The following is a 55,233-nucleotide window of genomic DNA, read 5'->3' as shown; positions in this document are numbered from 1 at the left end:
GCGTCTGGCTGCTCGTGTGAAGGCTCTTTCGGTCACCACGACCGCGTAATCTTCCGTTAAGGACTTCTTCTTTATGATTAGCCCGGTAATTTTACCGGGCTTTTTCGATTCCGCCGATCAGCCCCTGCATGGTTAATCTCACGACTGTTTCGTGTCAGCACCATGACAGGAAAAGGCGTTTAAAAACAATGACTTGCGCAAGGATGCTTTTGCACTGCGCGACTCTGCCCCAAGCTTCCGGGACCACAGGCGAGTCAAGAGGATTTTATTTTTTTTCTTTCAATGCGTGTCAAAATAGCCCGAACGGGGGAATCTCTTTGATTCAACTGCGATTCTTTTTTGACGCTGGTGTGACGCCCGAAAACGGCAGGCGGAGTCAATGGCCGCTTGTTAATTTTGCGTAAAATTCATCGTTGATATTGCCGTTTGATCCTGCCTAAATGGCTTTCAACAAAGGGCGCGGACATCACCTGCAGAGGCTCAGTTTTAACTGCCACGTCGGCAGGGCGATGAGTTTGTGCCTTTTGTTACGGAGCCCTGCGCTTCCGTTTTTTCAAGCACTCGACGGATTTGAGCCGTAACGTGGCTGTTACGGAGCGGGGATGTTTTGTGCCTTCAGTGGCCGCACGTTTAAGGCGAGGCCGCCGGAGAAGGTAAAGTAATATTGCGTTCGGGCTGGTCGGCCGAAAACGAGGTTCGACCGCCAGCCTGACATGGAAAGCCGATGAAGGTTGCCGCATGAATGCGGCCCCTGCAACGGAGTTCTGCGTCGGTCCCATTGAGGGGCCAGTGTTTTGAGTGAACCGGCAGGCGAGCGGCTCATGAGGATCCGTCAGCCCGCCAAAGCGGGGAATGATCGGGCGGCCGTTTTAGCGGATGCCGCCCGGTGGAATTGAAAGGCGGCATTATGCAGATGAATACGATGACGACGGGCGGGCTCGACAATGGGGATGCTGCACCGCAGACGTTCGGCTCCATTCGCCTCGAAGTGGGCGAAGCAAAGGCGGAAATGAAGCAGAACGTATTGTTTGAGCGCGTCAGCGCGCGCTTGAAGGCCCAGGTCGGCCCTGACGTCTATGCCAGCTGGTTTGCCAGGCTGAAGCTGCATTCGGTCTCGAAGAGCGTGGTTCGCCTTTCGGTTCCCACGACCTTCCTGAAGTCATGGATCAACAATCGTTATCTCGATCTCATCACCGGTCTGTTCCAGGCCGAGGATCCGGAAATTCTGAAAATCGAAGTCCTGGTACGCACGGCAACGCGCCACGGCACGAAGGCGCTCGATGAGGCGGTCGCGCCGGAACCAGCCGCCCCCACGCAGATGCGCCGCCCGACAAGCGCGCAGCCGGCCGGTCAGGCCGTCCAGCAGGCGGTTTCGGCTGTTGCCGCCGCAAGGCCAGCAAGCTTTGGCTCGCCGCTCTTCGGTTCGCCGCTCGATAGCCGCTTCACCTTCGACACCTTCGTGGAAGGCAGCTCGAACCGGGTCGCACTTGCGGCTGCAAAGACCATCGCAGAAGCTGGTCAAGGCGCCGTGCGCTTCAACCCGCTCTTCATCCATTCGACCGTCGGCCTCGGCAAGACCCATTTGCTGCAGGCGGTCGCCAATGCCGCGGTGCAGAACCCGCGGGCTCTGCGTGTCGTCTATCTGACGGCCGAATATTTCATGTGGCGCTTTGCCACCGCGATCCGCGACAATGATGCGCTGACGCTGAAGGATTCGCTGCGCAACATCGATCTCCTGATCATCGACGACATGCAGTTCCTGCAGGGCAAGATGATCCAGCATGAATTCTGCCATCTCCTGAACATGCTGCTCGACAGCGCCAAGCAGGTCGTCGTTGCTGCCGACCGTGCGCCCTGGGAGCTGGAGTCGCTCGACCCCCGCGTTCGCTCGCGCCTGCAGGGCGGTGTCGCGATCGAATTCGACGCGCCGGATTACGAGATGCGTCTCGAAATCCTCAAGCGTCGCCTTGCTGTCGCCCGGCTCGAAGATCCGTCGCTCGAAATTCCGGCCGAACTGCTCCAGCATGTCGCCCGCAACGTCACGGCCAGCGGCCGCGAACTCGAAGGCGCCTTCAACCAGTTGGTCTTCCGCCGCTCCTTCGAGCCGAACCTGTCGATCGAACGCGTCGACGAACTGCTCGCCCATCTGGTCGGCTCCGGCGAGCCGCGCCGTGTGCGCATCGAGGATATCCAGCGCATCGTCGCAAGGCACTACAATGTCTCGCGCCAGGAACTGGTGTCGAACCGCCGCACCCGCGTCATCGTCAAGCCGCGCCAGATCGCCATGTATCTGTCGAAGACGCTGACGCCGCGCTCCTTCCCGGAGATCGGCCGCCGGTTCGGCGGGCGCGATCACACGACCGTGCTGCATGCGGTGCGCAAGATTGAGGAGCTGATTTCGGGAGACACCAAGCTTTCGCACGAAGTCGAGCTTCTGAAGCGCCTGATCAACGAATAATCGACTAGTTTTTCCGAAAAATCGACGGCCGGAAGCGATTCCGGCCGTTTTCCTTTATAAGTTTTTTATTCTATACCTCCCGCGCATCCAGTGCATGTCAAAGACTGAAGCGCCAAAACGGCGCGTGGGAGGAATGAATGAGTTTCGAAAAGATCGCCGTTCTCGGCCTGGGCAAGGTCGGACGGCTGGCGGCGACGCTGTTGCATGAAGGCGGCTTCGATGTCATCGGCGTCGACGCGCAATTGCCGCTGAGCGACGTCCCCTTCAAGTGCCGCACCGGCGATATCTCCGACCCCCAGGTGATCGGCGAACTGCTCGCGAATGTCGAGGCGGTGCTCTCCTGCCTGCCCTATCATTTGAACATCGAGCTGGCGCGTGCCGCCCATCTTGCCGGTATCCATTATTTCGATCTGACCGAAGACGTTCCCACAACCAATTTCATCATCGAACTGTCGAAGACCGCCCGCGGGCTGATGGCGCCGCAATGCGGCTTGGCGCCGGGTTTCGTCGGCATCGTCGGCGCAAGCCTGGCCGACGGCTTCGATCGCTGCCGGTCGATCCGCATGCGCGTCGGCGCCCTGCCGCAGCATCCGACCGGGCTGCTCGGCTACGCCTTCAACTGGTCGCCCGAGGGCGTCGTCAACGAATATCTGAACGACTGCGAGGTCATCGAGGGCGGTGTGCGCAAGCTCGTCTCGCCGATGGAATGGCACGAGACCGTCTATGTCGGCGGCGTCAAGCTCGAAGCCTTCACGACGTCGGGCGGCCTTGGCACCATGTGCGATACGATGCTCGGCAAGATCGACAATCTCGACTACAAGACCATGCGTTATCCCGGCCATATGGAGCTGATGAACTTCTTCTTCCACGAGCTGTTGATGCGCGACAAGCGCAAGCTCGCCGGCGAGATCCTGACCAATGCCAAGCCGCCGGTTGAAGACGATGTCGTCTATGTCCATGTCGCCGCCGAGGGCACCGAGAATGGCAGCCTGCGCCGCAAGGAGTTCGTGCGCGCCTATTACCCGATCGAGATTGCCGGGGCGCGCCGCACGGCGATCGCCTGGACGACGTCTGCCTCCGTCGTCGCCGTCATCGAGATGGTCCGCGACGGTCTGCTGCCGGCGACCGGCTTCCTGCACCAGGAGCATATTCCGCTGGAGATGTTTTTGAAGACACCGACCGGCAGCCTCTTCAAGGCCGGTGCCACCAGCCACGGCTGAGAAATGCCCTCAGGTGCGGCGGCAATATCGATGCCGCCGTGCCGCAAATCCAGCCCGACGCGTCAGCAGGCGAGATCGGCGACGACGGAATCGAGGATCAGCATGCCTGATGGCGTGCAGCGCAGGCGTGAATTGCCGATCCGCTCGATGAATTTGTGTTCGAGCAGGAATTCCTCGCGTTTCGGGTCGAGGTCGCGGCCCGAAAGCTGCTGCCAGCGGGCAAGATCGACGCCTTCCCTCAGCCGCAGCCCCATCAGCAGCAGCTCGTCGGACTGCTCCTCGAAGCCGAGCCGCTCCTCGTCGAGAATGCCGTGCCCATCACGCTCGACCATGTCGAGCCAGGTTTCCGGCTTGCGCTCGGTCGCCGTCGCGAGCTTCTCCGGGCCACGCGTCAGCCGGCCATGGGCGCCCGGGCCGATGCCGGCATAGTCGCCATAGCGCCAGTAGGTCAGGTTATGCCGGCTTTCGGCCCCCGGCCGGGCATGATTGGAAACCTCATAGGCCGGCATTCCCTCACGCGCGGTGATCTCCTGCGTCGCCTCGTAGAGCAATGCCGATTGCTCGCCATCCGGCACGATCAGCTTGCCGGCCTTGTGCAGGCCGTAGAAGGGCGTGCCTTCCTCGATGGTCAGCTGATAGAGCGAAAGATGATCGACCGCGTAGGAGATCGCCTCCTTCAGTTCCGTTTCCCATTCCTCGACCGTCTGATTGGGTCGGGCATAGATCAGGTCGAAGGACATGCGCGGAAAGATGTCGCGCGCCAGCCTTATCGCCTTCAGCGCGTCGGCGACATCATGCAGCCGACCGAGGAATTTCAGATCCCGGTCGTTCAGCGCCTGCACCCCAAGCGAGACGCGATTGACGCCGGCCGCCCGATAACCGCGGAACCGTTCGGCCTCGACGCTCGAAGGGTTGGCCTCCATGGTGATCTCGATGCCATCTGGCACATGCCAGTGCCGTGCAATGCCATCGAGAATGGCCGAGACCGTTTCCGGCTTCATCAGCGAGGGTGTGCCGCCGCCGAGGAAGATGCTCGTCACCGTCTTCGGCCCGCTGATCGCCCGGATCGTCGCCATCTCCGTCAGGAAGGCACCCGTAAAACGCTCCTGATCCACCGGCTGGTGGCGCACATGGCTGTTGAAGTCGCAATAGGGACACTTCGCCGCGCAGAAGGGCCAATGTACATAGACGCCGAAGCCCGGCTCGCCGGTATCAGGCAGCAGAGCCGCGTCGCGCGAGATGCTTGGCGTGTCGAAATTGACCACGGACCGACTCTATGCCTCCAGGCAGGTTTCAACAAAGAGTTTGAAGGCGCGGGCCCGGTGCGACAGCGCTTGCGGCTTGCCGACGTTCCAGCCGTGTTTTTCCTCGCCGCTCATTTCGCCGAAGGTGATGTCGTAGCCCTCGGGCTGGAAGATCGGATCGTAGCCGAAGCCCTGCGTGCCGCGCGGCGGCCAGACGACGCTGCCTTCCACCTCGCCGCGAAACAGCTCCGTATGCCCATCCGGCCAGGCAAGGCAGAGCACGCTGATGAAACGCGCCCTGCGCTGTTCCGGCTTTGTCGCGCCCGCGTCCTGCAGCGCCTTTTCCACCTTGGCCATCGCCATGTCGAAATCGCGCGTGCCGTCTGCCCTCTCCGCCCAATTGGCGGTGTAGACACCGGGATCGCCGCCAAGTGCATCGACCACCAGCCCGGAATCGTCCGACAGCGCCGGCATGCCGGCGGCATTGGCCGAGGCGACCGCCTTGATCGTCGCATTCTCCTCGAAGCTCGTGCCCGTCTCATCCGGTTCGACGAAATTCAGCTCGGCGGCCGATTTGGCGGTGAAGCCGAGCGGCCCGATCAATTCCTGGATCTCGCGGATCTTGCCGGCATTGTGGCTGGCGACGACGATGGTCTTCGTTTCAAGCTTGCGCATTCAGATATCCTGTTCGATGCCCCAGATTTTAGCCTCCGCGCATTCCAGGCTGTTGCCATCAGGATCGCGGAAATAGATCGAACGGCCGCCGTTCGGCCAGTGCACTTCGGATTCGATCGCAACGCCCGCCGCGGTCAGCCGCTCGGCCATGGCATCGATATTGCGGCCGGACACCCGAAAACAGGCATGGCCCTGGCCGCTCGTGCCGTGCGGCGGCACCTGCAGTGCTTCAGGCGCCGGCGGCTTCACCGTTTCCTCGGGATTGAAGATCAGGAGAACGCCCGGCCCGCAGCGGAAGAAGACATGCCGGTTGGCGGCGCGGGCGATCTTTTCAAGCCCGAGAACGTCTTCGTAGAACGTCTCGGCCTTATCGAGATCCCGCGCATAGAGCGCCGTTTCCAACATGCCTTCCAGCATGGGGTTCATCCTTCGACGGCTTGCTTCTGCAGCGCCACGAGTTCGCCGATGCCGTTTCTGGCAAGCAGCATCAGCGAGGTGAATTCGCCCTCGCTGAACGGCGTGCCTTCGGCCGTGCCCTGGATCTCGACGATCCCGCCGGTGCCCGTCATGACGAAATTCGCATCGGTCTCGGCCGAGGAATCCTCGAGGTAATCGAGATCGATCACCGGCTGGCTGGCGAAGATACCGCAGGAGATGGCGGCGACGTGATCCTTCAGGACCCGGTCGACCTTGATCATGTTGCGGCTTTCCATCCATTTCAGGCAGTCGTAAAGCGCGATCCAGCCACCGGTGATCGAGGCGGTCCGCGTGCCGCCATCGGCCTGGATGACGTCGCAATCGAGCGTGATCTGCCGCTCGCCGAGCGCCTGCAGGTCGACGACGGCGCGCAGCGACCGACCGATCAGCCGCTGGATTTCCTGGGTGCGGCCGCCCTGCTTGCCGGCGGCGGCTTCGCGCTTCATGCGTTCGCCGGTCGCCCGCGGCAGCATGCCGTATTCGGCCGTGACCCAGCCCTTGCCGGTATTGCGCAGCCATGGCGGCGTCTTTTCTTCGAGGCTCGCCGTGCAGAGCACATGCGTGTCGCCGAACTTCACCAGGCAGGAGCCTTCCGCATGCTTGGAAAAATTGCGCTCGAACGAGACCTTGCGCATCTGGTCGATTTTTCTGCCTGAAGGCCGCATTCTTATCTCCTGGGGTTTATTTGACCGCTTCTACGATTGGCGGCGCTCATTTGCAAATTCCCTTTTGCCACGGGTGTGAGTTTGACTTACTTTTCGGGAAGTATCATCAGCACGGGTTCGAAAGCTTCATGGGCATCAGGTCGACGTCGGTTTCGGATGCCGTAGCTGCGCTGGACGAGCGCTCCAGGGAAATTTTTCGTCGCATCGTCGAAGGTTATCTGGAAAGCGGCGAGCCGCTCGGTTCACGCAACCTGTCCCGTATCCTGCCGATGTCGCTGTCGCCGGCCTCGGTGCGCAATGTCATGAGCGATCTCGAAGAGCTCGGCCTGATCTATTCGCCGCATGTCAGCGCCGGCCGGTTGCCGACCCAGATCGGCCTGCGCTTCTTCGTCGACGCCTTCATGCAGGTCGGCGATCTCTCGGCCGAGGAGCGCGCCAACATCGACCGCCAGGTGCGGGTCGAAAGTGGCGGCAATCCCGTCGAATCGATGATGAACGAGGCAAGCCGCATGTTATCCGGCATTTCGCGCGGCGCCGGCCTCGTCATCACCTCGAAAAGCGATCCGGTGCTGAAACATGTCGAGTTCATCCGGCTCGAACCGACAAAGGCGCTGGCCGTGCTCGTCGGCGACCATGATCAGGTGGAAAATCGCATCATCGAGCTGCCGGCGGGCGTCACCTCCTCGCAGCTGACGGAAGCTGCGAATTTTCTCAATGCCCATATGTCCGGCCAGACCCTGCCGGAGCTTCGCAAACAGTTAAGCCGGTTGAAGGACGACGTCCGTCACGAGCTCGATGCCCTGTCACGCGATCTGGTCGAGCGCGGCATTGCTGTCTGGGCCGGCAGCCCGGACGAGGGAAAGCCCACGCAGCTGATCATCCGCGGCCGCGCCAACCTGCTCGAAGGCCTCGCCGGCGCCGAGGATCTCGACCGGCTGCGCCTTCTGTTCGACGATCTCGAGAAGAAGGACAGCCTGATCGAGATCCTCAATCTCGCCGAAAGCGGTTCGGGCGTGCGCATCTTCATCGGTTCGGAAAACAAGCTCTTCTCGCTGTCCGGCTCGTCGCTCATCGTCGCGCCCTATCGTGACGACGACGATCGCATCGTCGGTGCCGTCGGCGTCATCGGCCCGACGCGGCTCAATTATTCGCGCATCGTGCCGATGGTGGACTACACAGCCCAGCTCGTCTCCCGCCTTTCGCGCAATCAGCTTTGACGCGCAGCTATCAGTCACGCGGAATTTTCGCTTCTTTGTCACGCAGACTTGATTTTTTTCGGTCAAACCTCGATATCGGGCGCATCTGAAGACACCAACCGGAGACCGTCATGACCGATGACACGACGAAAAACGGACCTGACGCAACTGCGGCCGATGCCGCAGCCGACGCTGCCGCCTACGTCGAGAACGAAACTGCGCAGCAAGAGCCCGCCCAGCCGGACCCAATCGAGCTTCTGAAAGCCGAAAACGGCGAACTGCGTGACCGCTATCTGCGCCTTGCTGCCGAGATGGACAATCTGCGCCGCCGCACCGAGCGCGAAGTGAAGGATGCCAAGTCCTATTCCGTCGCCGGCTTTGCGCGCGACATGCTCGCCGTGTCCGACAATCTGCGTCGCGCGCTCGATGCCATCCCTCCGGAGACCAGGGCTGCGGCCGATGCCGGCCTGAGCACGCTGATCGAGGGTGTCGAGATGACCGAGCGCGCCATGCTGTCGGCTCTCGAGCGCCATGGCGTTCGCAAGCTGGAGCCGGTCGGCCAGAAGTTCGATCCGAATTTCCATCAGGCGATGTTCGAGGTGCCGAACCCGGACGTGCCGAATAACACGGTCGTCCAGGTCGTGCAGGCCGGCTTCACCATTGGCGAGCGCGTGCTGCGCCCGGCCATGGTCGGTGTCGCCAAGGGCGGTCCGAAGCCGGCCGAAGCCGAAACCAACTCTGTCTTCGACGAAAAAGACGCCTGAGATCGTTTCCTTTCCTCCTCGCGAGGAAGGGAAATCGAAGTTTTAGATGCGGGCGAAGCGTTCGATCAGCAGATCGAAGAAGCCGTCCGCATCGACATGGCGCATGACCCTGGCATTGCGCTTGCGCTCGGTCACGTGCCACCAGTCGACGACCGTCATGCCGACGGTAAGTTCGGACTGGACCTCGATCTCGACATTGCAGTCCCGGCCCTGGAAAAGCTCCTGCTTCAGCAGGTAGGCGACAACGGTCGGGTCGTGCAGCGGTCCGCCGTCGGAACCGTATTTCTCGATGTCGAACCGCTCGAAGAATTCCAGCATCTCGACCATGGCCTTTGCCGGCGCCGTGCCGATTTCGGCCATGCGCTTCACCCGGTCCTTGCGGGTCAGCAATTGATGCGTCACGTCAAGCGGCATCATCACGATCGGAACGCCTGAGCGGAAGACAATATCGGCGGCCTCGGGATCGACATAGATGTTGAATTCGGCTGCCGGCGTGATGTTGCCGCCCTCGAAGAAGCCGCCGCCCATCATCACCAGCTCGCGGATGCGGGGGACGATGTCGGGCGCCTTCTGGAAGGCCATGCCGATATTGGTGAGCGGCCCGAGCGTACACAGCGTCACCGTGCCTTCCGGCTCGCGGCGCAGCGTCTCGATAATGAAGTCGACGGCATGGCCGGGCTGCAGCGCCATCGTCGGTTCGCTGAGATCAGGACCGTCGAGGCCGGTCTTGCCGTGCACATGTTCGGCCGTCACCAGCTTGCGGGCGATCGGTGCGTCGGCGCCGGCGAAAACCTTGGTCTCCGTCCGGCCGCAGAGCTCGCAGACGATCCGCGCATTGCGGCTGGTGAGCGAAAGCGGCACGTTGCCGGCGACCGTGGTGATCCCCAGAACCTCCAGCTCATCGGGACTGCCGAAGGCAAGCATGATGGCGGCCGCGTCGTCCTGGCCGGGATCCGTGTCGATGATGATCTTTCTTGCGCTTGCCATTCCGATCGTTCCATCCTCGCACTGCGTGTTATCGGGCATGCACCGATTTCTTCACGTCCCGTCACAAATCAGCACATTCCGCGCGGGCATGTTTTGATGCGAGGCAGCAGACGCTTTGTCAAGGAAAGAGCCTGACGCCACCGCCTTAAATTGAGAGGCCGACGCCGGCACGTCGCGCCCCATGCCTTGCAGCGCCGGGCTCCTCTCCCCATATTAGCGGCATCCGGATGCTGCCCTTAAGGTCCGGGATGGTCGCTTGCATCAAGGACTTGAAAAGAGATGAGCCGCATTACCCCTTTCGCCAGCCCGCTGCTTCTGGGTTTCGATGCCATGGAAAAGACGCTGGAGCGCATTTCCAAGGCGAGTGACGGATATCCGCCCTATAATATCGAACGCATCGCCGCCGACACCGGCGCGCCGGAACGTCTGCGCATTACCCTTGCCGTGGCCGGCTTCAGCGAGGAGGAACTCGATGTCTCCATTGAGGAGAACCAGCTTGTGATCCGCGGCCGCCAGGTCGAACACGGCGAGCGGGACTATCTTTATCGCGGCATCGCCGCCCGTCAGTTCCAGCGCACCTTCGTTCTTGCCGACGGCATGCAGGTGCTGGGTGCGGCCCTGAAGAACGGTCTGCTCTCCGTCGATCTAATTCGTCCGGAACCCGCGCGCATGGTCAAGAAAATTAACATTTCGGTCTCACAGTAGCACAACGGTTTGTCGAACCGTTGGTCCCTTCTCCCGGAGGAACAGGAATGTTGATGAAAGAAGCCACGTCTCACTTGACCAAATCCGAGCTTGCCCACATCGGCAACGGCGAGGTCGCCTATATCAGAAAAATGCGCACCGATGAGGTCGCCAAGTGCTTTCCCGAGGCGCCGGATATCGATCCGAACGTCGATCTCTGGGCACTCTTCGGCGCCGACGGCACGCCGATCCTTTTGACGGACAATCGCTCCAGCACCTTTTTCAAGGCTGCAGAGGACGAATTAAAGACGGTCAGCCTGCACTGACCGTCAAGGCCATTTGAGCCTTGATTGAGATCTCCTGTGCGTGACAGGGTTTCCTTAAGCGAACCGGACCGCCGTTCTCGCGCGCGCCTTTGCCGCTACCTCTTCGCGATCACGAGGAGGTTGAGACGTTTCCAGCGAATCGAGCAGCTCGCGGGCACATGCCGCGATCGAACTGACCGCGTGCTCGAATGCGACCTCGTTGCGCTTCGACGGCTTGGTCGTTCCGCTCACCTTGCGGACGAACTGGAGCGCGGCATCGTGGATCTCGTCGTCCGTCGCTGGCGGATCGAAATTGAACAGGGGTTTTATATTTCGGCACATGACTTGCTCCCGGTCATTTTCTCTCTTCCATTGAGAGGAGGCTGGCCAGCACAGAAAATAGTCGCGTGAGCGCTATTGGCAACCGGTCCAACGGCGGAACTCTACGCGTCGCAAGAGAGGGCGCAGCGCCTTCAGTTCGGTTTGTTGTCGTTGTCGACCTTGGAGCCGGATCATTTCGGATCGAATCGACCTGAAATCTGAATTCGTCTCTTCATCAGAAAGCTGCCGTGGGCGACGTCTTCTTGCGCCGCCAATAGCGGCCATCTGTTCGAGACGGGTGCCTTTCATGCTACGACGAGTGCATGTATTCCGCGTTGGCTTGTTCTTGGTCGGCGACGAAAGGAGCTTGCATTGAACCAATCGCAGCCAAATCGATTTCCATTTCACACGCAATGCCCGAGAGACGATGGATGCGGGGTCTTTGTTCTGCAGATGCTCACCGGCATGAGCTACGACGATGTGGCCGCCATGATCGATTGGGGCGACAGATCGGCGCATTATACAACCTGGAACGATCTTTGCGGCGTGTTGGCGGAGATCGGATTGTCTAACGAAGCCCCGATCAAAACCAGTCGATGGAGCGATATCCAGGGGGTTGCCATCGTCCACGTTCAGGGGGATCACTTCATGCTTTACGACGCGGAAAACGGTCTGTTTTATGACCCAGCAGAGATGGAAGGCCCAGGGGTTGCCAGCGATCGCGTTCCAACCAGCTATCTGACTGTATACGGCCCCAACCACCGCTAAACTTAGATCCTTCAGCACGGAAATCCGTCAGGCCAGCGTTCCACGCGATTGTTCGCGCCGAATAACATCACGTGCGCGTTCGCCGACTTGCCGGCAGCCTCAGACCTTCCTGAAGGTCAGATAGGCCGAAGACCGGCCCTCGCGCCGCGCCTTGGCCTCGTAACGTGTGCTCGGCCAGCCCTCATAGGGCGTCAGCCAATCGGCAGCATTGTCGGCGATCCAGTCGAAACCGCCATGGCCGCGGCATTTGATCAGCGTCCAGTTCACATAGGTGTCGATGTCGGAGGCGAAGCAGAACAGGCCGCCGGGCTTCAGCGCGCGATGAAAGCGGTCGAGATTGGTTTTCGAGACGAAACGCCGCTTCCAGTGCTTCCGTTTCGGCCAGGGATCGGGATAGAGCAGATCGATCTGATCGAGTGAGCTGTCCGGCAGCCAGTCGAGCAACTGCGTCGCGTCGTCATTATAGACGCGGATATTGGAGGCGCCCGTCTCGCCGATGCGCGACAGCAGCTTCTGCATGGAATTGACGAAGGGTTCGACACCGATGAAGCCGGTCGAAGGTGTCTCCAGCGCGCGGTGGATCAGGTGCTCGCCGCCGCCGAAACCGATTTCCAGCCGCAATCTTTCGACCGGAACCGGGAAGAGGGAAGTCAGCGGCTCCGGGGGAGCCGCTGCAATATCGATCAGGAATGCCGGCAACAGACTGTTCAGCGTCTCGGCCTGCTGTTCGCGCAGGGCCTTGCCCTTGCGGCGACCGAAGAAGGCTTCGGTCGCCCGGCCGCGGCGTTCCATATCCGTCATGCTTTATCTCAGGCCTTCACGCTTTCCTTGAGCGCCTTCACGAGGTCGGTACGCTCCCAGGAGAACGAGCCGTCGCGGCCGGCCTTGCGGCCGAAATGGCCATAAGCGGAGGTCTTGGCATAGATCGGCTTGTTGAGGTCGAGATGGCGGCGGATACCGGTCGGCGAAAGGTCCATGTTCTTACGGATAGCCGCTTCGATCTGATCCTCGGTAACCTTGCCGGTGCCGTGCAGGTCGACATAGATCGACAGCGGCTGGGCGACGCCGATCGCGTAGGAGATCTGGATCGTGCAGCGGTCGGCAAGACCGGCGGCGACGACGTTCTTGGCAAGATAGCGGGCGGCATAGGCGGCCGAACGGTCGACCTTCGTCGTGTCCTTGCCGGAGAATGCGCCGCCGCCATGCGGAGCGGCACCGCCGTAGGTATCGACGATGATCTTGCGGCCGGTCAGGCCCGCATCGCCGTCCGGTCCGCCGATGACGAACTTACCGGTCGGGTTGATGTACCACTTGCAATCGTCGGCGATCTTCAGCTCGCCGAGCGCTTCGCGGATATAGGGCTCGACGACGGCGCGGACCTTCTTCGAATCCCAGCTCTCGTCGAGATGCTGGGTCGAAAGCACGATCGAGGTTGCTTCCGACGGCTTGCCGTCGACGTAACGCACGGTCACCTGGCTCTTGGCGTCGGGGCCGAGCTTGGCGACTTCGCCGTCGCCCTTCTTGCGGGCAACTGCGAGCAGTTGCAGGATCTTATGGGAATAATAGATCGGGGCCGGCATCAGGTCCGGCGTTTCGCGGCAGGCATAACCGAACATGATGCCCTGGTCGCCGGCGCCCTCGTCGCCCTGCTGGTCGGCGGCGCTGTCGACGCCCTGCGCGATGTCGGCCGACTGCGAGTGCAAGAGCACGTCGATCTTTGCCTTCTTCCAGTGAAAGCCGTCCTGCTCATAGCCGATATCCTTGATGGCGCGGCGGGCGGCGGCCTTGAACTTCGAAGGATTGATGACGTCCTTGCCATCCTTGTCCTTCTTCATCAGGCTCGGCGGCAGGCGGACCTCGCCGGCGATGACGACGCGGTTGGTCGTCGCCAGCGTTTCGCAGGCAATGCGCACGCCCCACGGATTGACGCCGGTCTTGGCCGCTTCGCGGTAGACCAGATCGACGATCTCGTCGGAGATGCGGTCACAGACCTTGTCCGGATGACCTTCGGCAACAGACTCGCTGGTAAAGAGATAATTCGCGCGCATTTCGGGATTCCCCTCAAAGAATAAAAGCCACCTAGTAGGTACTCAGTTCGAGGGCCGATGACAAGCGCAGAAGGACATAAATATATCTTTATATCTGCGGCAAAGTGACAAATTTTGCCCCAAAAACGCAAAAAAGGCGGCCTTTCGACCGCCTTTCGAATTCTGCGCTGGTCGTGATTCAGTCGGCGTCGGCTTCAGCGGCCAGGGCTTTCACCAGCTCCACGACCTTGCGGCGAACCTTGGGATCGGAAATCTTGACGAAGGCGCGATTGAGCTGCAGTCCTTCCGAGGACGACAGGAAATCGACGACGTAATTCGAGCTGGAGGCTTCCATGCCGCCGCCGGCACTGGAATGTTCGCCGGGCGCGTCCTCGAAGAAAAACGACACCGGAACATTGAGGATGTTCGAGATATTCTGCAGACGGCTTGCGCCGACGCGGTTGGTGCCCTTTTCGTATTTCTGGATCTGCTGGAAGGTGATGCCAAGGCTTTCGCCAAGCTTTTCCTGGCTCATGCCCAGCATTGTACGGCGGAGGCGAATACGGCTGCCAACATGGATGTCGATCGGGTTAGGCTTCTTCTTGTTTTCAATCATGGTCGTGCCCTAGCTAAGAATTTCAACCTGTTTCTAACCGGCATGCCCCTGATCCATCCCAAAACGCCACGTTGCAAGCGGTGAGGAACCCACCTTCAAACATACGTTAAGAACGCCGATTGACATCACTATGCAATTTTAGGGGTTTTTGGTCAATTCAACCCGGAAATAAAACCTCTGCGAGAAATTAGCGCAATCAAAATCAGCAGCGCCTCGGTCAACCAGAAGTATGTTTGCCGGGGGAATGTCGTTCCGACTCCATCGCTGATGCTATCGAGCGTTGCATCGACGAAGCCTGTTTCTCCAAGATCGAGGCCCGCAATAATTTCCCCATGCGCATTCACCAGCGCTGAAATGCCGCTATTGGCGTCGCGAATCAACGGCAGGCCGGTTTCGACAGCCCGTACCCGCGCCTGCTGGAAATGCTGGTAGGGGCCGGGCGTTGTGCCGAACCAGGCATCATTGGTGATATTGAGGATCGCGTTGGCGTCTTTAATGTCACCGGTCATTTCGCCGGGAAAAATGATCTCGTAACAGATCAGCGGATAGAGATTGAGCCCGCCGGGCAGCGCCAGCAGGTGCCGGCTTGCCGCAGCCGAAAAGCCGCCCGGAATCTCGACGACGTTCTGGATGCCGAATTCGGTGAGCACGTCCTCGAAGGGCAGATATTCGCCGAAGGGCACCAGATGCACCTTGTCGGATGCGGCGATGATCTGGCCGCGGCCATCGATCACGTAGATGGAATTATAGTAGCGCGGCGGCGTGCCTGGTCCCATCTCCTCGGCGCGAACGGCGCCGGCGATCAGGATCTGATTGTCGTCGAGCGTATCGGCAATCCGCGTCAGCGCATCCTGATTGTCGGTCAGGATGAAGGGGATCGCAGTTTCCGGCCAGACGATGATATCGGGCTTGCGCCCGCCATTCTTCGGCGCTTCAGCCGACAGCTTCAGGTGCGTCTCGAAGATCGCGGCGCGGTCGACGTCGTTATCCATTTTCTCTGTCTGGTCGATCGCCGGCTGCACCAGCCGCACCACCTGCCGCTTGTCCTCAGGCAATGCGTCCGGCCGCGGCGCGAGATGGAGAGCATAGGCGCCATAACCGAGATGGGCAGCAAATAGCAGGACGGCGAGCGCGATGCCCATCCGTGCCCCTTGCCGCGTCCCGGCAAGGGCAGGCGCAGAAAAGACGAAGACGGCAAGGGCCGTCACGCCCATCGCCCCGATCACATGCGCCGACTGCATCATCAGCGGAACCGGCATGATGCCGTAGCCGATGGCGTTCCAGGGAAAGCCGGTGAGGATCACGCTTCGAAGCCATTCCATCAGCCCGAAGCCTGCCGCAAGCGCGGCGATCCGCCCCATGCCATCAGACCAGACGATGCGGGCAAGAGCGGCCGCCAGGCCGTAGAAGATCGCAAGACAGGCCGGCAGCCCGAGGATTGCCAGCGGCAGCGCCCAGGCAAATTCTTCCTGATCGACCAGCAGCGCATGGCCGAGCCACCAGAGGCCGGCGACGAAATAGCCGAAGCCGAACAGCCAGCCGGTGGCAAACGCCGGCCACAGCCTGCCGATCAGGCCGCTTTCAGGCGAAGCCGCCGCCCCGTCGATCAGCCAGATGAGCAGGGTGAAGGAAACGAACATCGCCGCGAAAAAGCCGATGGGCGGCAGCGCCAGAACCGCGAATGCCCCGGCGGCGATGGCCAGCAGCGACCGTTTGAAACCCCAGACGAGGATAACCCTGTCCGCAAGCCGCTCCATGCGCACTCCCATCAAACCGCGAATCAACCCATCCGCAGTCTTTCAAAAAAGCGGCTCTTTGTCCCGTCAGTTGGGTCCTGTCAGTTGGCGGTCGATTTCGCCGGCCGATCGTCGCCGGTCTCGGAGCCGCCATCCGCCTTGGCGCGGCGGCGGATCGCGTGGCGCTTGCGGGTGATGCGCAGCCGCTTGATGCGGCGCGGATCGGCGTCGAGGATGTGGAATTCGAAGCCCGGCAGCGCCTGGACGACCTCGCCGCGCACCGGGATGCGGCCGAGTGCGGAGAAGATCAAGCCGCCCAGCGTATCGACCTCGTCGACCTGCTCGCTGATGTCGAAATCCGGCCCGATCGCTTGGGCGATCTCTTCCAACTCGACGCGGGCGTCGGCGATGAACATGTCCTCGGCGACGCGCTTGAACATCACCTCTTCGTCGTCATGTTCGTCGTCGATGTCGCCGACCACCATTTCGACGATGTCTTCATGCGAGGCAAGCCCGTCGGTGCCGCCATATTCGTCGATGACGAGCGCCATCTGCGTGCGGTTCACCTGCATCCGGCGCAGCAGGTCGGACGCCAGCATTGACGGCGGCACGAACAGGATCTTGCGGATGATACCGGCCTCGGCCAGCGTCTTTTGCAGGTCGACGCGGGCGAGATCGAAATTCTGCTTGGCCGAACGCGTGGTCTTCTGGATGTTTTCGGGCGCAACCTCGATCGCCGGCACGACAGCGGCCGGTTTCGTCGGGCCGCGGCGCTTGTTGCGCGCCTGCTTGGCGACATAGGAGAGCAGGTCGCGGATATGGACCATGCCGCGCGGATCGTCGAGCGTATCGGCATAGACAGGCATGCGCGAGCGGCCGGATTCCTCGAAGAGGATCATCAGTTCGCCGATGGTGATGTTCTGATCGACCGCCTCGATATCGGCGCGCGGCACCATCACGTCGGCGACGCGAACCTCGCGAAAGCGCAGGATGTTGTTGAGCATCGCCCGTTCGTCGGGCGAAAAGGCGTCGTCGCCGGCCGCATCGGTCATCAGCGCGTCGGCGAGATCCTCGCGCAGTCGCGAGCCCTGCTGCGGGCGAAGGATGCGCGCGGCGCGCGACCAGAAGGATTGCGATCGGCCGGATGGCCGACTACTACTGCCTGCCTCGTCCGAAGAGGAGGATGGCTCGGAGTCCTTGGCGTCTGCCGCCGGCTTCGTCGTAAAGTCGCTCATGGTTCCATTTTAAGGTCTTGACCCTCGTAGGGATCAGATAGGCCGAGCTGGGCCAAAATGCGAGTCTCCAGCCCCTCCATAATTTCGGCTTCGGCACTATTCATATGGTCGTAGCCGAGAAGATGCAAGAAACCGTGCACCAGAAGATGGGTCAGGTGGTCGTCGAAACTCTTTTCGAGCTCGGCCGCTTCCCGCTCCAGCGTCTCCCGGGCGATGATGATGTCGCCGAGCATCGGGCCGGGCATCTTGCCGGGCCGAACCGGAAAGGCCGGAAAGGAGAGCACGTTGGTCGCCTTGTCCTTGCCGCGCCATTCCGCATTGATGTCCTGGATCGAGGCATCGTCGGTGAAAACAAGCGAAACCTCGGGCGGCATCGTCGGGAAGGGCTGCTTCTCGCTGTCGCGGAGATAGACCACTGCTGCGCCGAGCACGCGTTCGCAAAACGACAGCAGCGTCTCTTCACCGGGCCAGCCGATGTCCTCGACGCTGATCTGGATGTCGAGTTCGGCCATTAGCCCTGCCGGCTGACGTCTTCGGCGACGGCATAGGTGGAATCATAGGCCCTGACGATGCGCCCGACCAGCGGGTGGCGGACGACGTCGGTATCCGTGAAGCGCACGATCGAGATGCCTTCGACGCCGTTCAGAAGCTGCAAGGCCTCGACGAGGCCGGATTTGACGCCGCGCGGCAGATCGATCTGGCTCGGGTCGCCGGTGACGATCATCCGCGCATTTTCGCCGAGACGCGTCAGGAACATCTTCATCTGCATCGACGTCGTGTTCTGCGCTTCGTCGAGGATGATGGCGGCATTGGCGAGCGTGCGGCCGCGCATGAAGGCGAGCGGCGCGATTTCGATGACGCCGGCAGTGATCGCCCGGTCGACCTTGTCGGCAGGGATCATGTCGTAGAGCGCATCATAAAGCGGGCGAAGATAGGGATCGACCTTTTCCTTCATGTCCCCGGGCAGGAAGCCGAGGCGCTCGCCGGCCTCGACGGCCGGGCGCGACAGGATGATCTTTTCGACCGCGCCGCGCTCCAAGAGCTGGGCGGCATGGGCGACGGCGAGATAGGTCTTGCCGGTGCCGGCCGGGCCGACGCCGAAGACAAGCTCGGCGCGTTCCAGCGCCCTGATATAGGCGTCCTGGGTTGGCGTGCGTGCGATGATCGTCTTCTTGCGGGTGGAAACCTGCGCCATCGTCAGCTTGGCCTTGCGCTCCATGGTCGGCAGGCTGAGCTGATCGTCGGCGGCGACCGCCATGCGGATTGCACCCTCGACGTCGGATCGTTCCACGCTGCCGCCTTTCTGAAGTTTTTCATAGAGATAGTCGAGCGTGCGCCGCGCCTGATTGGTGGTCACGATATCGCCGGTGATGACGACCGAATTGCCGCGTGCCCGCGCATCGATATTCAGCCGTTGCTCGAGCAGCTTGAGGTTTTGGTCGAATTGACCAAAGAGCTCGCTGGCGAACCGGTTGTTCTCGAACGTCAGGACGAAGTGATTGGTATCGCTCGGCGTGCGGGGGTGGCGCGGTGAAGAAGAAACCAATTCTTGTCCGTTCAAGCGGTCGGGCTCCTTGGGTTAGACCGCAGCCTCTGCGCGTTCGGCAAACAGGCTGTTTGTTCCGGTCCCTGTGATTCGCACTTTAATAATGTCACCGATTTGCGATGCTTTTGCATCAACATTCACTGATTGAAGCCAGGGAGAACGTCCGATTAGTTGTTCCGGCATGCGACCGGGCTTTTCGAGCAACAGGTCGATCTCTTTGCCGATGCAGGATTCGGCAAATTCCTGCTGCTGCTTCAGAAGAAGCATTTGCAGGCGTTCCAGCCGTTCTGCCTTGATCTCTTCCGGCACCTGGTCCTTCAGCTCCGCGCCGGGCGTGCCCGGCCGTGTCGAGTATTTGAACGAGAAGGCCTGTGCATAACGGACCTCCTCCACAAGTCTCAATGTATCCTTAAAATCCTCATCTGTCTCCCCCGGAAAGCCGGTGATGAAATCGCCCGACAGCGCAATGTCGGGCCGCACCGTGCGGATGCGCTCGATCAGCGCCAGATATTCGGCCGCCGTGTGGCGCCGGTTCATCGCTTTCAGGATGCGGTCCGAGCCCGATTGTACCGGCAGGTGCAGATAGGGCATCAGTGCGCTGAGGTCGCGATGGGCATTGATCAGCCGGTCGTCCATGTCGCGCGGATGGCTTGTGGTATAGCGCAGCCGCGCAAGGCCGGGGATCTCGGCCAGCCGGTAGAGCAGGTCGCCGAGGCTCCATGCCTCGCCATGGCTCCCGGCGCCGTGCCAGGCGTTGACGTTCTGCCCGAGCAGGGTGATCTCGCGCACCCCGCTGTCGGCGAGCTTTTCGGCTTCCTCGACGATCTGGGAAACCGGCCGCGACACTTCCGAACCGCGTGTATAGGGCACGACGCAGAAGGTGCAGAATTTGTCGCAGCCTTCCTGCACCGTCAGGAAGGCGGTGACGCCGCGGGCGCGGATCCTCCGGCTCTCGGCGATCGGCAGATGCTCGAACTTGTCCTCGATCGCATATTCGGTGTCGACGACGCGCTGGCCTTGTTTGGCCAGGCGTAGCGCCTCCGGCAGGCGATGATAGGTCTGCGGGCCGATGACGACGTCGACGGCGGGCGCGCGGCGCAGGATCTCCTCGCCTTCGGCCTGGGCGACGCAGCCGGCAACGCCGATCATCATCTCCCGTCCGTCCGCCGCCTTCTTCTTTTTCATATCGCGCAGCCGCCCGAGCGCCGAATAGACCTTCTCGGCCGCCTTCTCGCGGATATGGCAGGTGTTGAGGAGAACGAGGTCCGCCTCTTCCATATCTTCCGTCGGCTCATAGCCGTCGCGGGCGAGCGCATCGCTCATACGCATGGAATCGTAGACGTTCATCTGACAGCCGTAGGTCTTGATGAAGACCTTGCGGCTGTTGCTGCCGTCGCGGAGGCTCTCGCTGGGAATTGCCGCCGGGGCCTGGAGAAGGGCGCTGTCCTGTGTCATGGCGCGCTATTTAGTGGTTTTTGCCGCCGGAGAAAATCGAAATCTTGTTTCAGGAGATTTCTCGCCCGCGCAAGCGGCTGTTCAGGAGGTTGCGGATGCGCAAGGCGATTGTCGCGCTCACCTCCTTGCGGCTGGTCTTGGCGCGATAATCGACCGCCTCGCCGAAGGAAACCTCGGCGTCGATGGCGCCGCAGCGCACGATGTCGAGGAGGTGCGGCAGCAGCTCGATATCACCCGGCCAGGCGGCGAGCGGCCGGTGATAGCGCCCCATGGCGATGCCGTGCACCCTGGTATAGGCAACCGCCACCGGCTGCACCACGACGGTTCCCGTCGGCGAATAAGGCACCGCCATCGCCGCGGCGCCGAACAGCGAGGACTTGACCTCGAGCAACCGGTTGCCGTCCGAGGTCGTCCCTTCCGGGAAGAGCACGACGATCTCGCCGTCTGCCATGCGCCCGGCGATCTCGTTTGCCTGGTGACCGGTCTTGCGCCGCTCCTCGCGCACGACGAAGACGCTCTTCTGCAGCTTGGCAAGCGTGCCGAAGATCGGCCAGTCGCTGACCTCGATCTTGGCGATGAAGGCGACGTCGGCAACGGCCGACAGCACCATGATGTCAAGCCAGGAGGAATGGTTGGAGCAGAGCATCAGCGGCCGGCGGTCTTCGAGCTTGCCCATGACGCGGACGCGGATGCCGAGACAATAGCAGACGATCCGGTGCCAGACGCGCGGAAGCCGGCGCCGCAGCCGCCAGTCGAAACGCAACGCCAGCACCTGCAGCGGCATGAATACGATGCTGACGGCAAGGATGACGACCGCGGCGAAGGCGATGCGCAACCAGGCGATCAAATGCTGGTCTCCCGGGCTGCCATTGCGTCAGAGATCTTCTTTCTTCAGCGGAACGCCATAGAGCTCCAGCCGGTGGTCGACCAGTCGGAAGCCGTGCTCGCGGGCGATGCGCTCCTGCAGCGCCTCGATCTCCGGCGAGCGGAATTCGATGACCGTGCCGGTCTTCAGGTCGATGAGATGGTCGTGATGTTCTTCCGGCACCGTTTCGTAGCGCGAGCGCCCGTCGCGGAAGTCGTGGCGGGCGATAATGCCGGCATCCTCGAACAGTTTCACGGTGCGATAGACGGTCGAGATCGAGATCTTCGCATCGACTTTCACCGAGCGGCGGTAGAGTTCTTCGACGTCGGGATGATCTTCCGAGTCTTCCAGGATGCGCGCGATCACGCGGCGCTGCTCGGTCATGCGCATGCCGCGTTCGGTGCAAAGCTCCTCAAGGGTCTTGGCTACATCAGTCATCGCCGGCCTATAGAGATATTCGTGTTTCGACAACGCCGCACGGCATTTGCGCCGGCCTGCATGTTATCTCGCTGCCAGGGAACTACCGAAGAACGCGCTTCATGACAAGCGCCGTGGAGAGGGCGCCGTTTTCTTGTTTGTAGTAACCCTGACGTTCGCCGACCTTTTCGAAGCCGAGCTTGCGGTAGAGGCCAAGCGCTGCCGTATTGCCGTTGTCGACCTCGAGAAACATGCTCTCGCCGCCGCGCGACCGCGCTTCCCGCATCGCCGCCTGCATCAGCCGCCAGCCAAGCCCGGCACGGGCGACCTTCGCCTGCACGGCAATGGTCAGGATCTCCGCCTCGCCGGCGACATGGCGGGCGAGGATGAACCCCGGAAGCGGCTTTTTCAGGATGGCATTGGTCTGGCGCGCGACGAAGCCGAAGACGGTATCCTGCATCAGCAGGCCGTGAAATTCACCGTCGCCCCAGGGCCGGGCGAACCGCTCGCCGTGCAGGACGGCGACATCGCGGCAATCCTCGCGCTCCATGGCGATGATCTCGAATTCCGGTTTCAGCGTCAGATAGGCTTCCAGCATCGTCATACTCGTCGCGCAATCGCGTACCCGGCCTGCGGCTTGGCATCGGGTCCGCGCAGATAAAGGGGCTTCGGCTTTCCGGCATCGGGGGAGGCGGCAGCGCCCAGGCGCGCCACGACGGAGATCGGGAATCTGTTGGTGTGATCGTCGCCGGCGTCGGCCTTGAGGAGGGGCGTCGCCGAACCGATAATCTCGCCGTCGAAGCCGGCAGCATATGCCTGCGCTTCCGCAACGCCGACTGCCCGTGGCGCGTCGAGGGGCGAACCGTCGGCCGCGAAGGATTGGAGGTAGATTTCGTCCCGCTTGGCATCCATCGCCGCCAGCACGGCGCGATGAGGCGTCTTGTCGCGCTGGGCTGATGCCATGACTTCGAGCGTGGTGACGCCGACGGCCGGCACATTGAGGGAAAGCGCGAAACCGCGGGCTGCGGCAACGCCGACGCGGATACCGGTAAAGGAGCCGGGACCGATGGTGACGGCAAGGCGGTCGATATCCGAAAGGGCCACTCCCGCCTGATCGAGCGCGCGATCGACGATACCAATCAGATGTTCAGCATGCCCCTTGCCGATCATGTCCGATGCCTCCCCCAGCACCGTATCCCTGCCGCTGTCATAGACAGCGGCAGCGCAGTCCACACCCGCCGTGTCGAGCGCCAGAATGATCATGCCATCAATTTCCGAATAAACCAGTGTCGCCTATCGATAAATCCGTTCGGCCGAACCTGAGATGAACGGCGGGACGAATTCAGGATTTTTAAGCGGCAATCACTTCCTGCACTTCCGGAACGAAATGGCGCAGCAGGTTCTGGACGCCGTGCTTCAGCGTTGCCGTCGAAGACGGGCAGCCGGCGCAGGAACCCTTCATGTTCAGATAGACCTTGCCATCCTTGAAGCCGCGGAAGGTGATGTCGCCGCCGTCCTGGGCAACAGCCGGGCGCACGCGGGTCTCCAGAAGCTCCTTGATGGTCAGCACGATCGATTCATCGCCTTCGTCGAAGAATTCGTCGCCGGCATCGGCGTCTTCGGAAAGGATGGAGGCATCGCCCATGACCGGCTTGCCGGACATGAAATGCTCCATGATCGAGCCTAATATAGCCGGCTTAAGATGCTGCCAGTCGGCATTATCCTTGGAGACGGAAATGAAATCATAGCCGAAATAGACGCCGGTAACGCCTGATATTTCGAACAGGCGGGCAGCGAGCGGCGAGGCTTGAGCCTCCTCAGTGCTGCGGAACTCGGCCGTGCCGTTCTCCATCACCACCTTGCCCGGCAGGAACTTCTGCGTGGCGGGGTTCGGCGTGGCTTCGGTCTGAATGAACATCTGGTTCTCCATGCGGCCGGCCCATGGTCTCGGCCGTCTTTAGAATTCTTCAAAAGAAGATAAGCCGATTGACGGCTCTAATCAAGAGACTTGTACTCAAGAAATGCTACAGTTAGAGCATGATGTCGTCCGAAAACCGCTCACAGTTTTCGGCATCATGCTCTAGCAGAGAGCATCGATTTCCTCGTTGGTCAACGTATCCGGCAGCACGGTGACCGGTATCGGAAACGCCGCCGCGCGACCGGCGACCGAGGAGACCAGCGGCCCTGGACCTTCCTTTGCCGAACCGGCGGCCAGAACCAGGATCGCCACATCGCGGTCTTCCTCGATCACGGCGTTGATCTGTTCGGCAGCACCGCCCTCGCGGATGACGACCTCAGGCTCGATGCCGATGGTCTCGCGCACGATCTGGGCGATCTTGGCAACCACCGCCTCGGCCTCCTCACGCGCTTCGGCCCGCATGATTTCTTCGACGCCGAGCCATTGCTGGAAATCCCCATCCGGGATCACGTAGAGCAGAACCAGCCCGCCATTGGAATTCTTCGCGCGCCGGCCGGCATAATGAACGGCGCGTTGGCATTCGGGTGTACCGTCGATTACCGCCATGAATTTGCGGCGGTGACCTTCGAGCCGTGAGAGTCGCTTCGATACCATGGCGCGGACTCTGACACCCGAAGCGGAAAATTTGCAAGCCCAGTTTTTGCCCTGATGCCCGAGAAGAAATCCCCTTCTCCCCAGGGGAAGTCCCCTTCTCCCCTGGCGGGAAAAAGGGGAGATCTATCTCAATAGAGGAAGCCGATGACGTCGCGCACTTGTTGCATCGTCACCTCGGCGCGGGCCCTTGCGCGTTCGCCGCCCTTGCGCAGGATAGCGTCGATATGGCTGGTATCGTCCATCAGCCGGCGCATTTCGCCGGTGATCGGCGCCAGCACGTTGATTGCCAGGTCGACCAGCGCCGGCTTGAAGACGGAGAATTGCTGGCCGCCGAATTCGGCAAGCACGTCCGCCTTCGATTTGTCGGCGAGTGCGGCATAGATCGCCACCAGATTGTCGGCTTCCGGACGGCCCTGCAACCCGTCGACCTCGCTCGGCAAGCCGTCCGGATCGGTCTTGGCCTTGCGGATCTTCTTCGAGATCGCGTCCTCATCGTCCATCAGGTTGATGCGCGAGAGATCGGAGGGGTCCGACTTCGACATTTTCTTGGTGCCGTCGCGCAGCGACATGACGCGCGGCGCCGGCCCGCCGATCAGCGGCTCGACCATCGGGAAATAGGCATGCACCGGCTCGTTGCCGACGGTGATGTCGACGCCGTAACCGGTCCTGCTGATATGCTCGGCATAGTCGAGGTTGAACTTCATCGCGATGTCGCGGGCAAGCTCCAGATGCTGCTTCTGGTCCTCACCAACAGGCACATGGGTCGCGCGATAGACGAGAATGTCGGCGGCCATCAGGCTCGGATAGGCATAGAGCCCGAGCGAGGCCTGCTCGCGGTCCTTGCCGGCCTTGTCCTTGAACTGGGTCATCCGGTTCATCCAGCCGATGCGGGCGACGCAGTTGAAGATCCAGGCGAGTTCGGCATGCTGCGGCACGGCCGACTGATTGAAGACGATATGCTTTTCCGGATCGATGCCGGCGGCGATGAAGGCGGCGGCGATCGAGCGCGTCTGGCTCGGCATGTCCTCATGCACGAGTTGGGCGGTGAGCGCGTGCATGTCGACGACGCAGTAGATGCAGTCATTGCCTTCCTGCAGCGCCACAAACCGGCGGATCGCGCCGAGATAATTGCCGAGATGCAGATTGCCGGTCGGCTGCACACCGGAGAATACGAGTTTCTTGAATTCGCTCATGTCGTCCTCAATAGGCTGGTGGAGGGCCCACGCTGTCACAGTTTAAATTGCTGCAGAATGCAGCAGGGCTTTTCGCCCATGTTGTTAACGCCGCGGCTTATGCACGGGCAACCGGTCGCAATCAAGGGGTTCAGGCGGCCGTGTGCTGGATCAGATCGAAAGTGTTGCCGTAGGGATCCGCAAACACCGCCACCGTGCCGTAAACCTCGTGACGCGGCTCTTCCAGAAAACGCACGCCGGCTGCCAGCATCGCGCCATGGTCGCGGGCGAAATCGTCGGTCTTCAGAAAGAAGCCGACACGCCCGCCGGTCTGATTGCCGATGGCCGCGCGCTGCGTCTCGTCTGCCGCCTGCGCCAGCAAAAAGGCGGCTCCATCCCCACCCCTCGGCTTCACCACCACCCAGCGCTTGCCCTCCGGCTGCAGCTCGTCCTGAAGGCAATCGAAACCGAGACTATCGCAATAAAAAGCCTTGGCGCGGTCGTAGTCGTCGACCACGAGGGTGACGAGGAAAAGAGACTGGATCACCATGTGTTGCCTCGCGTTTGAGATGTTTATTCCAGTTTGGGGCGGCAATTCCCGGATTTTAAGCCGAATTGATCAATCGACTTACTCATAATTGAGTATAAAATTTCACAAAAAAGCTTTTTTTGAACCGAAAATCCTGCGCATGGTGCCGGCGCCGTTGGGGTCGCTGGGATAGCCGATCGGAGCGACCATGCAGAACGCAATTTTGCTCGCCATGGCAGGCCTTTTCGCCTTTCAATCAGCAACGGGTGCCGTCGGTCAAGACATGAAAAGGCATGCCGTTCATCTTGCAAAACATCAGGCACGTCTCGCCTACACGGTCCAGACCGTCAGCGTTCGTGCCAGCTGCTTTCCGGGGCGCCTGCGAGCGATCCTGTCGCATATTGCTGCGAAGACCGGCCGACGCCCTGTGATAACCTCGGGCCACAGGCCGCATCCCCGCCGCCATGGGTCCCTGCATGGGAAATGTCTGGCGGCCGATATCAGGATGCCCGGCCTGTCGGAGCGCACGATCATTGCTGCCGCAAGAAGCGCGCCGGGCATCGGCGGCATCGGCAGCTATTGCAACGGCATCATCCATGTCGACGTCGGACCGCAGCGACGATGGGTGGATTGCTGAGGAATCATCCGGTCCGCCTTTTCCCATTCCGGTTTAAGGATCGCCGATTCAGTGGCGGCGAAAAGACCTACCGCGACCACCTCTATTGGCCGCTCCGCGGCGTCACCGCCACCCGCAGGAGACGCATGAATAGTTTTGTATCGTCATCGAGGCTGGAACCATTCCATTGCGCGTGTTTGATCCCATCCATTGCAGCCATCATGATACTGGCCAGTTGAACAGGCGAGGCCTGCAGCGGTTCGAGATCTATTTCCCTGGTTGCCGCGGCGGCATTCAGCGTCTGTGTCAGCATCGTCGATAGCCGTGTCCGCGCGTCGAGCGTGATATCCGCAGCCAAGGCCATATTGGCGGCAAACAGTTCTTCTGCATCGGAACTGCCGCCAAAAGGGGCGATTAACTCCCGCTGAAACACCGCTATGGCCTTTTCCATGCGGTCAAAGGTGTTCCCCTGTCCTGCCAGGGCCGCTCCCACCTCATCCAGCGCGCGAATATGCGCTCGCATGGAACCGGCTCGGAAAAGCTCTTCCTTGCTGTTGAAGCTCAGATAGAGCGATGCTCGCGAAATTCCTGCGGCGCGCGCAATGTCGGCCATGGAAGTTTTTCGAAAGCCGAAACGCACGAACACCGGCAGGGCAGCATCCAGGATTTGGGTGATTTTCCGATCATTCTGCATCATTTGGACAGACTGGCATTTCATGACCATTCTGTCAAAAGACGAGTAGACAAATAATGTATAGATGTCTAAGTCGATGAAGGCGCATCGATGCGCAGTCAGGAGATACCCATGAGTATCACGTCAGATAATTCTAATGGCGCCATCGTATTGGTGACCGGCATTGGCGGATTTCTCGCAGGCCACATTGCCTTGCAGTTGCTCAAGCAGGGGTATCGGGTCAGAGGAAGCCTGCGCAGCATCGGTACAAGCGCTGCGACGGTCGGTCTGCTTGGAGCGCACACTGACGGGCAACTGCAAAACCTCAGTCTGGTGCAGGCCGATCTTGATAGCGATGGCGGTTGGGCTGCGGCTGTCGAAGGATGCGACTATGTCATTCACACCGCATCGCCTTTCCCTCCGGGATATCCTGAAAATGAGAATGCACTGATCCAGACAGCCCGCGATGGTGCGTTGCGCGTGCTTCGCGAGGCGCATCGGGCACGGGTCAAACGTGTGGTTCTGACATCCTCTATAGCTGCCACCAACCATGGCGACGGGCAGGCGCCCTTTACCGAAGAGAATTGGACCGACCCGGAAAGCCCGCGGGCGACGCCCTATTACAAATCCAAGACGCTGACTGAGCGGGCCGCCTGGGCCTTTGCTCATGAAGTCGGGCTCGATCTGGCCGTGATCAATCCAAGCACGATCCTCGGGCCGTTGCTCGGGCCGAATTTCGGGACGTCTGTTGGATTGATCCACCATTTGATGACGGGACGATTCAACGGTATCCCGCGCTTTGGCTTCTCCGTCGTGGATGTGCGCGATACCGCCGATGCCCACATTCGAGCGATGACCAATCCTGCTGCCGGCGGCCAACGGTTCATCATCGGTGGACGGTTTTTCTGGCTCAAGGACCTTGTGGCCATTCTTGCCCATTCCTTTCCCGACCATGCCTCCCCCCTGCCGTCCGGGGAAGTCCCTGATGAGATCGTTAGGGTCATGGCGCAATCCGACCCCAATGCGCGAACCATTGTTCATGAGCTCAATCGCGATCTCAGCGTCAGTGCGGCAAAAGCCCACTGCGTCCTCGGATGGAGCTCACGCCCAGAAGAGGAATGCATCCGTGCCAGCGCCCAAAGCCTCATCGACTTGGGATTGGTGCCGGCTTAGCACGATGCGTAGATTCAAATAGCTTTTGCTTTCAATTGGAGAACGGACATGACAATCCCGACCGTCGACGCATCCTCGCCGGCCAGTAAGGCCAACCTTCTTCGCGAAACGGAGCGCGCGAGGCTGCGTGCCCTGGTCAACGCCGATATTGTTCGGGCACAACAGCTTCACGCTCCGGACTTCCAGCTGATAACGCCAATCGGTGCTACGCTTTCAAAGGAAGAATATCTCGGTGCGATCGCCTCCGGGCAGATCAAATACCTGATCTGGCGGCCCGCTGACATTGCCGTGCGCCTTTATGACGGGGTCGCCGTTCTTCGGTATCGTGCTCAGCTGGAGGTTGTCTTCGGTGGCCACAAAGTCGCTCTCAACGATTACTGGCACACTGACACGTATGAGCGGCATGACGAACGATGGATGGTTGTCTGGTCGCAAGCCACAGCCATAAAGTAGCCGGCGTCACGGTGGTTACGACCGGCCTCACCCGTCCTTAGCCGGCGCCTGCTTGCGGTTCAGATTGCGTCGGATCATGCCGAGATTTGCCCCGCCGACCAGGAAGGCGGTGGCGAAATAGATCAGCATGGCGATTGCAATCAGCAACCCGAGGGTGCCGATCTTGGTGAGAAGCGGCGCACCGGAAGCAAGCCAGGGCGCCCAATATTGCTTGAGGAAGACGATGGCCGCACCCATGACGGCCGCAGCGACGATCAGCAGGGCGGTGCGCTTTGCCAGCGCCCATTCCCATGTCAGGTGGCCACGGCGCAAAAGCGTGGCAAACAGCAGCACGGTGCTGATCCAGCCGGCGGTGGCTTCGGCAACCGCGATGCCGGGCGCGCCCATATAGGGGAAGAGCGTCAGCGCCGTGGCGCAGTTGGTCGCAACCGCAATGGCCGAAAAACGCATCGGCGTCTTGGTGTCCTCGCGGGCATAGAAACCGGGCTGCAGCGCCTTGATCAGCACAAAGGCCGGCAGGCCGATGCCGTAAATCGCCAGGATCGAGCCGACGACGGCGGTGTTTTCCTGATGGAAGGCGCCGCGCTCGTAGAGCACGCGGATGATCTCGTCAGAGAGGATCCAGAGCGCGAAGGCGGCGGGGATCGTCAGGAACAGCACGAATTCGATCGAGCGGTTCTGCAGGTTTCCGGCCTCGCGCAGGTTGCCGCCCTTCAGCGCCCGGGCAAGTTCCGGCAGAAGCACCACGCCGACGGCGACGCCGACGACGCCGAGCGGCAGCTGATAGATGCGGTCGGCATATTGCAGTGCTGCGATCGCGCCGTCGCGCGACGACGCAATCGCCTGGCCGATCAGCTGGTTGATCTGGGTGATGCCGCCGGTCACCGCAGCCGGCACCGCCAGGATCAGCAGCCGCTTGACATTCGGCGTCATCTTCGGGAAACGGAAGCCGATGCTCATGCCGGCCGCAAGCACGCCGACATAGACGACGGCGAGTTGCAGGACGCCGGCGGCAAGAACGCCCCAGGAGAGATACCAGGCCGTCGCCAGCGGATCGGCGCCGGTATAGAGCGCATAAAACAGCGCCCCGATCATCACCACGTTGAGGAAGACGGGCGCGATGGCGGCGGCGAAGAAATGATGCAGCGAATTCAGCATGCCGCTCATCATCGCCGTCAGCGACATGCACATCAGATAGGGAAACATCACGGCCGCCATGCGGATCGTGATTGAGAACTTTTCGGGATCGTCGGCAAAGCCCGGCGCGATGACGAAGCGCACCAAGAGCGGCATGGCAAGCTCCATCACGATGGTGATGAGCAGCAGCACCGAAAACAACACGCCGAAGACTTCTTCCGAAAAGCGCTTGGCGCCGTCCGTACCGTTCGCCTCGATCTCCTTGGCAAAGAGCGGCACGAAGGCGGCGTTGAAGGCCCCCTCGGCGAATAGCCGGCGGAAGAGATTCGGAAAGCGGAAGGCGGCGTAGAAGACGTCGGCCATCGGTCCGGTGCCGAGGGCCGCAGCCATCAGCGTTTCGCGGGCGAAGCCGAAGATGCGGCTGCCGAGGGTGGCGCCGCCGACGGTCGCGAATTTCTTGACCAAGCTCATGCGTTGGGGCTCATGCGTTCAGGCTCATATGGGGGAACCGGCCTTCTTTTCGCTGGCGGGCGGGGTCCGGGCGGTGGCGGCGGGTGCGATGATGCCGGAGGGCATGCGCTCGCGCAGCTCGTCTTCTTCCTCGGCCATGACGGCCTTCATCCGGGCGGTGATGTTGGCGCGCTTGCTGTCGCCTGATATTTTCTGGCCGACCAGATCGGTAACGTAGAAGGTGTCGATCACCTTCTCGCCGAAAGTGGTGATCCGGGCCGACTGGATGTCGAGCGACAGATCGGAAAGGACGGCGGTGATCTCCGACAGCAGCCCCGGCCGGTCGAGGCATTCGACTTCGATGACCGTGAACTTGTTCGACAGGCTGTTGGTGATGTTGACCGACGGCGGAATGACGAAGGCCTTGCTCTTCTTGCGGTTGCGCGCGCGCGTGGCGATGACCTCGGGCAGCCGCTTGCGGCCGGACAGCACGTCCTCGATCATCCGGCCGATCGTCGCGGCCCGGCGCAGTTCGTCGGCATCGTCGGTGAATTCGCGGCTGACATGGATGGTGTCGAGTGCCCGCCCGTCCGATGTCGTGAAGATCTGCGCGTCGACGATGTTGGCCCCGGCCGCGGCACAGGCACCGGCAATGACGGCGAGCAGCCGCGGATGGTCGGGCGACAACACGGTGATCTCGGTGATTGCGTGGAAACTGTCGGTGCGCACCGTGGTGGCGAGCGCCTGGCCCGCCTTATCCGCCTGGCGGATGAAATCAGCGTGGCGGATCTGGTCTTCCAGCGGCACGGAGAGCAGGTAGGGCTGGTAGTGCAGCTTGGTATAGGTATTGCGGTCCTTCTGGCTCCAGTCGGCGAGTGCTGAATGCAGCGCCTCGGCGGCGGCATTGGCCCGCTCCTTGCGGGAGACCTCCGAAAAGCCGCCGGCAAGCAGCAGCTCGGTTTCGTAATAGAGCGTGCGCAGCAGCTGGCCCTTCCAGCCGTTCCACACACCCGGACCGACGGCGCGGATATCGCAGATCGTCAGGATCAACAGCATCTTCAGCCGGTCCAGCGACTGCACGCGGTCGGCGAAATCGGTGATGGTCTTGCGGTCGGTGAGGTCGCGGGTCTGCGCCACCATCGACATGGTCAGATGTTCTTCGATCAGCCAGACGACGATTTCCGTCTGCTTCTGCGACAGGCCGAAGCGGGAGCAGAGCTTACGGGCGACGCGGGCGCCGGCGATCGAATGATCCTCCTGGCGGCCCTTGGCGATGTCGTGGAGGAGCACGGCGACATAAAGCGCCTCGCGGTCCTCGATGCCGGGCATCAGCTTGTTGGCGAGCGGATGCAGATCCTCGGCGCGGCCCTTGTCGATCTCGGAGAGAATGTCGACGGTGCGGATCAAATGTTCGTCGACCGTATAGTGGTGATACATGTTGAACTGCATCATCGCGACGATCTTGCCGAATTCGGGGATGAAGCGGCCGAGCACGCCGGCTTCGTTCATCCGGCGCAGGATGAGCGCCGGATCCCGCTTCGACGTCAGGATCGACATGAACAGACGGTTCGCCTCGTCGTTTTCCCGCAAGGCATTGTCGATTAGGGCGAGGGAACGGGTAACGCGTTTCAGCGCGTCCGGATGGAATTCCAGCCCGTTGATGTCGGCGACGTGGAAGAGCCGGATGATGTTGACCGGATCGCGCTTGAAGACCTCGGGGTCGGCCAGCGCAATGCGGCCGCGGTCTTCGACGAATTCGACGCTGCCGGCGATCTTGCGGTTGCGATGGGTGAAGCGGCTGATGACGCCGGTGAGGCCGGGGATCGACTTCGCCTGCTGGTCTTCAAGCGCGGCGCAGAGGATGCGCGTGAGATCGCCGACATCCTTGGCGACGAGGAAATAGTGCTTCATGAAGCGCTCGACGGCCGAAAGGCCCGGGCGGGTGTGATAGCCGAAGGCTTCGGCGATCTCGCGCTGGATATCGAAGGACAGACGCTCCTCGGCCTTGCCGGTCAGGAAGTGCATATGGCAGCGCACTGCCCAGAGAAAATCGTCGGCTTTCTCGAGCAGGCGGTATTCGTGCTTGGAGAGCACGCCGAGTTTGACCAGCTCCGCCTGGTCGCGCACGTGATAATAATATTTCGAGATCCAGAACAGCGTGTGCAGGTCGCGAAGCCCGCCCTTGCCTTCCTTGACGTTCGGTTCGACGAGATAACGCGTGTCGCCCGCCTTGCGGTGGCGCTCGTCGCGCTCGGCAAGCTTGGCGGCGATGAATTCGGGCCCGGTGCCAGTGACGATCTCCTTGTCGAAGCGGGTCTCGAGCTCGGTTTCCAGCCGCTGCAGGCCGCAGATATAGCGCATCTCCAGGATGGCGGTGCGGATCGTCATGTCGGACTTGGACAGCGCGATGCATTCCTCCACCGTGCGGGTGGCGTGACCGACCTTGAAGCCCATGTCCCAGAGCACGTAGAGCATGAATTCGACCGCTTTGTGCGTCTCTTCCGCCGGCCTCGGCAGGAAGAGGAACAGCAGGTCGATATCCGAGCCCGGCGCCAGCGTGTCGCGGCCGTAGCCGCCGACGGCGGTGACCGCGAACTTGTCCTTCTGTTGCGGAAAGATATGGGCGGTGGCGAAATTGTAGAGGACGGTGGTGATCTGGTCCTGCAGCCAGGAAATCCGGTAGGCGCAATTGAGCCCGCCGCCGTCGGCCATCAGTGCCTCGCGCGCCTTCTGCCGGCCTTCGGTGCTCGCCTTCTTGAGCACCGCCAGAAGATCGGCGCGCAGGACGTCCGGCCGGTTCCGGTTGGCCTCGGCAACGGCGTCACACTGCTTCTGCAAGAGCTCGACGTCGAGGATATTGGAGAAATCGAGGTCGCGCATCGCTGTCGCCGGGGCGGTTTCCTGTTCATGCCGGACTGCCGGTTCACGGCCTGCCGCTTGTTTCGTCTGCATGCGCTATAGCCCCTTTGCCCGGCGATTGACACGGGCTTTCATACTGCAAGAACGTTTAAATTTGGCGAAATGGTGTTGGTTCGCCGCAAGAGGCGAGAGCGCTTTGACGCAAGGCGCCGGCTTTCCCGGATTCCTCAGCCGGCGGCCCGCGCATTCAGCAAATGCAGCACCTGCCGTGTCTCGCGCATGATCTCCTCGAGCGCCTGCCTGTCGCATTCGCGATAGCCGGCCTTGGCAATCGAGGTTCCGAGCTCTGAGATCACGGCGCAGCAGCGGGTGATTTTCAGCATGCCGATCGGCGACGTCCAGCCGCGGGCATTGCGGTCCTTGTCGGCGCGCCGCATCGTATCGAGCATGGAGCAGATGAGCGAGAGGCGCTCGGTTTCGCGAACCAGTTTCTCCATGAACATGGCGCGCTACTCCTATTTCAGCTTTTTCTTGAGGTCGTAAAGCGCATCCATTGCCTCGCGCGGCGTCATGTCGTCAAGGCTCATCGCCTTTAGCGCCTCCTCGACCTTGGAGGCCCCGCGGGCGGTTTCCTCGCGGCGCACCGCCACCTGGAAAAGCGGCAGGTCGTCGATCAGCTGGCTCGCCGGGTTCTTGCGGTCGGCATCTTCCAGACGGGTAAGCACGTCGCGGGCGCGTGCCACGACCGAGGCCGGAAGTCCGGCAAGGCGCGCGACCTGGATGCCATAAGAGCGGTCCGCCGCGCCCGGCCCGACCTCATGCAGGAAGATGACGTCGCCGTCCCATTCCTTGACGCGCATCGTGGCGTTCGATAGCCGGCCAAGCTTTTCCGAAAGAACCGTCAGCTCGTGGAAATGCGTTGCAAACAGCCCGCGGCAGCGATTGGCTTCATGCAGGTGCTCGACGGCGGCCCAGGCGATCGACAGGCCGTCGAACGTAGCGGTGCCGCGGCCGATCTCATCGAGGATGACGAGCGAACGGTCGCTCGCCTGGTTGAGGATCGCCGCCGTTTCCACCATCTCGACCATGAAGGTGGAGCGCCCGCGCGCCAGATCGTCGGACGCGCCAACGCGCGAGAAAAGCCGGTCGACGATGCCGATATGGGCCGATGTCGCCGGCACGAAGGAGCCCATCTGCGCCAGGATTGATATCAGCGCGTTCTGGCGCAGGAAGGTCGACTTGCCGCCCATGTTCGGGCCGGTCAGCAGCCAGATCGCGCCGTCCCGGTCGCCGGTCCTCGGCGAGAGATCGCAATGATTGGCGACGAAGGGGCCGCCCGCCTGCCGCCGCAGCGCCTGCTCGACGACCGGATGGCGCCCGCCCTCGATGGCAAACATCTTCGAGCCGTCGACCTGCGGGCGGCAATAGGCCTGCTCCTCGGCGAGAAGTGCCAGGCCGGCGGCGACGTCGATGACCGCAAGCGCCCGGGCGCCGGATTTGATCGCCTCGGCTTGCGCAACGACGGCCGCCGTCATCCTGTCGAAGGCTTCGAGTTCGATCGTCAGCGCCTGGTCGGCGGCATTGGCGATGCGGCTTTCGAGGTCGGCAAGTTCGGTCGTGGTGAAGCGCATCGCGTTCGCCATCGTCTGGCGGTGGATGAAGCGGGCCTTCGCGTCCGCCGTCTCCGTCATCGGCGAGGCATTGCCGGCGGTGACTTCGATAAAATAACCGAGGACATTGTTGTGCTTGATCTTCAGCGACCGGATGCCGGTCTCCTCGGCATATTGCAATTGCAGGCCAGCGATGACGCGACGCGACTGGTCGCGCAGTGCCCGGACCTCGTCGAGCTCGGCGTTGGCGCCGTCGCGCAGGAAGCCGCCATCGCGTTTCAACAGCGGCAATTCTTCGGCAAGCATCTCGGCAAGCAGCTTCTCCAGGGCCGCGGGAAGGGCCTGCAGCCCGGATAGCGCCTGGCCGAGCTCTTCGGGCAGCATCGCCTTGCCGAGCATGGCCGCAACTCCGCCGGCCGCTTCAAGGCCCTGGCGGATCGCCCAGAGATCGCGCGGGCCGCCGCGGTCGAGCGCCAGGCGCGACAGGGCGCGCGGCATGTCGGGCACATGTTTCAGCGTGTCGCGCAGATTGCCGCAGAGCAAGGGTTCGTCGATCAGGAAGCCGATCGAATCGAGCCGCGCATTGATGCGGGCGGGGTCGGTCAGCGGCGACATCAGCCGTTCGGCGAGAAGCCTGGCGCCGCCGCCGGTGACGGTGCGGTCGATCGCCTTTAACAGCGAGCCGTTGCGATCGCCCGAAAGCGTGCGGGCAAGTTCGAGATTGGCGCGGGTGGCGGGATCGATGAACAGCGTCGAAGCGGCACTTTCCCGTTCCGGCTTTCCAAGCGGCGGCCGCTCGGCAATCTGCGTTTTCTCGACATAGGCGACGGCGGCCGCCGCCGCCGCCAGCTCGGCGCGTGAGAAGGTGCCGAAGCCATCGAGCGTCGCGACGCCGAAATACCGCGCGATCCGGCCTTCGGCGCTGGCGCTGTCGAAGAGCACGGAAGGCTGCGGCACGGCTGTGCGGCCGAGTACGTCGAAGACCGGCTTGAGTTCGGGATCGTGGAAGATCGTATCGGGCAGGATAAGCTCGCGCGGATCGATGCGCAGGATATCGGCAAGCAGCCGCGAGGCTTCGGTCTCGGCAAGCCGGAAGACGCCTGTGGAAATATCGATCCAGGCAAGCGCCAGCAAGGCCTCGCCGCTGGCGCGAATGCGGGTCAGCGCCATCAGATAGTTGGATTCCGAGGGCGAAAGCAGCTTTTCCTCGGTGATCGTGCCGGGAGTGACGAGGCGGACGACGTCACGCTTGACGACGGATTTCGCCCCGCGTTTTTTTGCTTCGGCCGGATCTTCGATCTGCTCGCAGACGGCGACGCGGAAGCCGAGCGAAATCAGCTTCTGCAGATAATCGTCGGCCGCATGCACCGGAACGCCGCACATCGGGATATCCTGGCCCATGTGCTGGCCGCGCTTGGTCAGCGTGATACCGAGCGCGCGTGAAGCTTCCAGCGCATCCTCGAAGAACAGCTCGTAGAAATCGCCCATGCGATAGAACAGAAGCGAACCCGGATTGTTCGCCTTGATCTCGATAAATTGCTCCATCATCGGCGTCGCCGAGGCACGGCTTTCCGCCGTGGCGAGCTCTGCCGCCGAAAAGGCTTCATTCCCTGTGTCTATTCGTGCGTTCACGGAGGTGGAGTTTTTCCCAAAAAAACAGGTGCCAACCCTATCCGCGCGCCGCTATAGATGACAACAGCATTTGAGGAAGAGCAAAGCGTCGCCCACAGGACGTTGGAGGATTTATGCCCGATATCGATAAGAAGGACCGGCCGGTGACCTCGGTTACCGACCAGGAGGCGCTCGATTTTCACGCAATGGGCCGGCCCGGCAAGCTGGAGATCAACCCGACCAAGCCGATGGCGACGCAGCGTGACCTCTCGCTTGCCTATTCACCGGGCGTTGCCGTGCCCGTGAAGGCAATCGCCGCCGATCCGCAGACCGCCTATGATTACACGGCGCGCGGCAATATGGTCGCCGTCATTTCCAACGGCACGGCAATCCTCGGCCTCGGCAATCTCGGCGCGCTGGCATCCAAGCCCGTCATGGAAGGCAAGGCGGTGCTGTTCAAACGCTTCGCCGATGTCGATTCCATCGACCTCGAGATCGATACGGAAAATGTCGACGAGTTCATCAACTGCGTACGCTTCCTTGGTCCTTCCTTCGGCGGCATCAACCTCGAGGATATCAAGGCGCCGGATTGTTTCGTCATCGAAAGCCGGCTGCGCGAGCTGATGGACATTCCGGTGTTCCATGACGACCAGCATGGAACGGCGATCATCGCCGCCGCCGGCCTGATCAATGCGCTGGAGCTGACCGGCCGCGACCTGAAAACGACGAAGCTCGTCTGCAACGGTGCGGGTGCTGCGGCGATCGCCTGCGTCGAACTCATCAAGGCGATGGGTTTTGCGCCTGAGAACGTCATCCTCTGCGACACCAAGGGCGTCATCTACCAGGGCCGCACCGAGGGCATGAACCAGTGGAAATCGGCGCATGCGGCAAAGACCGACACGCGCACGCTGGAAGAGGCGATGAAGGGCGCGGACGTCGTTTTCGGCCTGTCGCAGAAGGGCGCGTTTTCGGCCAAGATGATCCGCTCGATGGCGGAGCGGCCGATCATCTTCGCCATGGCCAATCCCGATCCCGAAATCACGCCGGAAGAAGTGGCCCGCATCCGCGACGACGCCATCATGGCGACCGGCCGTTCGGACTATCCGAACCAGGTCAACAACGTCCTCGGCTTTCCCTATATCTTCCGCGGCGCTCTCGATGTCCGTGCCTCCACAATCAACGACGCGATGAAAATCGCCGCCGTCAACGCGCTGGCAAACCTGGCCCGCGAGGACGTGCCGGATGACGTGGTCGCCGCCTATCAGGGCAACCGGCCGCGTTTCGGATCGCAATACATCATCCCCGTTCCCTTCGATCCCAGGCTGATCTCGGCGATCCCCGTCGCGGTCGCGCAGGCCGCGATCGAAAGCGGCGTCGCCCGCAAGGTCATCACCGACATGCCCGGCTATGCCCGCGAGCTTTCGGCGCGCCGCGATCCGATCGCCTCGACGCTCGCCAGGCTCTACGAGCGTGTCCGTCGGCATCCGAAGCGGATCGTCTTTGCCGAGGCCGAGGAAGAACAGGTCCTGCGCGCCGCACTGTCCTACGCCAACCAGCAGCTCGGCACCGCCATCCTGCTCGGCCGCGAGGACCTGATCAGGGCGACGGCCGAACGCGCCGGCATCGATCTCAACCGGCCCGGCCTCGAAATCGTCAATGCCCGTATTTCGACGCGGGTCGAGGCCTATATCGACTATCTCTATGCCCGGCTGCAGCGGCACGGTTATCTCCACCGCGACGCCCAGCGGCTGATCCACAACGACCGCAACCACTTCGCTGCCACCATGGTGGCGCTCGGCGACGCCGACGGCATGGTGACGGGCATCACCCGAAACTATTCGACGGCGCTCGACGATGTGCGCCGCTGCATCGACGAGAAGCCGGGCCACCGCGTCATCGGCGTGTCCCTGGCGCTCTGCCGCGGCCGCACCGTCTTCGTTGCCGATACGGCGGTTCACGACATGCCGACGGCCGAGCAGCTTGCCGACATCGCCGAGGAGGCCGCCGGTCTCGCAAGGCGCATGGGTTATCCGCCGCGTGTCGCCATGCTTGCCTATTCCACCTTCGGCCATCCCTCGGGCGAACGCTCCGAGCGGGTGCGCGAGGCGGTAAAGATCCTCGACAAGCGCCGCGTCGATTTCGAATATGACGGCGAGATGGCGGCCGATGTCGCTCTGAACCGCAAGGTGATGGAGCAATATCCCTTCTGCCGCCTCTCCGGCCCGGCCAACGTCCTCGTCATGCCGGCTTTCCACTCGGCCTCGATCTCGACCAAGATGCTGCAGGAGCTCGGCGGCTCCACGGTGATCGGCCCGATCCTCGTCGGCCTCGACAAGCCGGTGCAGATCACTTCGATGGGCGCCAAGGATTCCGACATCGTCAACATGGCGGCGATCGCCGCCTATAGCGGCTCGTAAACCGCGTCCCGCCCACATAGGGACATTCGGTGCCCCGGCCGACAGCGCGTCGGCCGGGCTCGATTATATGGATGGTTCTTACCCGGCTTCAAACAAGCGAAAATTGGCGCTTGAGCGTTTCGGGTTTTAACGGACACATATCCTGCATTCCGGAAATGACCGCAGTCGGATGAGTCGAGGGTCACGGCAGGGGCCATCGCTAGGCAGAGTAGTCGGTGATGTCCACCACTCCAGCGTCGGCGAAAGCCTGCTTTCGTTCTGTGCATTGGGCGCAAACACCACAGTGCTTGCTGCTTTGGATGGCGGCCGAGCAACTCCAGGTTCGATCGAATGGAACACCGAGTTTCGCCCCGAGCTTAATCACATCTTTCTTGGGCATGTTCACTAGGGGGGACAGAATTGTGGGTGGTGGGGCAAGCGGATTAAGCTTGCCAATGAATTGTTCGAAAAGATCTAGGGCGTTTCTCAAATCTGGACGCCGCGCGGCTTGTTCCGAAATCAAGCCAAGGGCGAAAGCTTCATTTCCCGTGATTTGTGTGAAGTACGCTGCAACACTTATCAGGGTGTGGAACCCGGAAATCGCGTTCTCATTGTTGAGCTCCTCCGCCTTCATGTCCGCTTCGTCTGACGCGATCTGGATGGGGTCCACATAGCCGACCTGCATCGAGGTAATTCCGGACAGATCAACGATTTCTAGCGGCAAGTGAAAGATTTGGCTCGCCCATTTCGCAAAAGCCAACTCGTGTTGTGAACTTGGCTTGTTGTAGTAACCATGAAATAGGGTGACTTGCTTACCAGCGTCAACCGCCGAGTAGAGCAACACCGACGAGTCGATGCCGCCGGATAAAATAACTACGAGCTTATCCTGATTTCCAAGATTTATCATTCTCCCCTCCATGTCGAATAGCACATGAATTAACTACTGTAATTCTCATTTAGCAGGCATTAAAATTGATAATTATAAGCCTCTTTTCAAGAGAAATACTCAATAAATAAAGTAATTGTAGTCTAGGTGCCGGATAAATCATAATTGAATGCCACTTCTTGCACTCCGTTTCTCTCGGTGGCCGTCGCGGTGAACGCGCACATCGCCTCTGCCACTATCTGCCAGTTCGGGGAAAGCGTGACATCGGCCGATTTTATGACGGAATGAAGCGTTATGGAGTTGTCATTCGGCAAAGAATTGCAGGAGGCCCCTGCGTAAATCTCGATAGCCAAACCTATCTGTACAAAGGGTTCGGGTACGTCAACTCCGAGATAGGTGCCGTCTATACCCTGCAGGTTGCTTGAATAAAAGTATGTTCGAACGCCGCCAACATCTCTGGCGTCCTCAAGCTTGATGACGGCGTTCAACTGATCACCTACGTTCACGTCCCGCCGTGATGAATAAGCCCCCACGTCCAAGCCGGTTTCAGCTGTCCCTCGAACATAATAGGTTTGTACCGTCCACGAATTGGAACCGCCCGTCGCCGACGGCCCCCATTGCAGCACAGGCTGCAAGACCGCGATGTGCTTTGACGTTCGCGATGGTTGCACGCCGGGGAAAAGAAAAATCGTCTGACCCTCGCTCTTGAGGGGCGCTGGGGGCACGGCGAAGGTCGTTTGGAAGAAATCAAAAGGAGGAGTTCCTGTCCCATCCTCGGGCAGTTCACAGGTGGCCCTGCCAATGTATCCGTGGAGAAGTGGCGGCTGTTGGTCGAGTGGTTTCCTCTCGGCTTGAGCTCGCTTAAGCGAACGAAATCTGGTCTCAATCAACGACATTGGCCGTCCCCGTTCTTTCAATCTCGTGACCGTGTTGCGATTTCAACAAGAAGAATTAGTTGCTAATAAGTATAAAATACAACTTTAGATAAAATGGCAACCTCAATCTTTGGGCGGTCATAGTTGATGCTCCGGGCTGGCGATTCCGAATTAACGAAGGACACCATGGCGGTCTTCGGCTTGGGCTATTGATCTTTGATGTGCTCCGGAAACTCCATAGCGTGTGCATAAAATGAATCGGGGAAACGAAGGAAGCCGCCTCAACAACCCGTGCCAAGAAGCAAAGATTTCTGCGTTAATAGAACGCCGGCGAAATTCTATCGCGACTTCGAAGCTGACTGCGGATTGCAACTGATTCGTCCGCTCTTTCGATCCTTGCCGAATCCGTCATCATAAACTAAGTTGATTGAACTAAGTTTATGGATGCCGAAGCGAGATGCGAATCATCAACATCCATGAGGCAAAGACTCATCTGTCGCGGCTCGTCGAAAACGCCGCGAACGGTGAGGTCTTCGTGATCGCCAAGGCCGGCAAGCCGCTGGTCAAGGTGGTGCCGCTCGATGCCGGCGGTGCGCAGCAGATCCGCCGTGTCGGTTTCCTGAAGGGGCGGATCTCCGTGCCGGATGATTTCGACAGCATGGATCTGCAGGACGTCGCAAGGTTTTCAGAGCCGCGATGAAGCTCATTCTCGACACGCTGCTGCTGATCTGGCTTGCGGAGGATTCGCCGAAACTGCCGACTGCTGCGAAGGAACTGGTCGCCGATCCGCTCAACCAGCTGTTCTTCAGCCCCGCAAGCTTTGGCGAACTCAGCGCCAAGCACGCCGTCGGCCGCGACGATTTCAATCTCGATCCGCTGCTCTTCTACCGTGCCCTCATCGACAACGACTATTGCGAATTGCCGATCACCGTCATGCATACGCTGGCGGTGCATCGGTTGCCGGCAATCCACGCCGACCCCTTCGACAGGATCCTGGTCGCACAGTCGATCGTCGAAGGCATTCAGCTGCTGACGACGGATGAGACCGTTGCGCTCTATCCCGGTCCGATCCGCCTTTTCCGCTAAGCATGTCGCGCAAAACTGCGCAGCGATTTTGCGATCACGGCATGCGAAAAACCAAAGACCTAAAGCGTGGCAAGCGAATCTGAAAGATCGCGACGCGCTTTAGGGGGATGATAGGTCGGCAGCTTCGAGGACATGGTTGAAGGGGCGCTGTTCATCCGATAAGTCATACTTTTGATTCAATAAGCTTATACGCGCGGCATAGATTTAATATTTCATCTGCCGTTTGGTTTCCCATGCCAGAAAATGCATCCCCCAATTTCACCGCCCGATTTCAGGGAGCAACTTTCGACGATATGGTCGCGGCTCTGACCAAGGGGTTTGGTTCGTTCGACGCATGGCGCGATGGTCGAGAGAAGCCACTCGACTGGAAGGTCGGGTTTTGGGGTGATGAAAGGCTGTCGCTGGTCAGCAACCAGGATTCCGGCGGCTGGAGTGCAAGAACGGCACATGGAACGCCGGAAACTCTGGCAATCATCGTTCCACGCAGGGGTGCTCTCGATGTAGCGCTTGGTCGGACTGTGATCGAGGGGACACCTGGGCGGCTGTTGTTCACGAACAATCTTGAGCCGGAACGGATTTTCGTACGGGCAGCGCCGCACCGGTCGGACACACTGAGTCTCAGCTGGACAATCATAGCTCAGACCGTCGCCGCCGTATTGGAGACCCCCCTGATCGGGGCAATGGACTTGGCACCGGTCATTGATCTCTCCACGGCGGCGGGCCAGTTGATCGGCAGCCTCGCCCAAACGATCATCATCGGCATGCGCAACAATGGGCCCCTATTGCACTCGCCAATCGCCATGTTGAACCTCACCCAAGCGTTTGCCGATCTGCTGGTGCGCTCGGTTCCTCATAGGCTCTCGCATCTTCTTGACAAGAAAATCCATCTGATCGCACCGTGGCACGTCCGTCGGGCAATTGAATTTATGCATGCGAACATCGCACAGCCGTTGACGATGCAGAGTGTCGCGGAGGCGGCAGGCATTTCCATTCGTGCTCTTGAAGTCGGTTTTCGGGCCTTCAAGGGAACCACACCAGCTGCCTACCTCAGGACGATCCGGTTGCAAGCGGTCCGGGAGGATCTGCGCGATCCTTCAAACCGGCAGCCGTTGCGGGACATCTGCTTGAAGTGGGGGTTCTTTCACTTTGGCCGTTTTGCGGCAACCTATCGGACGGCGTATGGAGAGAACCCGTCGGACACCAGAAGGCGATCCTATCAGTAAGGGCACGCCATCGGAGAGGCTAGAATTGGCTTTTCACAGGCAGATGATCGTCTGCGCAGACTAAATTAGCTCGCGAAGCGGCCGGCGTCGGCGCCGTAATAATTCAGATAGCGGTCCGAAATGCTGGAGATCGGCAGCACGATCAGCACGTCGGTCGTGTTGAAGGCATGATCGACGACCGCATGGGAGCCGACCATCGCACCGAGGCGCAGATAGCCCTTGATCAGCGGCGGCAGGGCCATCAGCGCCCGCTTCGGGTTGATGGCCTCGACCGGCATCAGGTCCATGTTGCGGGCCAGATGCGGCAGGGCGCCGACGGCCCATTCGTTCTTCGCCAGCACATTGTGGTAGAGGAAGGACAGCGCCAGCGCGTGGCTTTCGAGATAGACGCCGGGGAAAGAGGCGCAGCCGAACATGGCGCTAACGCCATGCTTCAGCGCGTAGGCCCAGTTGCCCTGCCACAGCAGCTCGACGGTGCGCTTGGTGCGGTATTCCGGCAGCACGCAGGAGCGGCCGAGCTCCATGAAGCGCTTGTCCGGATGTTTGGCGATAAGGCCCTCGATTTCGAATTCGGAAGCCGAGTAAAAACCGCCATTGGCGATAGCGACATCCTGACGCAGCAGACGATAGGTGCCGACGATCTGGTCTTCCGGGTCGCCCTCGATCGAGCGGTCGAGAACGAGAAGATGATCGCAGACGGCGTCATAGGCGTCGACATCGCGCTGGCGGCGCATGGCGTCCAGCGGCAGCTGCGCCTTCATTTCGTCGACGAAGACGCGGTAGCGCACGGCCTGGGCGGCATCGATCTCGCGTGCCGTGCGGGCAAGGCGGGTCTCCAGATTGCCGATGCGGCCGAGGATATCGCCGTCCTTCTGCACGGCAGCCGTCGAGGGCCGTGCAGCCTCCGCCGTGGTGTCACGATTCAGGATGTCGATGGCGGACATGACGATTCTCCCGTTGCCGGCTTATCGACGCCATAAAACACTTCTCTACGACAGGAAAGTGACATTTTGAATTTCCAGGCGCAAGAAGCGTGCCGGTTTCTGAGGCGCTCACCGTGCCTCTGCCCGCCGGGCCGAAAGGGCGGCGACCGCCTGAACTTCGGTCAGCAGCCGCACCGGATCGACCGGCTTTATCATGACGCGGTTGGCGCCGTTGAGCAAGACTTGGCGGCGCGATTCGTCGCTCTTGTCGGCAGTCAGCACGATCACCGGCACCGAGGCGAGATCGAGCCGCCGCTCGTGGCCGCGCAGGCGTCCCAGCATGTCGATGCCGTTGCCGCCGGGCATCGAGAGGTCGCTGATGATGATATCGGGCCGATCATTCGCCTCGCAGAGCGCGTAGTCGAGCAGGGTCTCGAAATCCTCGACATGGCGCACCTTATGTCCGCCCTTTTCCAGAACGACACGCACCAGCATAGCATTGATCGGATCGTCTTCGCCGAGCAGGATGCTGAGCCCGCTGGCGGCAACCAGCGTCTCCGCCACCGAAAGGCCGAAGCCCGGCTGGTTGTCGTTCAGCGCGTCGCGTTTCTCCATGCCGCGCATGCGCCCGCGCAGCACGTCGATCAGCGACTGTTCACGCAGCGGCCGGATCAGCCAGGCATCGAAGAGGTCGAGCGGATGGGCGCTGCGCTCTTCCGGATTGACGAGCAGCACCTTGCGCAGGCCAAGTGCGGCGATTTCGGTGCGATCGGCAAGATGGGCAGAAAATTCCGCCGACATGCGATGGTCGATGATGATGTCGGTCGGCCGCCGTCCGCCCTTTGCCAGCTCGAGCAGTGTTGCCCGCGCCGTCTCGCCGTCGCCGACGAGATGGCAGAGGCCGCCGAGCGCAGTGATCGTTTCGGCGATGGCAGTGCGCGCCGCACCTGCCGGCGCCAGCAGCACGACGCTGTTACCGGCAAGCAGCGTGTTTCGCCGGTCGGGGCGCTCGCTGGTGATATCGACAGGGAAGCGGATGGTGAATTCGCTGCCTCTGCCCTTTTCGCTGGCAACCGTCAGCGCGCCGTTGAATTCGCGCATGATGCGGGCGGAGATGGCAAGGCCGAGCCCGGTCCCGCTGCTCTTGTCGGCAACGCTCCCGCCCTGCTCGAACTCGCCGAAGACGCGCGCCTGCTCCTCCGCCGTCATGCCGGGACCGCTGTCGGTCACGGTGATCGAGAGGTCGTCGCCGTCAAGCGACACGCGGATGAAGACGCCGCCGACCTGGGTGAACTTTACGGCGTTGCCAATAACGTTGAACAGAACCTGGCGCAGCCGCGCCGGGTCGAAGCTCATATTTTCGGGCACGTCGGATGATACGGTGGCGCCGATCTCGATACCCTTTTCATGCGCCCGGTGGGCAAGCATCTCGACGACGCTTTCCAGAAGCTTGCGCAGCGATTCCGAGCGCGGATGCAGCGCGAAGCGGCCGACCTCGATGGTGGAGAAATCGAGGAGATCCTCGACGAGCTGCGTCAATGCATGACCGGACTGGCGGATGCTCGCGAGATAGTTCTGCTGTTCCTGCGTCAGCCGCGTCTCGGCGATCAGATGCGTCATGCCGAGGATGCCGGACAGCGGCGTGCGCACCTCGTGGCTGACGGTGGCAAGCAGCCTCGATTTGGCGGCGCTGTTATATTCGGCCTTCTGGCGGGCCTCCTCGCGGCCCTGCGCGATGAGCCGCTCGTCGGTCACGTCGCGGGCAACGCTCTGCAGCAGCAGACGGCCGTTCGCCGGGTCACGGGTGACGACATCGCGCCAGAGGAAGATGCGCTGGCCCTCCGGTGTCGAGATCTCGACATCGTAGCAATGCGGTATCGGACCGGGGCGGAAGGCAAGCCCGATCTCCTCGCAGCTGCGTCCTTCCGGACGCAACCGCCCGGTCAGGCGGCGAAATGTGTCGTTGGCGGAGATGATGCGCCGGTCCATGGTGCGGCTGACCGTGATGTCGCCGAGCACGTCGTGCACGTCGGCGAACAGCTTTGCGCCGGCGTTCCAATCCGGCACGGGTTGACCGGGGCGCTGCCCGGCCTTGCGCGAGCGAACCATCAGCAGGGCATAACTGGCGATGACGGCCAGACCAAGAACGACGAGACCACCCGAAAGCAGCAGTGGATCGCCGGCATGGGCAAGCAGCATCAGGATCGTTGCGGCCAGAAGGCCGGCGCCGCCAAGCCAGTAAAACAGCAGGCGCCGTGTCGGTGCAGGCCCGCCCTGGCGGTCATCGGCGCCCCCGGGTGCCGCCGCGTTCGGTCGTGAGAAGACCGTCTCCATCCGCTTTTCATGCGGCTTGGCGGCGGGTCCACCGAAGGCGGCGGACAATCTTTCCTGCAACTGTCCCAGGTTCTGCATGCTATCTGGCTAACATGAGGCCCGTTCCGAATGCCTTCAGGATTTCGATAAGATTTTAGCGGCCTGCCTTTTTTGGCAACAGCAGCTCGTCGAGAATGACGCAGCCGGCCCCGATGGTGATGAAACTGTCGGCGAGATTGAAGACCGCGAAGGACCAGCTCTCGGTGTAGAAAAGAATGTAATCGATCACATGCCCATAGGCGAAGCGGTCGACGAGATTGCCGATCGCGCCGGCGATGATCAGCGCATAACCGAGATGGGCGATCCAGCGATCCTTCGCCGTGCGGTACCACAGCCAGATGACGAAGGCGACGATGACGAGCCGCATGCCGACGATGAACCAGCCGTCCATGCCTGATAGCATCGAAAAGGCGACGCCGAGATTGTAGGTGCGGTAGAGCGCCAGCATCGGAATGACCGGCACCGCCTCCTGCAGCGGCAGGTAATGATCAACGGCGATCTTGACGGCCTGGTCGATGAGAACGGCGACGACGATGAAGAAGAGGATCGGTGCCGGGCGCGAAAACAGCGCCGGGCGTGCATGCGTCTGTTCGGTCATTTGCCCTCGGCAAGTGAGAGGAGATGGCGGCGTGCCTCGAAAAGCATGACGGCGGTGGCGACGGCGAGGTTCAGGGAATCGGCGCGGCCCTGCTGCGGGATGCGGGCAAGCGCATCGGCCTCCCTGGCGAGTTGCTCCGGCAGGCCGGATTGTTCGTTGCCCATCAACAGAACGACGGGCTTTTTCCGGTAGTCGATCGTCCGGTAATCGACCGCCCCGGCAAGATGCGTCGCGACGACGGAAACGCCGGCCGATTTCCGCCAGGCGATGAATTCCTCAGGCGTCGCCCGCGCGACCGGAACGGCAAAGACCGAGCCCATGGTGGCGCGTACCGTTTCGAGCGAGAAGGGATCTGTCGTCTCGCCGAGAAGTATGATGCCGGAAGCCCCAGCGGCATCGGCCGTGCGGATGATGGTGCCGAGATTGCCGGGGTCCCGCACCCGGTCAAGCGCCACCCAGGTCTCGCCATCCCTTGGCCGGATATCCCGGAGCGGCTTCCAGCGCTGCTCGAAGATGCCGACGACCATCTGCGGATTGTCGCGGCGGGTGATCGAGGCGATCACCTTTTCGCTGACCTCGAGCACCAGCCCGCCCGAAGCGACGGTCCTTGCCGCCATCTGCTCGACAAGCGGCTTGCCCTTGGCAGCCTTGGCATAGACCAGCGTGCGGATTGCCCAGCCGAGTTCGATCGCGTCGATGACGAGCTTCAGTCCTTCGGCGAGGAACGTCCCGCTTTCCTCGCGCGACTTCTTGTTCGTCAGCGCCTTGATGTCCTTGATGATCGGATTGGCGAGCGAAGTGACTTCCTTCACCTGTCCGACCCTGCGCGGTCCCTGATCGTGGAAGTCCTTGCTCATTTCGGCACCCAGCGGGAAAAGAGGGAGGTGGAAAGCGCGCGGCCCTGCGTCTTGCCGTCGGTGCCGGCTTCGCGAATCACCAGCTCGCCGGATTCGACCACGCCGCCGGCGCCCCGCATCGTCTCGCGCATCAATTCGTGGATCGAATAGAAGCTGGCGCGGATCGAATAGGCCGTCAGCACCAGGCCCACTGCCTTCGGCGACAGGATCTCGCGGCAGACATCGAGCATCAGGGGCAGATGCTCGAAGAGATGCCAGACTTCGCCATTGGGGCCACGGCCGAATTTCGGCGGATCTGTAAGGATGATATCGTACTGGCTGCCGCGGCGTTCCTCGCGCAGGATGAATTTCATCGCATCCTCGCAGATCCAGCGGATCGGCAGCTTCTCCATGCGCCCGAGCGCCTGGTTTTCCCGCGCCCAGCCGATCGCCTTCTTCGAGGCATCGACATGGGTGACCTCGGCGCCGGCTGCGGCGGCAACCAGCGAAGCGACGCCGGTATAACCGAAGAGGTTCAGCACTTTCAGCGGCCGGCCGGCCTTTTCGACCTGCTCTTTCATCCAGCTCCAGTGGACGATCTGCTCGGGGAAGACGCCGACATGGCGGAAGGAGGTGAAGCGGCCAAGGAAATCGACGCCGAGCAGGTTGAGCGGCCAGGTCTCGCCGAGCGCCTCCTTCGGGAAACGCCAGCGGCCGGTGCCTTCCTCGTCGGTGTCGCCGGTGAAGGCAGCATCGACCTTTTCCCAGATATGGGCGGGCAGAGAAGGCCGCCACAGCGCCTGGGCTTCCGGGCGGATGATGCGATAAGGGCCGTATTGCTCGAGCTTTTCGCCGTTGCCGCTGTCGATCAGATGGAAGTCACCGGCGCCAACCGATTCGAGGATGACGGGCACGCGCTCGGTCGGACGCTCGCCGCTGCGTGTCATCAGAGGACGCACGACGGCGGCAGGCACGGCAGCCTCGCGCACTGCCTCACGGGTTGCCGCGGGCCGCGCGACCGGCTTCGGCGGCCGGCCTGCCCGATCGTCCCTGCGGCTTTCACCGGAAGGACCTGATGTTTTCTTCTGGCCCGGCCGGCCTTCTCTCTGTTTCAACGTGCTCTTCCGCGTCTCTGTCGGGGTGTCTTATCGGCTTTGCGTCGGCTGCAGGCCCACGCGTCTTTTGAAACGCGCAAAGCACACTGCGGCACTTTGAATATGCAGTAGCGCAGAAAAGCGGGGCGGATCAACTGCGCTGCCGGCCAAGCCTGGGCAAGGGGAGGGTTTTCCCGGCGCGGCGCCTACTTCAAGCCCTCGGAGGCCTGTTTGCGAAGCCAGCTTTCCGCCGCATAGAGGGCTGCGACATGCATAGACTGCATGATGACGGCGCCGGACTGCAGCTCGCCGAGGATGGCAGCAAGATCCGCAAACAGCAGCTCGACCTTCTCGCCGGGGTCGAAAGACGGTTCGCCGGCCCGGTTCAGGCCAAGCGCCAGCCAGCTCGTCACCATATTGCTCTGGCTGGCGGCATTCGGATAGGAGGTGAGCAGCTTGACGAAGGTCGAGGCTTCATAGCCGGTCTCTTCCCGGAGTTCGCGCTGGGCCGCCGCCATCGCCGCATCGCCGGTCTTGCTGTCGCCGGGTTCGAGGCTGCCGGCGACCAGACCGAGCACGATCTCGCCGCGGCCATGCCGATATTCCCGTGTCAGCAGCACGCGCCCGTCAGGCATCAAGGGGATGACGTTGATCCAGTCGGGATAATCGAGCACGTGGAAGGGTGCGACGACGGTTCCATCGGCGGTGATGCAATCGTCGCTCCGGACCCGGATCCAGCGATCCTCATAGGTGATGCGGCTTGCCGTCACGCTCCAGGGCTTCAGTTCGTCGTTCATCGGCCCATCCCTCATGTGTCAGATGTATGTCGGATCGCAACCCGGCAGATAACATTCCGTGCCGCCTTGGCAAAGCGCTTTCCCGCTGGGATAAGATGAGCGAATCGAAGTTGGGGCCATCGAATGGATTTCACCGGCGAAGAACGCATCGCCGCGCCGCGGGACGTCGTCTGGGCAGCACTCAACGATCCCGAGATCATGCGCGGCTGCATTCCGGGCTGCCAGAGCATCGAGCGGCTGTCGCCTGATGTCTTCGAGGCGACGATCAAGGTCAGGTTCAGCCTGCTGTCTGCCACCTTCCACGGGCTGCTGACGCTTTCCAATGTCGACGCACCGAAGAGTTACACGCTGTCGGCTGAAGGCAAGGGCGGCCTTGCCGGCTTCGCCAGGGGCAGCGCCGACATCGTGCTTGAGGAAAGGGGCGCCGAGACGATCCTGCACTACCGGTCGAAGGCCGAACTCGGCGGCAGGCTCGCCCAGCTCGGCGCCCGCCTGCTCGATTCGACCTCGCAAAAGCTCGCCGAAGGGTTCTTTTCGGATTTCAATGCCGCCGTCGTCGCGAGGATGGCGGCCGGTTAGGCTTGGCGCGGGCCGGGGGGTGTTTAAATCGACGTCATGACGTGGACCATCAGGCCGCCGCGGGCGGAAGATCAGGACGTGCTCGCGGAGATTTACCTTTCCGTGCGCCGCGAAACATTCGTCTGGGTCGATCCGGGCAAATTCCATCGCGAGGATTTCGCCGCCCATACCAATGGCGAGACGGTCTTCGTCTGCGCGCATGAAAGCGGCAGCGTCGCCGGTTTCCTGTCGCTTTGGCCGGAGGACGACTTCATCCACATGCTCTACCTAAAACCGGAATTCCAAGGTCAGGGTGCAGGCACGGCGCTGCTGCACGCCCTGCCGGAATGGCCGCAACACCGGTATCGGCTGAAATGCCTGGTGAAGAACCGGCGGGCAAAGGCGTTCTACCTCGCCCACGGTTTCCAGGTGACCGGCAACGGCACCTCGCCGGAGGGCGATTATGAGGAACTGAGCTTTTTTCCGGCTTGACGGCAGCCGAGCCCGAGCCAATCGAATATTGACCCGTTTTACCGCGCCGGCAGCTGCCCGGCGATTTCTTCTGCGCGGTTCTTGTGGCGGTCGGCCTCGCTTTGCCAGCGGATGGCTTCCTTGGCCTCGGTGCGGGCGCGCTTGCGATGTTTGCCCTGGCTGAACCAGGTGGCAGCCGCCCCGATCAGCATGCCCGCGATCAGCGCGACGATCAGGAAGACGAAGAAGGGCGCGGAAACCGCAAGCACCTGGTCCTCTGGCCGGAACGGATTGAAGGCGAGCGTGACGCTCTGCCGGTTGGCGACGCAGAAGACGATGAGGATGACGCCGAGCGGCAGCAGAATCAACAGGTTGACGATCTTCTTGGCCATTTGAGGTCTCCACGCGGCAGATTGCGCCGGTCTTTTTGAAGGGCGCGTTTCATGCTTGCAGCGCCGCGCGTCTTTGTAAGACGCGGAAAGCACGATGCGTTACCAGAATAGGAAAACGGCCCTCGAGTTCAAGTGCGGTTTCGCCGCAGGTTGCGGCGGCTCAATCTTCTTCGTCGGACTGGCCGGGATTAAGCCGCTCGCGCAGCTCCTTGCCGGTCTTGAAGAAGGGAACCCACTTCTCCTCGACGAAGACGGTATCGCCGGTCCGCGGGTTGCGGCCGGAGCGCGAAGGGCGGTTCTTGACCGAAAAGGCGCCAAAGCCGCGCAATTCGACTCGGTTACCCGCAGCCAGTGCATCCGTGATCTCGTCGAGAACCGCGTTGACGATATTTTCGACGTCGCGATGATAGAGATGCGGGTTGCGTGCGGCAACAATCTGCACCAATTCGGACTTGATCACTTTCGCCCCCTTAAATTATTGATTTCTTATCAATCGTGGCCAACCTGCCAAACTGAAAGCAGCCCGTCAAGAAGCAACTTTGGGGGCAGGATTCCATTGATATCCTGGGTTTTCATGAGATCATCATAACCGAAGATCGTAATCAACCGAGAAACAGCCCCAGCGAGCAGAAAGGGCGTATTGCTCTTCTTGTCCCAGTCCACCATCGGCAGATCGGCGTTAACGCCGCGTGACGTCAGATAGGCGCGGATCTCGGCCTCGCCGCCGATCGCATCGACGAGTTTCACCTTCAGCGCCTGGCGGCCGGTATAGATCGTGCCGTCGGCCAGTTTCAGCACCTCGTCGCGCGGCAGCTTGCGCCGGTCGGCGACCAGGTCGACGAACCAGTTGTAGCTGTCGACCACCATGTTGCGGATCATCGCCTTGGCGTCCTCGCTCGCCTCGTGGAAGGGTGAGGGCTCGGCCTTCAGCGGCGAGGACTTGATCTCCTGCAGCGAGACGCCGATTTTGTCGAGCAGCGGCTGGATCTGCGGATACTGAAAGATGACGCCGATCGAACCGGTGATCGAGCTGTCGCCGGCAATAATCGTATCGCCGGCGGTGGCGATCATGTAGCCGGCGGAGGCGGCAAGCGTGCGCACGTCGGAGACGACAGGCTTCTTGGCAGATATCGCACGGATCGCCTTGAAGACTTTTTCGCCGCCATAGGTCGTGCCGCCGGGAGAGGAGATCGAAATCACCGCTGCCTTCACCTGGTCGCTGGTCTCGACCTTCTTCAACCGCTCGAGAAGCTCGTCGTCATCGACGATCAGCCCGGATATCGTCACATGGGCGATGTGCGGGCGCTGCGTCCCGGCATCGCCGAGAGCAAAGCGGTAGAAGGCGAAACCAAGTGCCACGATGAGGGCCACCGCGATGAGGCGCCAGAAGCCCAGCTTGCGGCGCAGCCGCCGGCGATCCGCGATGATCGAACTGTCCATAGAAACCTCCAGCGCTGGCACCGGCTTCGGCATGCCGCCGATCGATCCGGTGAAATAGGGTGGCAGCGGCCCGTACGAATGCCACTTTTCAATGTTTTTCCGTTTTGTTGCTTGTTGCAGAAAAAATTCCATATTGGCAAGCCAATGTAATAATGCGAAACGAACTGTGATTGGCGGCCGGCTTTGTTATGAAGGCGCGGCGATCACCGCACATGGACGAGGCCTATGCTCGATACCCTGAAGAACAACGGACATGCCGCCTATTCAGGGTCCGGCAAGAATGCCTATGGCGATGCGTTGTTCCATTCCGCCCGCGTGCGGCGGTTGAAGATATTGCTGCCGGTGGCGGCCCTCATCGTCGCAGCGAGCCTTACCGCGGTGGCGTTGGTCAGCATCTATCTGCCCGAGAACATCAAGATGGAAGGCGCCAAGATCGAGAATGGCAAGGTCGTGATGGAAAAGCCGGCGATATCAGGTCGCAATTCCGACGGCATCAATTATTCGATGCTGGCCGAAAGGGCGCTGCAGGATATCCGCAATCCCGATCTCATCACCCTCGAGACCATCAAGGCCGCCGTGCCGATGAATGACGGTCTGATCGCCCGCGTCGTCGCCTCGACCGCCGATTACAACCGCGCTACCGACAACCTGCATATGACGGCCCCCTTCACCCTGGTGCTGAGCAGCGGCCTCAATGCGAATTTCCAGTCAGCGCAGCTCGACATCAAGGGCGGAAACATGCGCAGCGACGACCCCGTCACCATCACCAAGGACAATGCCTCCATTGTTGCGAAGACGCTTCAGATAACCGATAAGGGGCGGGTGATCACATTCGAGGGGAATGTTCGCATGAATGTCGATCCATCCACCATCCATAAACAGGGCACTTAACCAGCCGGGTCATCCATGACAAAAGATTGTCGCATTTCCACTTGCAAGACAGGCATGGCATTCATTGCCGGTGCATTTGCCCTTATTCTGACGGCCACGGGCGCCGGCGCGCAGGCGACGGCCACGATGCCGGGCATGAAGCTGTCCAACGACCAGCCGATCCAGATCGAAAGCGACAAGCTGGAGATCCACGACCAGGAACACACCGCGCTCTTCACCGGCAACGTCAAGGTCGTCCAGGGGACGACGACGATGCAGTCCGGCAAGATGACCGTCTATTACAAAGACAAGGCGGCGAAGCCGGCGGCTGACGGGACGCAACCGGCGGCCCAACCCGCAGCGCAGCCGGAGCAGTCGGCCTCGCTTGCATCGGGGAGTGCCGATATCGACAAGATCCTGGTGACGGACAAGGTCTTTTTGACCTCGGGCACGCAGACGGCAACCGCCGATGATGGCAATTTCGACATGGCCTCACAGACATTCATCCTCACCGCGGATGAGGGGAATAAAGTTATTCTGTCGGACGGGCCGAACGTTTTTACCGGCTGCAAGCTGACGGTTCACATGCAGACCGGCCAGGCGGAGCTTGAAAGCTGCGGCGGGCGTGTCCAGATTCAGCTCGATCCGAAGTCGAAGCCGAATACACCGCAGCAGAAGCAGAACTGAGAAGCCGGCCTCCCACGTGAAATTAACATCGCTATCCACCATGTTCGGCAAGCCCGGGCCACAAGCTGCGGGCGCCGCCGACAAGAGCCGCTATCAGGGAACGCTTATCGCTCGCGGTCTGACGAAGACCTATGCGACGCGGCGCGTCGTCAACGGCGTCTCGCTGGTGGTGCGCCGTGGCGAGGCCGTCGGCCTGCTCGGCCCGAACGGCGCCGGCAAGACCACCTGTTTTTACATGATCACCGGCCTCGTGCCGGTCGATGAAGGTACGATCGAGATCGACGGCAACGATGTCACGACCATGCCGATGTACCGCCGCTCGCGCCTCGGCGTCGGTTACCTGCCGCAGGAAGCTTCGATCTTCCGGGGGTTGACGGTGGAAGAGAATATCCGCGCCGTCCTCGAAGTGCATGTGAAGGACAAGGCCGAGCGCGAGCAGAAGCTGAACGAGCTGCTGGAGGAATTCCATATCCAGAAGCTGCGCAAAAGTGCCGCCGTCGCCCTGTCCGGCGGTGAGCGCCGCCGCCTCGAAATCGCGCGTGCGCTTGCGACCGACCCGACCTTCATGCTGCTCGACGAGCCCTTCGCCGGCGTCGACCCGATCTCGGTCGCCGACATCCAGAATCTCGTTCACCACCTGACGGCACGCGGCATCGGCGTTCTTATCACCGACCACAATGTGCGCGAGACGCTGGGCCTTATCGACCGCGCCTACATCATCCATGCCGGTGAGGTGCTAACCCATGGCCGGGCGAACGACATCGTCAACAATCCAGAAGTGCGCCGGCTCTACCTCGGCGACAATTTCAGCCTTTGACGCCGGATCCGGATGATTTTAGGCCGGATCGGCAGAAATTCACCGTGCCGTCATAGTTCCGCTTGACCAAATACAATAAAAAAGCAATTTTTGGGCCAACTTGGATTTCCGTGGCCTGAAGCCTTGATCGGACGCGGTTTCCCGGAGGAATCGAGGGGAGTTTCGCGTCCGTCATGGCACTGTCCGCCAATCTTTTCCTGCGCCAGACCCAGTCCCTGGTGATGACACCGCAACTGATGCAATCCATCCAGTTGCTGCAGATGACTCATTTCGAACTCAACCAGTTCATCGCCCTGGAAGTGGAGAAGAACCCGCTGCTCGAATTTCCGTCGAATGACGGTGAGGCGGGCGGCGAACGCGGCGATGCCGAAGATGGAGAGTATGCTCATCAGCCC

General features: G+C 61.3%; 58 protein-coding genes and 1 pseudogene (1 of these 59 running past the window's edge). 21 read left to right on the top strand and 38 right to left on the bottom strand.

Annotated elements, in window-relative coordinates:
- From rpsT to HX899_RS25110, 3 genes are all read left to right on the top strand, one after another.
- On the top strand, positions 1 to 49 hold the end of the coding sequence (gene rpsT, locus HX899_RS25120) for a 30S ribosomal protein S20 (RefSeq protein WP_003544819.1). 230 nt of this gene lie to the left of the window's left edge; the window shows 49 of its 279 coding nt (coding positions 231–279); its start codon lies beyond the left edge, outside the window; the stop codon is at positions 47 to 49.
- Between the two features lie 858 nt (positions 50 to 907).
- Complete coding sequence (gene dnaA, locus HX899_RS25115; RefSeq protein ID WP_138332279.1) at positions 908 to 2,458, top strand: chromosomal replication initiator protein DnaA; 1,551 nt, start codon at positions 908 to 910, stop codon at positions 2,456 to 2,458.
- A gap of 137 nt (positions 2,459 to 2,595) precedes the next feature.
- Entirely contained in the window at positions 2,596 to 3,678 is a 1,083-nt protein-coding gene (locus HX899_RS25110; RefSeq protein ID WP_138332280.1) for a saccharopine dehydrogenase family protein, read from the top strand.
- A gap of 62 nt (positions 3,679 to 3,740) precedes the next feature.
- Here HX899_RS25110 and hemW read toward each other — a convergent pair whose 3' ends face one another.
- From hemW to rph, 4 genes are read right to left on the bottom strand one after another with little or no spacing between them, the layout of a single operon-like run.
- Positions 3,741 to 4,943 carry a radical SAM family heme chaperone HemW gene (gene hemW, locus HX899_RS25105; protein ID WP_181293675.1) on the bottom strand — a complete coding sequence of 401 codons (1,203 nt, stop codon included), beginning with the start codon at positions 4,941 to 4,943 and terminating at the stop codon, positions 3,741 to 3,743.
- Between the two features lie 9 nt (positions 4,944 to 4,952).
- Positions 4,953 to 5,597, bottom strand: coding sequence for an RdgB/HAM1 family non-canonical purine NTP pyrophosphatase (gene rdgB / locus HX899_RS25100; protein ID WP_181293674.1), 645 nt, complete (start codon positions 5,595 to 5,597; stop codon positions 4,953 to 4,955).
- Positions 5,598 to 6,023, bottom strand: coding sequence for a VOC family protein (locus tag HX899_RS25095; protein WP_138388351.1), 426 nt, complete (start codon positions 6,021 to 6,023; stop codon positions 5,598 to 5,600).
- Positions 6,020 to 6,739 (bottom strand): ribonuclease PH, encoded by a 720-nt coding sequence (gene rph / locus HX899_RS25090; RefSeq protein WP_181293673.1) that lies wholly within the window; start codon positions 6,737 to 6,739, stop codon positions 6,020 to 6,022. Before rph ends, HX899_RS25095 begins: the two co-directional genes overlap by 4 nt.
- A 128-nt stretch (positions 6,740 to 6,867) precedes the next feature.
- Between rph and hrcA the strand changes: the two genes are divergently transcribed.
- Entirely contained in the window at positions 6,868 to 7,956 is a 1,089-nt protein-coding gene (gene hrcA, locus HX899_RS25085; RefSeq protein WP_003544833.1) for a heat-inducible transcriptional repressor HrcA, read from the top strand.
- Positions 7,957 to 8,066: 110 nt separating this feature from the next.
- Complete coding sequence (gene grpE, locus HX899_RS25080) at positions 8,067 to 8,699, top strand: nucleotide exchange factor GrpE (protein ID WP_065281958.1); 633 nt, start codon at positions 8,067 to 8,069, stop codon at positions 8,697 to 8,699.
- A gap of 42 nt (positions 8,700 to 8,741) precedes the next feature.
- On the opposite strand, the gene HX899_RS25075 is transcribed toward grpE, so the two are convergent.
- Positions 8,742 to 9,686 carry a nucleoside hydrolase gene (locus HX899_RS25075; protein WP_138332283.1) on the bottom strand — a complete coding sequence of 315 codons (945 nt, stop codon included), beginning with the start codon at positions 9,684 to 9,686 and terminating at the stop codon, positions 8,742 to 8,744.
- Positions 9,687 to 9,965: 279 nt separating this feature from the next.
- Here HX899_RS25075 and HX899_RS25070 point away from each other — a divergent pair, with 279 nt between their 5' ends.
- Both HX899_RS25070 and HX899_RS25065 read left to right on the top strand, forming a co-directional pair.
- Positions 9,966 to 10,391, top strand: a complete 426-nt coding sequence (locus HX899_RS25070; protein WP_138332284.1) for an Hsp20 family protein — start codon at positions 9,966 to 9,968, stop codon at positions 10,389 to 10,391.
- A 47-nt stretch (positions 10,392 to 10,438) separates the two neighbouring features.
- On the top strand, positions 10,439 to 10,696 hold the full coding sequence (locus HX899_RS25065; RefSeq protein ID WP_003544838.1) for a DUF1150 family protein: 258 nt from the start codon (positions 10,439 to 10,441) through the stop codon (positions 10,694 to 10,696).
- Between the two features lie 54 nt (positions 10,697 to 10,750).
- Here HX899_RS25065 and HX899_RS25060 read toward each other — a convergent pair whose 3' ends face one another.
- Complete coding sequence (locus HX899_RS25060) at positions 10,751 to 11,017, bottom strand: DUF2277 domain-containing protein (protein WP_011650185.1); 267 nt, start codon at positions 11,015 to 11,017, stop codon at positions 10,751 to 10,753.
- Positions 11,018 to 11,368: 351 nt separating this feature from the next.
- Between HX899_RS25060 and HX899_RS25055 the strand changes: the two genes are divergently transcribed.
- Positions 11,369 to 11,764, top strand: a complete 396-nt coding sequence (locus HX899_RS25055) for a hypothetical protein (RefSeq protein WP_246697179.1) — start codon at positions 11,369 to 11,371, stop codon at positions 11,762 to 11,764.
- Positions 11,765 to 11,863: 99 nt separating this feature from the next.
- Here HX899_RS25055 and HX899_RS25050 read toward each other — a convergent pair whose 3' ends face one another.
- The 16 genes from HX899_RS25050 to HX899_RS24975 all read right to left on the bottom strand — a co-directional run bounded on the left by HX899_RS25050 (position 11,864) and on the right by HX899_RS24975 (position 25,955).
- Complete coding sequence (locus HX899_RS25050; protein ID WP_181293672.1) at positions 11,864 to 12,565, bottom strand: tRNA (guanosine(46)-N(7))-methyltransferase TrmB; 702 nt, start codon at positions 12,563 to 12,565, stop codon at positions 11,864 to 11,866.
- A gap of 8 nt (positions 12,566 to 12,573) precedes the next feature.
- Entirely contained in the window at positions 12,574 to 13,812 is a 1,239-nt protein-coding gene (gene metK / locus HX899_RS25045) for a methionine adenosyltransferase (protein ID WP_003544852.1), read from the bottom strand.
- A gap of 178 nt (positions 13,813 to 13,990) precedes the next feature.
- Entirely contained in the window at positions 13,991 to 14,407 is a 417-nt protein-coding gene (locus HX899_RS25040) for a helix-turn-helix domain-containing protein (protein WP_003544853.1), read from the bottom strand.
- A gap of 152 nt (positions 14,408 to 14,559) precedes the next feature.
- Positions 14,560 to 16,164, bottom strand: coding sequence for an apolipoprotein N-acyltransferase (lnt, locus tag HX899_RS25035; RefSeq protein WP_181293671.1), 1,605 nt, complete (start codon positions 16,162 to 16,164; stop codon positions 14,560 to 14,562).
- Between the two features lie 80 nt (positions 16,165 to 16,244).
- Complete coding sequence (locus HX899_RS25030; protein ID WP_138332292.1) at positions 16,245 to 17,378, bottom strand: hemolysin family protein; 1,134 nt, start codon at positions 17,376 to 17,378, stop codon at positions 16,245 to 16,247.
- Positions 17,375 to 17,890, bottom strand: a complete 516-nt coding sequence (gene ybeY / locus HX899_RS25025) for an rRNA maturation RNase YbeY (protein WP_181293670.1) — start codon at positions 17,888 to 17,890, stop codon at positions 17,375 to 17,377. Before ybeY ends, HX899_RS25030 begins: the two co-directional genes overlap by 4 nt.
- Positions 17,890 to 18,939 carry a PhoH family protein gene (locus tag HX899_RS25020; protein WP_003544862.1) on the bottom strand — a complete coding sequence of 350 codons (1,050 nt, stop codon included), beginning with the start codon at positions 18,937 to 18,939 and terminating at the stop codon, positions 17,890 to 17,892. Before HX899_RS25020 ends, ybeY begins: the two co-directional genes overlap by 1 nt.
- An 18-nt stretch (positions 18,940 to 18,957) precedes the next feature.
- Positions 18,958 to 20,379 (bottom strand): tRNA (N6-isopentenyl adenosine(37)-C2)-methylthiotransferase MiaB, encoded by a 1,422-nt coding sequence (gene miaB / locus HX899_RS25015; protein WP_138388347.1) that lies wholly within the window; start codon positions 20,377 to 20,379, stop codon positions 18,958 to 18,960.
- A gap of 49 nt (positions 20,380 to 20,428) precedes the next feature.
- On the bottom strand, positions 20,429 to 21,226 hold the full coding sequence (locus HX899_RS25010; protein WP_138332295.1) for a 1-acyl-sn-glycerol-3-phosphate acyltransferase: 798 nt from the start codon (positions 21,224 to 21,226) through the stop codon (positions 20,429 to 20,431).
- A 27-nt stretch (positions 21,227 to 21,253) separates the two neighbouring features.
- A complete protein-coding gene (locus HX899_RS25005; protein WP_003544875.1) occupies positions 21,254 to 21,682 on the bottom strand; it encodes a Fur family transcriptional regulator in 429 nt (142 codons plus the stop codon).
- An 82-nt stretch (positions 21,683 to 21,764) separates the two neighbouring features.
- On the bottom strand, positions 21,765 to 22,265 hold the full coding sequence (locus tag HX899_RS25000) for a GNAT family N-acetyltransferase (RefSeq protein ID WP_003556053.1): 501 nt from the start codon (positions 22,263 to 22,265) through the stop codon (positions 21,765 to 21,767).
- Positions 22,262 to 22,924, bottom strand: a complete 663-nt coding sequence (gene tsaB, locus HX899_RS24995; protein ID WP_138332296.1) for a tRNA (adenosine(37)-N6)-threonylcarbamoyltransferase complex dimerization subunit type 1 TsaB — start codon at positions 22,922 to 22,924, stop codon at positions 22,262 to 22,264. Before tsaB ends, HX899_RS25000 begins: the two co-directional genes overlap by 4 nt.
- Positions 22,925 to 23,012: 88 nt before the next feature.
- Positions 23,013 to 23,579, bottom strand: a complete 567-nt coding sequence (locus HX899_RS24990) for a NifU family protein (protein WP_012755783.1) — start codon at positions 23,577 to 23,579, stop codon at positions 23,013 to 23,015.
- Positions 23,580 to 23,741: 162 nt separating this feature from the next.
- Positions 23,742 to 24,233: a universal stress protein gene (locus HX899_RS24985; RefSeq protein ID WP_003544884.1), complete on the bottom strand. Its 492-nt coding sequence runs from the start codon at positions 24,231 to 24,233 to the stop codon at positions 23,742 to 23,744.
- A 128-nt stretch (positions 24,234 to 24,361) separates the two neighbouring features.
- Positions 24,362 to 25,426 (bottom strand): tryptophan--tRNA ligase, encoded by a 1,065-nt coding sequence (gene trpS, locus HX899_RS24980; RefSeq protein WP_181293669.1) that lies wholly within the window; start codon positions 25,424 to 25,426, stop codon positions 24,362 to 24,364.
- A 130-nt stretch (positions 25,427 to 25,556) separates the two neighbouring features.
- Positions 25,557 to 25,955 carry a VOC family protein gene (locus HX899_RS24975; RefSeq protein ID WP_181293668.1) on the bottom strand — a complete coding sequence of 133 codons (399 nt, stop codon included), beginning with the start codon at positions 25,953 to 25,955 and terminating at the stop codon, positions 25,557 to 25,559.
- 187 nt (positions 25,956 to 26,142) lie between these two features.
- On the opposite strand from HX899_RS24975, the gene HX899_RS24970 reads away from it, so the two are divergent.
- Positions 26,143 to 26,571 (top strand): D-Ala-D-Ala carboxypeptidase family metallohydrolase, encoded by a 429-nt coding sequence (locus HX899_RS24970; RefSeq protein ID WP_138388346.1) that lies wholly within the window; start codon positions 26,143 to 26,145, stop codon positions 26,569 to 26,571.
- Between the two features lie 82 nt (positions 26,572 to 26,653).
- Here the strand turns inward: HX899_RS24970 and HX899_RS24965 are convergent, their stop codons facing one another.
- Positions 26,654 to 27,247 carry a TetR/AcrR family transcriptional regulator gene (locus HX899_RS24965; RefSeq protein WP_246697178.1) on the bottom strand — a complete coding sequence of 198 codons (594 nt, stop codon included), beginning with the start codon at positions 27,245 to 27,247 and terminating at the stop codon, positions 26,654 to 26,656.
- 108 nt (positions 27,248 to 27,355) lie between these two features.
- Between HX899_RS24965 and HX899_RS24960 the strand changes: the two genes are divergently transcribed.
- Entirely contained in the window at positions 27,356 to 28,396 is a 1,041-nt protein-coding gene (locus tag HX899_RS24960) for an aldehyde reductase (protein WP_181293667.1), read from the top strand.
- Positions 28,397 to 28,444: 48 nt separating this feature from the next.
- Positions 28,445 to 28,849, top strand: a complete 405-nt coding sequence (locus tag HX899_RS24955) for a nuclear transport factor 2 family protein (RefSeq protein WP_138332300.1) — start codon at positions 28,445 to 28,447, stop codon at positions 28,847 to 28,849.
- A gap of 27 nt (positions 28,850 to 28,876) precedes the next feature.
- Here the strand turns inward: HX899_RS24955 and murJ are convergent, their stop codons facing one another.
- The 4 genes from murJ to mutS form a co-directional block, all read right to left on the bottom strand.
- Complete coding sequence (gene murJ / locus HX899_RS24950) at positions 28,877 to 30,457, bottom strand: murein biosynthesis integral membrane protein MurJ (protein ID WP_138332301.1); 1,581 nt, start codon at positions 30,455 to 30,457, stop codon at positions 28,877 to 28,879.
- A gap of 24 nt (positions 30,458 to 30,481) precedes the next feature.
- On the bottom strand, positions 30,482 to 33,388 hold the full coding sequence (locus HX899_RS24945) for a [protein-PII] uridylyltransferase (protein ID WP_138332302.1): 2,907 nt from the start codon (positions 33,386 to 33,388) through the stop codon (positions 30,482 to 30,484).
- A 134-nt stretch (positions 33,389 to 33,522) separates the two neighbouring features.
- Positions 33,523 to 33,798 carry a hypothetical protein gene (locus HX899_RS24940; protein ID WP_003544896.1) on the bottom strand — a complete coding sequence of 92 codons (276 nt, stop codon included), beginning with the start codon at positions 33,796 to 33,798 and terminating at the stop codon, positions 33,523 to 33,525.
- 12 nt (positions 33,799 to 33,810) lie between these two features.
- Positions 33,811 to 36,537 carry a DNA mismatch repair protein MutS gene (gene mutS / locus HX899_RS24935; RefSeq protein ID WP_138332303.1) on the bottom strand — a complete coding sequence of 909 codons (2,727 nt, stop codon included), beginning with the start codon at positions 36,535 to 36,537 and terminating at the stop codon, positions 33,811 to 33,813.
- Positions 36,538 to 36,650: 113 nt separating this feature from the next.
- Between mutS and HX899_RS24930 the strand changes: the two genes are divergently transcribed.
- Entirely contained in the window at positions 36,651 to 38,933 is a 2,283-nt protein-coding gene (locus HX899_RS24930; protein WP_181293666.1) for an NADP-dependent malic enzyme, read from the top strand.
- 199 nt (positions 38,934 to 39,132) lie between these two features.
- On the opposite strand, the gene HX899_RS24925 is transcribed toward HX899_RS24930, so the two are convergent.
- Positions 39,133 to 39,819 (bottom strand): 7-cyano-7-deazaguanine synthase, encoded by a 687-nt coding sequence (locus tag HX899_RS24925; RefSeq protein ID WP_181293665.1) that lies wholly within the window; start codon positions 39,817 to 39,819, stop codon positions 39,133 to 39,135.
- Between the two features lie 122 nt (positions 39,820 to 39,941).
- Entirely contained in the window at positions 39,942 to 40,694 is a 753-nt protein-coding gene (locus HX899_RS24920) for a hypothetical protein (protein ID WP_181293664.1), read from the bottom strand.
- A 436-nt stretch (positions 40,695 to 41,130) separates the two neighbouring features.
- On the opposite strand from HX899_RS24920, the gene HX899_RS24915 reads away from it, so the two are divergent.
- From HX899_RS24915 to HX899_RS24905, 3 genes are all read left to right on the top strand, one after another.
- On the top strand, positions 41,131 to 41,373 hold the full coding sequence (locus HX899_RS24915; RefSeq protein WP_062943825.1) for a type II toxin-antitoxin system Phd/YefM family antitoxin: 243 nt from the start codon (positions 41,131 to 41,133) through the stop codon (positions 41,371 to 41,373).
- Positions 41,370 to 41,759, top strand: coding sequence for a type II toxin-antitoxin system VapC family toxin (locus tag HX899_RS24910; RefSeq protein ID WP_181293663.1), 390 nt, complete (start codon positions 41,370 to 41,372; stop codon positions 41,757 to 41,759). The genes HX899_RS24915 and HX899_RS24910 overlap by 4 nt, the downstream gene beginning before the upstream one ends.
- A 233-nt stretch (positions 41,760 to 41,992) precedes the next feature.
- Positions 41,993 to 42,982 (top strand): AraC family transcriptional regulator, encoded by a 990-nt coding sequence (locus tag HX899_RS24905; RefSeq protein ID WP_181293662.1) that lies wholly within the window; start codon positions 41,993 to 41,995, stop codon positions 42,980 to 42,982.
- A gap of 65 nt (positions 42,983 to 43,047) precedes the next feature.
- Here HX899_RS24905 and HX899_RS24900 read toward each other — a convergent pair whose 3' ends face one another.
- The 6 genes from HX899_RS24900 to HX899_RS24875 all read right to left on the bottom strand — a co-directional run bounded on the left by HX899_RS24900 (position 43,048) and on the right by HX899_RS24875 (position 49,603).
- Positions 43,048 to 43,926, bottom strand: coding sequence for a GNAT family N-acetyltransferase (locus tag HX899_RS24900; protein ID WP_017958720.1), 879 nt, complete (start codon positions 43,924 to 43,926; stop codon positions 43,048 to 43,050).
- A gap of 108 nt (positions 43,927 to 44,034) precedes the next feature.
- Positions 44,035 to 46,317: an ATP-binding protein gene (locus HX899_RS24895; RefSeq protein ID WP_181293661.1), complete on the bottom strand. Its 2,283-nt coding sequence runs from the start codon at positions 46,315 to 46,317 to the stop codon at positions 44,035 to 44,037.
- Positions 46,318 to 46,372: 55 nt separating this feature from the next.
- Positions 46,373 to 46,876, bottom strand: a complete 504-nt coding sequence (lspA, locus tag HX899_RS24890; protein ID WP_181293660.1) for a signal peptidase II — start codon at positions 46,874 to 46,876, stop codon at positions 46,373 to 46,375.
- On the bottom strand, positions 46,873 to 47,733 hold the full coding sequence (locus tag HX899_RS24885; RefSeq protein WP_181293659.1) for an RNA methyltransferase: 861 nt from the start codon (positions 47,731 to 47,733) through the stop codon (positions 46,873 to 46,875). The genes lspA and HX899_RS24885 overlap by 4 nt, the downstream gene beginning before the upstream one ends.
- Complete coding sequence (locus HX899_RS24880) at positions 47,730 to 48,827, bottom strand: class I SAM-dependent methyltransferase (protein ID WP_181293658.1); 1,098 nt, start codon at positions 48,825 to 48,827, stop codon at positions 47,730 to 47,732. The genes HX899_RS24885 and HX899_RS24880 overlap by 4 nt, the downstream gene beginning before the upstream one ends.
- A gap of 185 nt (positions 48,828 to 49,012) precedes the next feature.
- Complete coding sequence (locus HX899_RS24875; protein ID WP_181293657.1) at positions 49,013 to 49,603, bottom strand: NUDIX hydrolase; 591 nt, start codon at positions 49,601 to 49,603, stop codon at positions 49,013 to 49,015.
- Positions 49,604 to 49,726: 123 nt separating this feature from the next.
- On the opposite strand from HX899_RS24875, the gene HX899_RS24870 reads away from it, so the two are divergent.
- The gene (locus HX899_RS24870; RefSeq protein WP_181293656.1) at positions 49,727 to 50,182 is read left to right on the top strand and encodes a carbon monoxide dehydrogenase subunit G; all 456 of its coding nucleotides are present in this window, start codon (positions 49,727 to 49,729) and stop codon (positions 50,180 to 50,182) included.
- A gap of 36 nt (positions 50,183 to 50,218) precedes the next feature.
- The gene (locus tag HX899_RS24865) at positions 50,219 to 50,653 is read left to right on the top strand and encodes a GNAT family N-acetyltransferase (protein ID WP_181293655.1); all 435 of its coding nucleotides are present in this window, start codon (positions 50,219 to 50,221) and stop codon (positions 50,651 to 50,653) included.
- A gap of 38 nt (positions 50,654 to 50,691) precedes the next feature.
- Here the strand turns inward: HX899_RS24865 and HX899_RS24860 are convergent, their stop codons facing one another.
- The 3 genes from HX899_RS24860 to sppA form a co-directional block, all read right to left on the bottom strand.
- A complete protein-coding gene (locus HX899_RS24860) occupies positions 50,692 to 51,024 on the bottom strand; it encodes a LapA family protein (protein WP_181293654.1) in 333 nt (110 codons plus the stop codon).
- 160 nt (positions 51,025 to 51,184) lie between these two features.
- Positions 51,185 to 51,484, bottom strand: a complete 300-nt coding sequence (locus tag HX899_RS24855) for an integration host factor subunit beta (RefSeq protein WP_062943815.1) — start codon at positions 51,482 to 51,484, stop codon at positions 51,185 to 51,187.
- Between the two features lie 29 nt (positions 51,485 to 51,513).
- Entirely contained in the window at positions 51,514 to 52,464 is a 951-nt protein-coding gene (sppA, locus tag HX899_RS24850) for a signal peptide peptidase SppA (RefSeq protein WP_181293653.1), read from the bottom strand.
- A gap of 225 nt (positions 52,465 to 52,689) precedes the next feature.
- On the opposite strand from sppA, the gene lptC reads away from it, so the two are divergent.
- The 4 genes and pseudogenes from lptC to HX899_RS35235 all read left to right on the top strand — a co-directional run.
- On the top strand, positions 52,690 to 53,355 hold the full coding sequence (gene lptC, locus HX899_RS24845; protein WP_012755803.1) for an LPS export ABC transporter periplasmic protein LptC: 666 nt from the start codon (positions 52,690 to 52,692) through the stop codon (positions 53,353 to 53,355).
- Between the two features lie 15 nt (positions 53,356 to 53,370).
- Positions 53,371 to 54,021, top strand: coding sequence for an LptA/OstA family protein (locus HX899_RS24840; RefSeq protein WP_181293652.1), 651 nt, complete (start codon positions 53,371 to 53,373; stop codon positions 54,019 to 54,021).
- A 40-nt stretch (positions 54,022 to 54,061) separates the two neighbouring features.
- Positions 54,062 to 54,838, top strand: a complete 777-nt coding sequence (lptB, locus tag HX899_RS24835) for an LPS export ABC transporter ATP-binding protein (RefSeq protein WP_003556077.1) — start codon at positions 54,062 to 54,064, stop codon at positions 54,836 to 54,838.
- Between the two features lie 173 nt (positions 54,839 to 55,011).
- A pseudogene (locus HX899_RS35235) lies at positions 55,012 to 55,233 on the top strand (RNA polymerase sigma-54 factor); the annotation flags it as partial.

It is taken from the genome of Rhizobium sp. WYCCWR 11146 (assembly GCF_013591995.1).
In the GTDB taxonomy this organism is placed as follows: domain Bacteria; phylum Pseudomonadota; class Alphaproteobacteria; order Rhizobiales; family Rhizobiaceae; genus Rhizobium; species Rhizobium indicum.
This window is presented reverse-complemented; position numbering and strand designations above follow the sequence as displayed.

Excerpts from the sequence above, each read along its gene's own strand:
- miaB (WP_138388347.1), bottom strand. The coding sequence starts at position 20,379 with ATGACACAGGACAGCGCCCTTCTCCAGGCCCCGGCGGCAATTCCCAGC.
- HX899_RS24925 (WP_181293665.1), bottom strand. The coding sequence starts at position 39,819 with ATGATAAATCTTGGAAATCAGGATAAGCTCGTAGTTATTTTATCCGGC.
- HX899_RS24870 (WP_181293656.1), top strand. The coding sequence starts at position 49,727 with ATGGATTTCACCGGCGAAGAACGCATCGCCGCGCCGCGGGACGTCGTC.
- HX899_RS24975 (WP_181293668.1), bottom strand. The coding sequence starts at position 25,955 with ATGGTGATCCAGTCTCTTTTCCTCGTCACCCTCGTGGTCGACGACTAC.
- HX899_RS24860 (WP_181293654.1), bottom strand. The coding sequence starts at position 51,024 with ATGGCCAAGAAGATCGTCAACCTGTTGATTCTGCTGCCGCTCGGCGTC.
- HX899_RS24920 (WP_181293664.1), bottom strand. The coding sequence starts at position 40,694 with ATGTCGTTGATTGAGACCAGATTTCGTTCGCTTAAGCGAGCTCAAGCC.
- HX899_RS25030 (WP_138332292.1), bottom strand. The coding sequence starts at position 17,378 with ATGAGCGACTTTACGACGAAGCCGGCGGCAGACGCCAAGGACTCCGAG.
- HX899_RS25005 (WP_003544875.1), bottom strand. The coding sequence starts at position 21,682 with ATGACTGATGTAGCCAAGACCCTTGAGGAGCTTTGCACCGAACGCGGC.
- HX899_RS24875 (WP_181293657.1), bottom strand. The coding sequence starts at position 49,603 with ATGAACGACGAACTGAAGCCCTGGAGCGTGACGGCAAGCCGCATCACC.
- HX899_RS25075 (WP_138332283.1), bottom strand. The coding sequence starts at position 9,686 with ATGGCAAGCGCAAGAAAGATCATCATCGACACGGATCCCGGCCAGGAC.
- HX899_RS24910 (WP_181293663.1), top strand. The coding sequence starts at position 41,370 with ATGAAGCTCATTCTCGACACGCTGCTGCTGATCTGGCTTGCGGAGGAT.
- HX899_RS24915 (WP_062943825.1), top strand. The coding sequence starts at position 41,131 with ATGCGAATCATCAACATCCATGAGGCAAAGACTCATCTGTCGCGGCTC.
- HX899_RS25060 (WP_011650185.1), bottom strand. The coding sequence starts at position 11,017 with ATGTGCCGAAATATAAAACCCCTGTTCAATTTCGATCCGCCAGCGACG.
- tsaB (WP_138332296.1), bottom strand. The coding sequence starts at position 22,924 with ATGATCATTCTGGCGCTCGACACGGCGGGTGTGGACTGCGCTGCCGCT.
- HX899_RS25070 (WP_138332284.1), top strand. The coding sequence starts at position 9,966 with ATGAGCCGCATTACCCCTTTCGCCAGCCCGCTGCTTCTGGGTTTCGAT.
- lnt (WP_181293671.1), bottom strand. The coding sequence starts at position 16,164 with ATGGAGCGGCTTGCGGACAGGGTTATCCTCGTCTGGGGTTTCAAACGG.
- HX899_RS24960 (WP_181293667.1), top strand. The coding sequence starts at position 27,356 with ATGAGTATCACGTCAGATAATTCTAATGGCGCCATCGTATTGGTGACC.
- HX899_RS25095 (WP_138388351.1), bottom strand. The coding sequence starts at position 6,023 with ATGAACCCCATGCTGGAAGGCATGTTGGAAACGGCGCTCTATGCGCGG.
- HX899_RS24930 (WP_181293666.1), top strand. The coding sequence starts at position 36,651 with ATGCCCGATATCGATAAGAAGGACCGGCCGGTGACCTCGGTTACCGAC.
- murJ (WP_138332301.1), bottom strand. The coding sequence starts at position 30,457 with ATGAGCTTGGTCAAGAAATTCGCGACCGTCGGCGGCGCCACCCTCGGC.
- HX899_RS24970 (WP_138388346.1), top strand. The coding sequence starts at position 26,143 with ATGCAGAACGCAATTTTGCTCGCCATGGCAGGCCTTTTCGCCTTTCAA.
- HX899_RS24865 (WP_181293655.1), top strand. The coding sequence starts at position 50,219 with ATGACGTGGACCATCAGGCCGCCGCGGGCGGAAGATCAGGACGTGCTC.
- lptC (WP_012755803.1), top strand. The coding sequence starts at position 52,690 with ATGCTCGATACCCTGAAGAACAACGGACATGCCGCCTATTCAGGGTCC.
- rdgB (WP_181293674.1), bottom strand. The coding sequence starts at position 5,597 with ATGCGCAAGCTTGAAACGAAGACCATCGTCGTCGCCAGCCACAATGCC.
- lspA (WP_181293660.1), bottom strand. The coding sequence starts at position 46,876 with ATGACCGAACAGACGCATGCACGCCCGGCGCTGTTTTCGCGCCCGGCA.
- HX899_RS25040 (WP_003544853.1), bottom strand. The coding sequence starts at position 14,407 with ATGATTGAAAACAAGAAGAAGCCTAACCCGATCGACATCCATGTTGGC.
- HX899_RS25065 (WP_003544838.1), top strand. The coding sequence starts at position 10,439 with ATGTTGATGAAAGAAGCCACGTCTCACTTGACCAAATCCGAGCTTGCC.
- HX899_RS25110 (WP_138332280.1), top strand. The coding sequence starts at position 2,596 with ATGAGTTTCGAAAAGATCGCCGTTCTCGGCCTGGGCAAGGTCGGACGG.
- dnaA (WP_138332279.1), top strand. The coding sequence starts at position 908 with ATGCAGATGAATACGATGACGACGGGCGGGCTCGACAATGGGGATGCT.
- HX899_RS25000 (WP_003556053.1), bottom strand. The coding sequence starts at position 22,265 with ATGACGATGCTGGAAGCCTATCTGACGCTGAAACCGGAATTCGAGATC.
- HX899_RS24965 (WP_246697178.1), bottom strand. The coding sequence starts at position 27,247 with ATGATGCAGAATGATCGGAAAATCACCCAAATCCTGGATGCTGCCCTG.
- HX899_RS24905 (WP_181293662.1), top strand. The coding sequence starts at position 41,993 with ATGCCAGAAAATGCATCCCCCAATTTCACCGCCCGATTTCAGGGAGCA.
- rph (WP_181293673.1), bottom strand. The coding sequence starts at position 6,739 with ATGCGGCCTTCAGGCAGAAAAATCGACCAGATGCGCAAGGTCTCGTTC.
- lptB (WP_003556077.1), top strand. The coding sequence starts at position 54,062 with ATGTTCGGCAAGCCCGGGCCACAAGCTGCGGGCGCCGCCGACAAGAGC.
- HX899_RS24940 (WP_003544896.1), bottom strand. The coding sequence starts at position 33,798 with ATGTTCATGGAGAAACTGGTTCGCGAAACCGAGCGCCTCTCGCTCATC.
- HX899_RS24955 (WP_138332300.1), top strand. The coding sequence starts at position 28,445 with ATGACAATCCCGACCGTCGACGCATCCTCGCCGGCCAGTAAGGCCAAC.
- metK (WP_003544852.1), bottom strand. The coding sequence starts at position 13,812 with ATGCGCGCGAATTATCTCTTTACCAGCGAGTCTGTTGCCGAAGGTCAT.
- ybeY (WP_181293670.1), bottom strand. The coding sequence starts at position 17,890 with ATGGCCGAACTCGACATCCAGATCAGCGTCGAGGACATCGGCTGGCCC.
- HX899_RS24945 (WP_138332302.1), bottom strand. The coding sequence starts at position 33,388 with ATGCAGACGAAACAAGCGGCAGGCCGTGAACCGGCAGTCCGGCATGAA.
- trpS (WP_181293669.1), bottom strand. The coding sequence starts at position 25,426 with ATGAGCGAATTCAAGAAACTCGTATTCTCCGGTGTGCAGCCGACCGGC.
- HX899_RS24900 (WP_017958720.1), bottom strand. The coding sequence starts at position 43,926 with ATGTCCGCCATCGACATCCTGAATCGTGACACCACGGCGGAGGCTGCA.
- hrcA (WP_003544833.1), top strand. The coding sequence starts at position 6,868 with ATGGGCATCAGGTCGACGTCGGTTTCGGATGCCGTAGCTGCGCTGGAC.
- HX899_RS25050 (WP_181293672.1), bottom strand. The coding sequence starts at position 12,565 with ATGACGGATATGGAACGCCGCGGCCGGGCGACCGAAGCCTTCTTCGGT.
- sppA (WP_181293653.1), bottom strand. The coding sequence starts at position 52,464 with ATGGACAGTTCGATCATCGCGGATCGCCGGCGGCTGCGCCGCAAGCTG.
- HX899_RS24985 (WP_003544884.1), bottom strand. The coding sequence starts at position 24,233 with ATGGTATCGAAGCGACTCTCACGGCTCGAAGGTCACCGCCGCAAATTC.
- grpE (WP_065281958.1), top strand. The coding sequence starts at position 8,067 with ATGACCGATGACACGACGAAAAACGGACCTGACGCAACTGCGGCCGAT.
- HX899_RS24885 (WP_181293659.1), bottom strand. The coding sequence starts at position 47,733 with ATGAGCAAGGACTTCCACGATCAGGGACCGCGCAGGGTCGGACAGGTG.
- HX899_RS24990 (WP_012755783.1), bottom strand. The coding sequence starts at position 23,579 with ATGTTCATTCAGACCGAAGCCACGCCGAACCCCGCCACGCAGAAGTTC.
- HX899_RS24840 (WP_181293652.1), top strand. The coding sequence starts at position 53,371 with ATGACAAAAGATTGTCGCATTTCCACTTGCAAGACAGGCATGGCATTC.
- HX899_RS24895 (WP_181293661.1), bottom strand. The coding sequence starts at position 46,317 with ATGCAGAACCTGGGACAGTTGCAGGAAAGATTGTCCGCCGCCTTCGGT.